The 57,671-nt window shown below is 65.4% G+C and carries 46 protein-coding genes (1 of these 46 running past the window's edge); 15 read left to right on the top strand and 31 right to left on the bottom strand.

Features of this window, described 5'->3' with window-relative positions:
* From ACTJLC_RS08955 to ACTJLC_RS08940, 4 genes are all read right to left on the bottom strand, one after another.
* On the bottom strand, positions 1-888 hold the 5' portion of the coding sequence (locus tag ACTJLC_RS08955; protein WP_310128439.1) for an ABC transporter substrate-binding protein. It extends 729 nt beyond the left edge of the window; only the first 888 of its 1,617 coding nucleotides appear in the window; the start codon lies at positions 886-888; the stop codon falls past the left edge of the window.
* A gap of 67 nt (positions 889-955) precedes the next feature.
* Complete coding sequence (locus tag ACTJLC_RS08950; protein ID WP_440843662.1) at positions 956-2,230, bottom strand: NAD(P)/FAD-dependent oxidoreductase; 1,275 nt, start codon at positions 2,228-2,230, stop codon at positions 956-958.
* 32 nt (positions 2,231-2,262) lie between these two features.
* On the bottom strand, positions 2,263-2,931 hold the full coding sequence (locus ACTJLC_RS08945; RefSeq protein WP_114164225.1) for a haloacid dehalogenase type II: 669 nt from the start codon (positions 2,929-2,931) through the stop codon (positions 2,263-2,265).
* 318 nt (positions 2,932-3,249) lie between these two features.
* The gene (locus tag ACTJLC_RS08940; protein ID WP_154873107.1) at positions 3,250-4,728 is read right to left on the bottom strand and encodes an aldehyde dehydrogenase family protein; all 1,479 of its coding nucleotides are present in this window, start codon (positions 4,726-4,728) and stop codon (positions 3,250-3,252) included.
* 337 nt (positions 4,729-5,065) lie between these two features.
* On the opposite strand from ACTJLC_RS08940, the gene ACTJLC_RS08935 reads away from it, so the two are divergent.
* From ACTJLC_RS08935 to ACTJLC_RS08920, 4 genes are all read left to right on the top strand, one after another.
* Positions 5,066-5,956, top strand: a complete 891-nt coding sequence (locus ACTJLC_RS08935) for a GNAT family N-acetyltransferase (RefSeq protein WP_073428653.1) — start codon at positions 5,066-5,068, stop codon at positions 5,954-5,956.
* A gap of 3 nt (positions 5,957-5,959) precedes the next feature.
* Positions 5,960-6,886 carry a 2-hydroxyacid dehydrogenase gene (locus ACTJLC_RS08930; protein ID WP_310118262.1) on the top strand — a complete coding sequence of 309 codons (927 nt, stop codon included), beginning with the start codon at positions 5,960-5,962 and terminating at the stop codon, positions 6,884-6,886.
* Between the two features lie 194 nt (positions 6,887-7,080).
* The gene (locus ACTJLC_RS08925; RefSeq protein ID WP_154873105.1) at positions 7,081-8,478 is read left to right on the top strand and encodes an aspartate aminotransferase family protein; all 1,398 of its coding nucleotides are present in this window, start codon (positions 7,081-7,083) and stop codon (positions 8,476-8,478) included.
* 60 nt (positions 8,479-8,538) lie between these two features.
* Positions 8,539-9,036: an Lrp/AsnC family transcriptional regulator gene (locus ACTJLC_RS08920; RefSeq protein ID WP_073428548.1), complete on the top strand. Its 498-nt coding sequence runs from the start codon at positions 8,539-8,541 to the stop codon at positions 9,034-9,036.
* On the opposite strand, the gene ACTJLC_RS08915 is transcribed toward ACTJLC_RS08920, so the two are convergent.
* Positions 9,033-9,956: a LysR substrate-binding domain-containing protein gene (locus tag ACTJLC_RS08915; RefSeq protein WP_310118265.1), complete on the bottom strand. Its 924-nt coding sequence runs from the start codon at positions 9,954-9,956 to the stop codon at positions 9,033-9,035. The two genes, ACTJLC_RS08920 and ACTJLC_RS08915, sit on opposite strands and share 4 nt — an antisense overlap.
* Positions 9,957-10,105: 149 nt before the next feature.
* On the opposite strand from ACTJLC_RS08915, the gene ACTJLC_RS08910 reads away from it, so the two are divergent.
* The 4 genes from ACTJLC_RS08910 to ACTJLC_RS08895 all read left to right on the top strand — a co-directional run bounded on the left by ACTJLC_RS08910 (position 10,106) and on the right by ACTJLC_RS08895 (position 14,276).
* Positions 10,106-11,188, top strand: coding sequence for a tartrate dehydrogenase (locus ACTJLC_RS08910; protein ID WP_073428550.1), 1,083 nt, complete (start codon positions 10,106-10,108; stop codon positions 11,186-11,188).
* Between the two features lie 37 nt (positions 11,189-11,225).
* Positions 11,226-12,206 (top strand): succinylglutamate desuccinylase/aspartoacylase domain-containing protein, encoded by a 981-nt coding sequence (locus tag ACTJLC_RS08905; RefSeq protein WP_310128443.1) that lies wholly within the window; start codon positions 11,226-11,228, stop codon positions 12,204-12,206.
* Positions 12,207-12,240: 34 nt separating this feature from the next.
* Positions 12,241-12,585 (top strand): cupin domain-containing protein, encoded by a 345-nt coding sequence (locus ACTJLC_RS08900; RefSeq protein WP_310128445.1) that lies wholly within the window; start codon positions 12,241-12,243, stop codon positions 12,583-12,585.
* A 332-nt stretch (positions 12,586-12,917) separates the two neighbouring features.
* On the top strand, positions 12,918-14,276 hold the full coding sequence (locus tag ACTJLC_RS08895; protein ID WP_154873102.1) for an MFS transporter: 1,359 nt from the start codon (positions 12,918-12,920) through the stop codon (positions 14,274-14,276).
* A 63-nt stretch (positions 14,277-14,339) separates the two neighbouring features.
* Here the strand turns inward: ACTJLC_RS08895 and ACTJLC_RS08890 are convergent, their stop codons facing one another.
* The 6 genes from ACTJLC_RS08890 to ACTJLC_RS08865 form a co-directional block, all read right to left on the bottom strand.
* Positions 14,340-15,500 (bottom strand): glycoside hydrolase family 53 protein, encoded by a 1,161-nt coding sequence (locus ACTJLC_RS08890; RefSeq protein WP_310313759.1) that lies wholly within the window; start codon positions 15,498-15,500, stop codon positions 14,340-14,342.
* A gap of 108 nt (positions 15,501-15,608) precedes the next feature.
* The gene (locus tag ACTJLC_RS08885; RefSeq protein WP_310128451.1) at positions 15,609-17,573 is read right to left on the bottom strand and encodes a beta-galactosidase; all 1,965 of its coding nucleotides are present in this window, start codon (positions 17,571-17,573) and stop codon (positions 15,609-15,611) included.
* Positions 17,574-17,610: 37 nt separating this feature from the next.
* Entirely contained in the window at positions 17,611-18,462 is an 852-nt protein-coding gene (locus ACTJLC_RS08880; RefSeq protein ID WP_073428556.1) for a carbohydrate ABC transporter permease, read from the bottom strand.
* A gap of 19 nt (positions 18,463-18,481) precedes the next feature.
* Positions 18,482-19,387, bottom strand: a complete 906-nt coding sequence (locus ACTJLC_RS08875) for a carbohydrate ABC transporter permease (RefSeq protein ID WP_310128453.1) — start codon at positions 19,385-19,387, stop codon at positions 18,482-18,484.
* 66 nt (positions 19,388-19,453) lie between these two features.
* The gene (locus tag ACTJLC_RS08870) at positions 19,454-20,707 is read right to left on the bottom strand and encodes an ABC transporter substrate-binding protein (RefSeq protein ID WP_310128455.1); all 1,254 of its coding nucleotides are present in this window, start codon (positions 20,705-20,707) and stop codon (positions 19,454-19,456) included.
* Positions 20,708-20,820: 113 nt separating this feature from the next.
* On the bottom strand, positions 20,821-21,960 hold the full coding sequence (locus tag ACTJLC_RS08865) for an ABC transporter ATP-binding protein (protein WP_310128457.1): 1,140 nt from the start codon (positions 21,958-21,960) through the stop codon (positions 20,821-20,823).
* 214 nt (positions 21,961-22,174) lie between these two features.
* Between ACTJLC_RS08865 and ACTJLC_RS08860 the strand changes: the two genes are divergently transcribed.
* The 4 genes from ACTJLC_RS08860 to ACTJLC_RS08845 all read left to right on the top strand — a co-directional run bounded on the left by ACTJLC_RS08860 (position 22,175) and on the right by ACTJLC_RS08845 (position 26,571).
* Positions 22,175-23,191: a LacI family DNA-binding transcriptional regulator gene (locus tag ACTJLC_RS08860; RefSeq protein ID WP_310313756.1), complete on the top strand. Its 1,017-nt coding sequence runs from the start codon at positions 22,175-22,177 to the stop codon at positions 23,189-23,191.
* A gap of 141 nt (positions 23,192-23,332) precedes the next feature.
* The gene (locus ACTJLC_RS08855) at positions 23,333-24,640 is read left to right on the top strand and encodes a type II toxin-antitoxin system HipA family toxin (RefSeq protein ID WP_310128461.1); all 1,308 of its coding nucleotides are present in this window, start codon (positions 23,333-23,335) and stop codon (positions 24,638-24,640) included.
* On the top strand, positions 24,612-24,917 hold the full coding sequence (locus ACTJLC_RS08850) for a helix-turn-helix domain-containing protein (RefSeq protein ID WP_114164211.1): 306 nt from the start codon (positions 24,612-24,614) through the stop codon (positions 24,915-24,917). The genes ACTJLC_RS08855 and ACTJLC_RS08850 overlap by 29 nt, the downstream gene beginning before the upstream one ends.
* 181 nt (positions 24,918-25,098) lie before the next feature.
* Positions 25,099-26,571 carry an NAD-dependent succinate-semialdehyde dehydrogenase gene (locus ACTJLC_RS08845; protein WP_114164210.1) on the top strand — a complete coding sequence of 491 codons (1,473 nt, stop codon included), beginning with the start codon at positions 25,099-25,101 and terminating at the stop codon, positions 26,569-26,571.
* A 92-nt stretch (positions 26,572-26,663) separates the two neighbouring features.
* On the opposite strand, the gene ACTJLC_RS08840 is transcribed toward ACTJLC_RS08845, so the two are convergent.
* The 6 genes from ACTJLC_RS08840 to ACTJLC_RS08815 form a co-directional block, all read right to left on the bottom strand.
* The gene (locus tag ACTJLC_RS08840; protein ID WP_310128464.1) at positions 26,664-27,389 is read right to left on the bottom strand and encodes a haloacid dehalogenase type II; all 726 of its coding nucleotides are present in this window, start codon (positions 27,387-27,389) and stop codon (positions 26,664-26,666) included.
* 81 nt (positions 27,390-27,470) lie between these two features.
* Positions 27,471-28,787 (bottom strand): MFS transporter, encoded by a 1,317-nt coding sequence (locus ACTJLC_RS08835; protein WP_310128465.1) that lies wholly within the window; start codon positions 28,785-28,787, stop codon positions 27,471-27,473.
* A 401-nt stretch (positions 28,788-29,188) separates the two neighbouring features.
* The gene (locus ACTJLC_RS08830; RefSeq protein ID WP_310313753.1) at positions 29,189-34,792 is read right to left on the bottom strand and encodes an ATP-binding sensor histidine kinase; all 5,604 of its coding nucleotides are present in this window, start codon (positions 34,790-34,792) and stop codon (positions 29,189-29,191) included.
* Positions 34,789-35,163, bottom strand: a complete 375-nt coding sequence (locus tag ACTJLC_RS08825) for a response regulator transcription factor (RefSeq protein ID WP_073432282.1) — start codon at positions 35,161-35,163, stop codon at positions 34,789-34,791. The genes ACTJLC_RS08830 and ACTJLC_RS08825 overlap by 4 nt, the downstream gene beginning before the upstream one ends.
* 118 nt (positions 35,164-35,281) lie before the next feature.
* Positions 35,282-36,817: an ATP-binding protein gene (locus ACTJLC_RS08820; RefSeq protein WP_310128469.1), complete on the bottom strand. Its 1,536-nt coding sequence runs from the start codon at positions 36,815-36,817 to the stop codon at positions 35,282-35,284.
* A gap of 333 nt (positions 36,818-37,150) precedes the next feature.
* The gene (locus ACTJLC_RS08815; protein WP_310128472.1) at positions 37,151-37,618 is read right to left on the bottom strand and encodes a hypothetical protein; all 468 of its coding nucleotides are present in this window, start codon (positions 37,616-37,618) and stop codon (positions 37,151-37,153) included.
* A gap of 258 nt (positions 37,619-37,876) precedes the next feature.
* Here ACTJLC_RS08815 and ACTJLC_RS08810 point away from each other — a divergent pair, with 258 nt between their 5' ends.
* Together ACTJLC_RS08810 and ACTJLC_RS08805 are read left to right on the top strand one after the other, a co-directional pair.
* Positions 37,877-39,274, top strand: coding sequence for a cytochrome ubiquinol oxidase subunit I (locus ACTJLC_RS08810; RefSeq protein WP_310128474.1), 1,398 nt, complete (start codon positions 37,877-37,879; stop codon positions 39,272-39,274).
* A gap of 25 nt (positions 39,275-39,299) precedes the next feature.
* Complete coding sequence (locus ACTJLC_RS08805) at positions 39,300-40,289, top strand: cytochrome d ubiquinol oxidase subunit II (RefSeq protein ID WP_310128476.1); 990 nt, start codon at positions 39,300-39,302, stop codon at positions 40,287-40,289.
* A 113-nt stretch (positions 40,290-40,402) separates the two neighbouring features.
* Here the strand turns inward: ACTJLC_RS08805 and ACTJLC_RS08800 are convergent, their stop codons facing one another.
* From ACTJLC_RS08800 to poxB, 10 genes are all read right to left on the bottom strand, one after another.
* Positions 40,403-40,819 (bottom strand): DUF3331 domain-containing protein, encoded by a 417-nt coding sequence (locus ACTJLC_RS08800; protein WP_374709811.1) that lies wholly within the window; start codon positions 40,817-40,819, stop codon positions 40,403-40,405.
* The gene (locus tag ACTJLC_RS08795; RefSeq protein ID WP_310128480.1) at positions 40,740-40,946 is read right to left on the bottom strand and encodes a hypothetical protein; all 207 of its coding nucleotides are present in this window, start codon (positions 40,944-40,946) and stop codon (positions 40,740-40,742) included. The genes ACTJLC_RS08800 and ACTJLC_RS08795 overlap by 80 nt, the downstream gene beginning before the upstream one ends.
* Positions 40,933-41,886 (bottom strand): helix-turn-helix transcriptional regulator, encoded by a 954-nt coding sequence (locus ACTJLC_RS08790; RefSeq protein ID WP_310128483.1) that lies wholly within the window; start codon positions 41,884-41,886, stop codon positions 40,933-40,935. The genes ACTJLC_RS08795 and ACTJLC_RS08790 overlap by 14 nt, the downstream gene beginning before the upstream one ends.
* Positions 41,887-42,263: 377 nt before the next feature.
* Positions 42,264-42,935: a response regulator transcription factor gene (locus ACTJLC_RS08785; protein ID WP_310128485.1), complete on the bottom strand. Its 672-nt coding sequence runs from the start codon at positions 42,933-42,935 to the stop codon at positions 42,264-42,266.
* 291 nt (positions 42,936-43,226) lie between these two features.
* A complete protein-coding gene (locus tag ACTJLC_RS08780) occupies positions 43,227-43,664 on the bottom strand; it encodes a PRC-barrel domain-containing protein (protein WP_073432285.1) in 438 nt (145 codons plus the stop codon).
* Between the two features lie 186 nt (positions 43,665-43,850).
* The gene (locus ACTJLC_RS08775; RefSeq protein ID WP_310128488.1) at positions 43,851-44,843 is read right to left on the bottom strand and encodes an HlyD family secretion protein; all 993 of its coding nucleotides are present in this window, start codon (positions 44,841-44,843) and stop codon (positions 43,851-43,853) included.
* Between the two features lie 84 nt (positions 44,844-44,927).
* Positions 44,928-45,131: a DUF1656 domain-containing protein gene (locus ACTJLC_RS08770; RefSeq protein ID WP_083081366.1), complete on the bottom strand. Its 204-nt coding sequence runs from the start codon at positions 45,129-45,131 to the stop codon at positions 44,928-44,930.
* Positions 45,121-46,632: an efflux transporter outer membrane subunit gene (locus tag ACTJLC_RS08765; protein ID WP_374709814.1), complete on the bottom strand. Its 1,512-nt coding sequence runs from the start codon at positions 46,630-46,632 to the stop codon at positions 45,121-45,123. Before ACTJLC_RS08765 ends, ACTJLC_RS08770 begins: the two co-directional genes overlap by 11 nt.
* Positions 46,633-46,715: 83 nt before the next feature.
* Entirely contained in the window at positions 46,716-48,899 is a 2,184-nt protein-coding gene (locus ACTJLC_RS08760) for an FUSC family protein (RefSeq protein ID WP_440843647.1), read from the bottom strand.
* Between the two features lie 8 nt (positions 48,900-48,907).
* On the bottom strand, positions 48,908-50,629 hold the full coding sequence (gene poxB / locus ACTJLC_RS08755; RefSeq protein WP_310313748.1) for a ubiquinone-dependent pyruvate dehydrogenase: 1,722 nt from the start codon (positions 50,627-50,629) through the stop codon (positions 48,908-48,910).
* A gap of 308 nt (positions 50,630-50,937) precedes the next feature.
* Between poxB and ACTJLC_RS08750 the strand changes: the two genes are divergently transcribed.
* Positions 50,938-51,858, top strand: coding sequence for a LysR family transcriptional regulator (locus ACTJLC_RS08750; protein ID WP_310128498.1), 921 nt, complete (start codon positions 50,938-50,940; stop codon positions 51,856-51,858).
* A gap of 21 nt (positions 51,859-51,879) precedes the next feature.
* Here the strand turns inward: ACTJLC_RS08750 and ACTJLC_RS08745 are convergent, their stop codons facing one another.
* From ACTJLC_RS08745 to ACTJLC_RS08730, 4 genes are all read right to left on the bottom strand, one after another.
* A complete protein-coding gene (locus ACTJLC_RS08745) occupies positions 51,880-54,855 on the bottom strand; it encodes a winged helix-turn-helix domain-containing protein (protein ID WP_310128502.1) in 2,976 nt (991 codons plus the stop codon).
* A 196-nt stretch (positions 54,856-55,051) separates the two neighbouring features.
* Positions 55,052-55,576, bottom strand: coding sequence for a DUF3331 domain-containing protein (locus ACTJLC_RS08740; RefSeq protein WP_073432292.1), 525 nt, complete (start codon positions 55,574-55,576; stop codon positions 55,052-55,054).
* Between the two features lie 166 nt (positions 55,577-55,742).
* Positions 55,743-56,633, bottom strand: coding sequence for an alpha/beta fold hydrolase (locus ACTJLC_RS08735; protein WP_374709810.1), 891 nt, complete (start codon positions 56,631-56,633; stop codon positions 55,743-55,745).
* Positions 56,634-56,673: 40 nt separating this feature from the next.
* Entirely contained in the window at positions 56,674-57,654 is a 981-nt protein-coding gene (locus ACTJLC_RS08730; protein ID WP_310128505.1) for an MBL fold metallo-hydrolase, read from the bottom strand.
* Positions 57,655-57,671 lie beyond the last annotated feature (17 nt).

The following is a 57,671-nucleotide window of genomic DNA, read 5'->3' as shown; positions in this document are numbered from 1 at the left end:
GGTCTTGGTTTCCAGCACGGAGAAGCCGCCCGCGTTCTTGATCTGCGTAGTGGAGCGCGGGCTCACCGCGTTGATCAGTTGCACGTCGCCGGACAGCAGCGCGTTCACGCGCGCCGATTCGTCGCCGATGCCGATCAGCTCCACTTCGTCCAGATGCGGCATGCCCGGCTTCCAGTACTTGTCGTTCTTCACGCCGACCGTGCGCACGCCCGGCGAGAATTCCTTGACCTTGAACGGGCCGGTGCCGACCGCCGTTTTGAATTCCTTGGTGCCGTCCTTGATGATCAGGAAATGCGAGGTGGCGAGAATCACCGGCAGATCGGCGTTCGGGCCTTCCAGCGTGATCGTCACTTCGTTCGGGCCGGTGGCCTTCACTTCCTTGATCTGGTCGGCGAGCGTCTTCGCTTTCGACGCCGTGGCCGGATCTTTGTGACGCATGATCGAGTAGACCACGTCCGCGGGCGCGAGCGACTTGCCGTCGTGGAACTGCACGCCGGGGCGCAGCTTCGCGACCCACACGATGGCGTCCTTCGTCTCCAGCGAAGTGGCGAGCGCCATCTTCGCGCCGAGGTGCGAATCGAGTTCGGTCAGGCCGTTGTAGAACATGTTGCAACGCACGTAGTCGGTGCCGAGCGCGCCCTTCGCGGGGTCGAGCGTGTCGGCTGCGGACGCCGACTGCGTCGCCACGCGAATCTTGCCGCCCTGCTTCGGCTTGGCTTGCGCAAAGGCCGCGCCGCTCGCGGTGAGGAGGCCCGCGCCCGTCACCGACATCATGCCGGCCGCGGCCATCGCACGCAGCACGTCGCGCCGCGAGGCGCCCTTGGCTGTCAATCGCTCCAACCCGTTGTCGAGTTCAAAAGCGCCGTATTGCGAGTTTTCCTTATTCATCGAACTTCTCCGCGAGGATTGCAGGGATGGCTGCGTGGTTTTAATTGGCAAATGGAACTACGGGAACTCAATAAAAGATGTCCTTGATACGGTAATACGTCCCCACGAGCGGCAGGAACCAGGGCTTGCCGGTGTGGCCCGGAATCGCGGGCCACTCCGACTCGCGCCACGGATTGCGCGCTTCGCGCCCGTCCATCACGTCGGCCATCACCTGGCCCATGTGCGTCGACATTTGCGTGCCGTGGCCGCTATAACCCATCGAAAAATAAATGCCGTCGTGTTGCCCCGCGTGCGGCAGACGGTCGGCGCTCATGTCCACCAGACCGCCCCAGCAATAGTCGATGCGGGCATTCGCAAGCGCCGGGAACATCGCGGCGAGACCTTCTTGCAGAATGCGCCCGCTCTTCGCATCGGACGGACGCTCCGAGGCCGTGAAGCGCGCGCGGCCGCCGAACAGCAAGCGCGCGTCGGGCGTCACGCGGAAGTAGTTGTGCATCAGGCGCGTGGTGGTATACGCGCGCCGCTTGGGCAACACGCGCGCCAGCAGTTCCGGCGCAAGCGGCTCCGTCACGACGATGAACGAGCCGACCGGCGCGAGACGCCGCCGATACCAGCCGAACGGACCACGCCGCGACGGGCCGGTCGCGATCAGCACCTGTCTCGCGCGCACTTCGCCGCGCGCCGTGGTGATCCTGTAGCCCGCGCCGTCTTTCACGATTGCGGAGACGGCCGCGTGTTCGTACAGCTTCGCGCCGCGGCGCACGGCCGCATCCGCGAGACCGACCGTGAACTTGCCCATGTGCATCTGGCCGCCGTGGCGTTGCAGCAGGCCGCCGTAAAAGCTCTCCGACTGCACTTCATCGCGAATCCGTTCACGGTCGAGCAGTTCGATATTCGTATCGACTTCGCGCCGGATCAGCGCCGCCGTTTTCTCCAGATGCGCAACGTGATGCGGTTTGGACGCCAGCTTCAGCTTGCCGGTGGCGAGGTAATCGCAGTCGATGTTCTCCTCGCGAATCAGGCGCTCGACGGTATCGACCGCATCGGCGAATGCGCGGTAGCAGGCGCGCGCCCGCTCCATGCCGAGTTGCGCGGCCAGTGCGACGAAATCCTGCGCGACGCCGGTATTGACCTGGCCGCCGTTGCGCCCGGATGCGCCGCCGCCGATGCGCCCGGCGTCGAGCACCGTCACCGACGCGCCGCGTTTGCCCAACGCCTGCGCCGCCGAGAGTCCGGTGAAGCCGGCGCCGATCACCACCACGTCGGCGCCGCCGTCGACCGGGCCTTCACACGCCGAGAGGAGCGGCGGCGCGGTGTCGAGCCAATAGGAATCGAGCTTCATCCAGACTGTCCTTGAATTGCGCAATGAGCCGCTTACAGACCGAGTTCCGAGGCCAGGTGCGGAATGTCCTTGACCTCGTAGTACTGGTAGTACGGGGTCGACGGTTCATGGCCGCGGTTGACGAACGCCTTGTGCTTGATGCCCAGGTCGTGCGCGGTCATCAGGTCGTAGCGCAGGCTCGACGAAACGTGCAGCACGTCTTCGGGATTGCAGTTCAGTTGATCGAACATGTACTCGAAGCCTTGCATGCGCGGCTTGTACGACTGCGCCTGCTCCGCCGTGAACACCGCATGAAACGGCGCGCCGAGCTTGTCGACGTTGCTCTGAATCTGGTTGTTCGACGCGTTCGACAGAATCACCAGCTTGTACTTCTTCGCGAGACGCGCGAGGCCTTCCGGCACGTCCGGGTGCGGACCCCAGGTCGGCACCGCGGTATAGATCTTCTCCGCACCCGCTTCGTCGAACTCGACGTTCAGGCGCTTGCACGCGCGGCGCAGCGCGTTCACGACCACGTCGCGGTACGGCTTCCATGCGCCGAGCACTTCGTCGCGGCGATAGCCCGAGTAGAACGCGACGAGCTTCTCCAGGTCCTCGGCGTTCAGCAGGTGGCCGTACATTTCGCGCGTCATCTCGGCCATGCGGAATCTGGTGAGCGTGCCGTAGCAATCGAAGGTGATGTACTTCGGTTCGAAATCGATCATGGTGCAGTCCTTTCGTTGGGGTGAACTTGCAGCGAGCCCGATGGCTGGAACAGCAACCATCCTGCTCAGTCCTGTAAAAGATTTAATCAGCGCAAAAACATAGATGTTCCTGATTCGCGCGCTGCCGGTGACACAAACCATGCGTTTTGGGGCCGTCGCGCAGCACAGTGTGCCGTGCTCTCCTGCAAGCCCCGTGGCTGTTGGCTTGCAGCGGATTTCGCATCGGGTTTACCACCGGTTTCATCGCCCGGTTTACCGCCGTTATGCAGCGCCGCGAAAGGCGACGCGATGCAAGACGAGACGCCCCGGCGTTCGCCGTCAAACCCGCAAATCGATCAGCACGCTCTTGAAGCGCAGGTTCGCCTCGTAGGCCTGGCGGCCGAGGTCCTTGCCGATGCCGGAACGCTTATAGCCGCCCGTGGGGATCATGAAGTCGGACGTGCGGCCGTAGCGGTTGACCCACACCGTGCCCGCTTCGAGACCGCGCACGAAGCGCAGCGCCCGGCCCAGGTCGGCGGTATGCACGCCGGCCGCGAGCCCGTAGTCGGGATGCTGGGCGAGCGCGAGCGCTTCCTCCTCGGTGTCGAAGGTTTGCAGCGTCAGCACCGGGCCGAAGACTTCCTCGCGCACCGCCTCCGATCGAGCCGTGACGTCCGTCAGCAACGTAGGCGTATAGAAAGCGCCGTGCGCGCCGCCGTCGGCCCGCACGCCGCCATAGCGCAAGGTCGCGCCCGCTTCGAGCGTGCGCCCGACGATTGCCTCGATGCGCGCCGCCTGCGGCGCCGAGATGATCGGCGAGAGCGTGGTGCCCGCGGCCCACGTCGCGCCCGCTTTCGACTCGGCGAAGATCCTGCCGATGCGCTCGGCGAGCGGTTCCGCCAGCGAGCGCTCGACCAGCAGACGCGAGCCCGCGACGCACACCTGGCCGGCATTGCCGGTGATCGCGCCGGCAATGCGCCGCGCGACGTCGTCCAGACGCGGCGCGTCCGCGAAGACGATTTGCGGGCTCTTGCCGCCGAGTTCGAGCGTGACCGGCTTGGTGCCGCTATTCGCGCAGGCCGCCATGATCGACGCGCCCGTGCGCGTGGAGCCGGTGAAGGTCACCTTGCTGATCCTCGGATGACGCACCAGCTCGTCGCCGGTCACGCGTCCGTCGCCTTGAATCACGTTGAAAATGCCCGCGGGCACGCCCGCCTGCACGGCGAGTTCGGCAAGGCGCAACACCGAGAACGGCGTCATCTCCGAGGGCTTGAGCACCACCGCGTTGCCCGCCGCGAGCGCGGGCGCGATCTTCCACGACGCCATCACCAGCGGGAAATTCCACGGCGCGATCGCTCCGATCACGCCATACGGCTCGGCGATCGTCATGCCGAGATGATCGTGATCGGTGGCGGCCACGTCGCCGCCGAGCTTGTCGGCGAACTCGGCGTAGAAGCGGATGCCCTCGGCGGTGAACGGCACGTCCCAGCCGATGGCCTGCGCGATCGGACGCGTCGAGCCGAGCGCTTCGAGGCGGCCGAGCGTGGGCGCATCCGCATCGACCAGGTCGGCGAAACGGCGCAGGATCCTGGCGCGTTCACGCGGCGCCATGCGCGCCCAGCCGCTCGTTCTGAACGCCTGCCACGCGTTCTCGACCGCGCGGTCCACCATCTCCGCGTCGGCGAGCGGCACCGAGGCGTAGACCACGCCGTCCGAGGGACGCGCCACCTCGATGCGGCGCTCGCCTACGTCCACGAATTCGCCGCCGATGAAATGCCCGCTGCGAACCGCGACGTCGTCTGGGTTGAAGCTGTCCATGAGAAGAGTGTCCTGTGTGGCTGCCTGGTGGTCCCATGCGGCGCGTCGTCACGACTGCGCCGCGATGACAAAATCGTAGAGCCACGGCCCCGGCATATGTCGCCGACAAAAATCGCCGTGCAGCACAACATGCTTGTAATGCATGCCCAGACTGGGCGTTTTGCATCGATTTTCTCCACGGCCTTGACAGGCGGCCCGGATAAAAAGATCGTCCTAGTCACGCCGCACACTGAATGACACAGTGACGGCGTAAGTCTTCAGTCAACTATCTTGCATGGACAGGAGCCGGTGCCTTGCACCCGCTCCGAACGACAGGGAGTACCGCGTGTCCGCTTCGATCAACGATTCGATTAGCTACAGAGGCTTCACCCAGGACGACATCGCCGCCGCGCACGCGCTCACGGTCGAACTCAAATGGCCGCATCGCGCGGACGACTGGCGATTCGTGGAGCAACTGGGCGTGGGCTTCGTCGCGGAAGACGCCAGCGGCGTGATCGGCACCGCGCTGTGCTGGAAGTACGGCGCCGAGCGCGCCTCGCTCGGCATGGTGATCGTGTCGCCCGCGCACCAGGGGCGCGGCATTGGCAGAAAGTTGATGGAACTGGCGCTGGAGGAACTCGGCGGGCGCGTCACGTTCCTGCACGCGACGCCCGCCGGCCAGCCGCTCTATGAAAAGCTCGGCTTTCGCGCGATCGGCACGCTCGATCAGCATCAGGGCGCGGCGTTCCAGCCGCCGCTGGTGTCGCTGCCGGCGGGCGAGCGTTTGCGTCCGCTCGGATCGAGCGATACGGCGCGGCTGATCGAGCTGGCTTCGCAGGCGAGCGGCATGGATCGCGGCGAAGTCTTGCCCGCGCTGCTGAGCGCCGCCGACGGCATCGCGCTCGACCGCGACGGCGAACTGATCGGCTTCGCGCTGTTCCGCCGCTTCGGCCGGGGCTTCGCGATCGGACCGGTGGTCGCGCCCGCGTCGGAGGATTCGAGCCGCGCGAAGGCGCTCATCAGTCATTGGCTGGCGCTCAACGAAGGCGTGTTCGTGCGCGTCGATACGCCCGGCGAGAGCGGGCTCACCGACTGGCTGGAACAGTTGGGGCTGCCGCGCGTGGATACCGTCGTGCGGATGGTTCGCAATGCGACGCCGGCCGAACTCGCGAACGGCGGCGCAAGCACGGCGGCCGGCAAGGACACGCGCTATCTGCAATACGGCATCATCAATCAGGCGATTTTCTGACGCATGGCCTTCCTCTATAAAGCCGATCCGGCGCGCGGCGCGCAATGGGCGAAACTCTTTGCGCAAAAAGCGCCGGACTTGCCGTTTCACGTCTGGCCCGAAGTCGGCGATCCCGCCGCGATCCGCTACCTCGCCGCCTGGCAGCCGCCTGACGATCCCACGCGCACCTTTCCCAACCTCGAAGTCGTGTTCTCGGTGGGCGCGGGCATCGACCAGTTCGATCTGTCGCGCGTGCCCGCGCATGTGCCGGTGGTGCGGATGATCGAGCCGGGCATCGTGGAAGGCATGGTCGAATACGTCACGCAGGCCGTGCTGACGATTCATCGCAATCTGTTCGACTACGCGTTGCAGCAGCAGCAACAGGTATGGCGCGAACTGCCGCCAGGGCCCGCCAGCCAACGCCGGATCGGCGTGCTCGGACTCGGCGTGCTGGGCACCGCGGTGCTGGAACGGCTGCGTCTGTTCGGTTTTGCATGCGCGGGTTGGAGCCGTTCGCCGCGCGAGATCGAGGGCGTCGACTGTCATGCGGGCGAAGGCGCGCTCGATGCGTTTCTCGCGCGCACCGACATTCTGATCTGCCTGTTGCCGCTCACGCCGGCCACGCGCGGGCTGCTCGACGCCAACCTGTTCGCGAAGCTGCCGCGCGGCGCGTCGTTGATTCAGACGGGGCGCGGTCCGCATCTGAATCAGCCGGACCTGCTCGCCGCGCTGGAAAGCGGCCAACTCGGCAACGCGATTCTCGACGTGACCGATCCCGAGCCCTTGCCCGCGGGGCATCCGTTGTGGACGCATCCGCGCGTGCGGATCACGCCGCATATCGCCAGCTCGACGCGGCCGGAAACCGCCGTCGACGTGGTGCTCGACAATCTGCGCCGTCATCGCGAAGGCTTGCCGATGCTCGGCCTGGTCGACCGCACGCGCGGCTACTGAACCCGGCACGCTGTATCGAACCCGCTGCAACCCCTCGCGCCGCCGCTTTTCAGCGTCCGCAGCAGAAAATGCTAAGGCCGCGCATCAAAACGCGGCGCGCGCGCTTTTCAGGCAATTGTTTAGCCAAGCGGGCGATAGTCGCGGATCAGTAGTATGGAACGGTCAACAGCCCCTTCCCGCGACGAGAAACCATCATGCCGATTCAAGCGCTCATTGAAGCCGACCGCAAACACCTGATTCACCCCGTCATCAACTACCGCGCGCACGAAGCGCGCGGCGTCACGATTCTCGAATCGGCCAGCGGCGCGTTTCTACGCGACGCGGCCGGCAACGAGTTGCTCGACGCATTCTCGGGCCTGTGGTGCGTGAACGTGGGCTACGGCCAGCAGAGCATTGTCGACGCCGCCACCGAGCAGATGAAGAAACTGCCCTACGCCACCGGCTATTTTCATTTCGGCTCGGAACCCGCGATCGAACTGGCGCGGAAACTGGTCGAGGTGTCCCCTGCCTCGTTGCAGCATGTGTACTTCACGCTCGGCGGGTCCGACGCGGTGGATTCGGCCATCCGCTTCATCACGCATTACTTCAATGCGACCGGCCGTCCCACGAAGAAGCACATCATCGCGTTGCAGCGCGGCTACCACGGCTCGTCGACAATGGGCGCGGGGCTCACCGCATTGCCCGCGTTCCATCGCAACTTCGATCTGCCGCTGCCGAACCAGCATCATCTGCCGTCGCCCTACGCGTACCGCAACGATTTCGCCGACGACGCCGCGCTGATCGCCGCCTCGGTGGCCGCGCTCGAAGCGAAGGTGGCCGAACTCGGCGCGGACCACGTCGCCGCGTTTTTCTGCGAGCCGATTCAGGGCTCGGGCGGCGTGGTCGTGCCGCCGGTCGGCTGGCTGAAAGCCATGCGTGAAAGCTGCCGCAAGCTCGGCATCCTGTTCGTCGCGGATGAAGTGATCACCGGCTTCGGCCGCACCGGTCCGCTCTTCGCCTGCCAGGGTGAAAACGTCGAACCGGATCTGATGACGGTGGCGAAAGGTTTGACCGCGGGCTATGCGCCGATGGGCGCGGTGCTCATGTCGGATGAAATCTATCAAGGCATTGCGAACGGCGACGCCGAAGCGGTCGTCGGCCACGGCCACACGTATTCCGCGCACCCGGTCAGCGCGGCGATCGGCCTCGAAGTGCTGCGCCTCTATCACGAGGGCGGCTTGCTCGCGAACGGCGTGGCGCGCGGGCCGCGTTTCGCGCGAGGGCTCGATGCGCTGCTCGCGCATCCGCTGGTGGGCGATTCGCGCCATCGCGGCCTGCTCGGCGCGCTCGAACTCGTCGCGGACAAGGACACCAAGGCGGGCTTCGACCCGGCGTTGAAACTGTCGGAACGGATCGCCGCCGCCGCGTATGAAAACCGCCTGATTTTCCGCGCATTCGGCGACAACATTCTCGGCTTTGCACCGGCGCTCTCGTACACCGAAGCGGACTTCGACCTGATGTTCGAGCGGCTCGAAAAGACACTCGACGACGTTCTCGCGCAGGCCGATGTCCGGGCCGCGCTGAAGGTCAAAATTCATGCCACTGCATGCTAGAGTAGAGGGCACCCCGAGCCCCTTACTCCCTTACCCGATCGCCAGAGCGACAACGTTACGATGAGCAGCGACTGCAAGCTGGACCGGATTGATCTGCGCATACTTTCACAGTTGCAGAAGAAAGGCCGCATAACCAACGTCGAGCTTGCCGACGCGGTCGGCCTTTCGCCCAGCCCTTGCCTGATCCGGGTCAAGCGTCTGGAGAAAGCCGGCTACATCATCGGCTACGGTGCGCAGATTCAGTTGGAAAAGCTCGGCGACGTGCAGATCGTCTTCACCGAGGTCACGCTCGCCGACCATCGGCGTGAAGACTTCATCAAGTTCGTCAATGCGATTCGCGACGTGGATGAAATCGTGGAGTGCCATCTGGCGAGCGGCGGCTATGACTATTTGCTGAAGTTCGTCACGCGCAGCGTGAGCCACTATCAAAGCATTGTGGAGGGCTTGCTCGAACGCAATATCGGCATCGAGAAGTACTTCAGCTACGTGATCATCAAGTCGCCGTTCGTGAAGAGCCACTATCCGCTCGAAACCTTGTTCTCGCAGAATCATCACTAGCCGGCGGTTTCGGGGGGACTCCATTGCGCGAACTCCTCGCTCAGAAAGTCCACGCACACCCGCACCTTCGCCGACTGCGCGAGCCGCGCCGGATACACCGCCCACAGGTTCGCCGGTTGCGTAACCTCGGGCAGCAGCTGCTGCAACTGGCCGCTCTCCAGCAGCGGCCGCACGTCCCACATGGAACGCAGCACGATGCCGCGTCCGGCCAGCGCCCATTGCACCGCCACTTCGCCGTGATTGGTCGACAACGGTCCCGTCACCTTGATCGACGCCGTTTCGCCGCGCACCGTCAAACGCCAGAGACCGAATGGATGGTCGCGCTCCTTGATCGCGAGACACGCATGCGAGGACAGATCGGCGAGTTGCCGCGGCATGCCGTGCCGCGCGAGATAGCCGGGCGACGCGCACAGCACGCGATGATTCGACGCGAGCCGCCGCGCGATCAGATGCGGCGCGATTTCGTCGCCGATGCGAATGTCGAGGTCGAAGCCCTCGCCGGCCACGTCGACGAGCCGGTCGAACAGATCGAGCCGCACGCTCAGTTGCGGATAGCGCTCGGAGAAAGTTGCCAGCGCGGGCGCGACGAAGCGGCGGCCAAAGCCGAAGCTGCTGGAAATGCGCAGCTTGCCGCCCGGAATGCGGCGCGTGGTGGAGACGTCTTCCACCAGTTGCTCGACGTCGTCGAGAATCTTTTCAGCCCACGTATAGACGCGCTCGCCGGCTTCGGTAATCGCGACGCGGCGCGTCGAGCGGTGCAATAAACGCGTGCCGAGCGTAGTCTCCAGCACGTTGATCCGCTTGCTCACGTAGGCCGCGGATACCGACAAGGCCTCCGCCGCCGCGCTGAAACTGGACTTGCGCGCCACTTCGCAGAACACGCGCAAATCGCCGAGATCGGGTGACGGGATGGCATTCATAGGTGGTTGAGAGGTACGAGATTACGCCTGTGACGAGGCAAATGCGTTGTACACGAATCGTGCACAGTGGCTTAACTAAAGCGATCATTTTAGGCTCAAACAGCAGGAATAAAATAGCCGGAATCGAAAACCCAACGGAGGAGCAGAACATGTCGAACACCTATCGGATCGCGGTCATTCCCGGCGACGGCATCGGCGTCGAAGTCATGCCGGAAGCCATTCGCGTGCTGGAGGCGGTGAAGGCGCGCTTCGGCATCGAGCTGGAGTATCAGCACATCGAATGGGCGAGCTGCGACTACTACGCGAAGCACGGCAAGATGATGCCGGACGACTGGAAAGCGCAACTGCAATCGGCCGACGCGATTCTGTTCGGCGCGGTGGGTTGGCCCGACACGGTGCCCGACCACATCTCCCTGTGGGGCTCGCTGCTGAAATTCCGCCGCGAGTTCGATCAATACATCAACCTGCGCCCGGCGCGGCTCTTTGCCGGCGTGCCTTCGCCGCTCGCGGGCCGCAAGGCCGGCGACATCGATTTCTGGATCGTGCGTGAAAACACCGAGGGCGAATATTCGTCGGTGGGCGGCGTGATGTTCGAAGGCACCGAGCGCGAATTCGTGTTGCAGGAATCCGTCTTCACGCGCCACGGCAGCGAGCGCGTGCTGAAGTTCGCGTTCGACCTCGCGCAGCGGCGCGAGCGCAAGAAGATCACGGTGGCCACCAAGAGCAACGGCATCGCGATCAGCATGCCGTGGTGGGACAAATGCGCGGCCGGCATCGCGGCGCAGTATCCCGACGTGACGTGGGACAAGCAGCACATCGACATCTTGTGCGCGCGCTTCGTGCTGAACCCGGACCGCTTCGACGTGGTGGTCGCCACCAATCTGTTCGGCGACATCCTCTCCGATCTCGGCCCCGCCTGCACCGGCACGATCGGCCTCGCACCGTCGGGCAACCTGAACCCCGACCGCAAGTTTCCCTCGCTGTTCGAGCCGGTGCACGGCTCGGCGCCCGACATCGCCGGCAAGAACATCGCCAATCCGATCGCGATGATCTGGTCGGCGGCGATGATGCTCGACTTCCTCGGCAATCACGCGGGCAAGGAACGCGAGGCGCACGACGCGATTCTCGCGGCGATCGAGGCGACGCTGGTCGAAGGCCCGCATACCGGCGACCTGGGCGGCAAGGCGAACACCACCGAAGTGGGCGAGGCGATCGCGGCAAGGCTTGCTTGAGAGTTTCGATCACTTACATCTACGCCAGGACACGCGCATGAGCATGGAAGCCTATCCCATCGAGGTCGAATTCCCCGATATTTCGAAGCATGAACAGTCGCCGTCCGGCATTGCCTATGTGCACACGTTCGACTCGGGCGTGCCGGGACCGCACGTGATGATCAACGCGCTCACGCACGGCAACGAGGTGTGCGGCGCGATCGTCGTGGACGACTTGCTGCGCCGCGCGTTGCGGCCGCGGCGCGGGCGCCTCACGCTGGCGTTCGCGAACGTCGCCGCGTACCGGCGCTTCGATCCCGCGAAGCCCGACGCGGCACGTTTCGTCGATCAGGATTTCAACCGCGTGTGGACCGCCGCCGTGCTCGACGACACATCGCGCACGTCCAGCGAACTGGCGCGCGCGCGAGAGATGCGGCCGGTGATCGATACGGTCGACGCGCTGCTCGATCTGCATTCGATGCATGAAAAGAGCAAGCCGCTGATCGTGGCGGGACCGCTGCAAAAAGGCATCGACCTCGCGGTGCAACTCGGCACGCCCGCCACCGTGATCTGCGACGAAGGGCATCCCGAAGGCCGCCGCATGCGCGACTACGCAGGCTTCGGCATGGCGGACAGTCCGAAGAACGCGTTGCTGATCGAATGCGGACAACACTGGGAACAAAGCGCGGTCGCCGTGGCGCGCGACACCACCGCCCGCTTCCTGTTGCTGGCGGGCGTGGTCGATGCAACGGATTTGCCGGCCGATTGGCTCGCGCCCTTGCCGCCCGTCCAGCACATCGTTCGCGTGACGCAGCCGGTGGTGGCGAGCAGCATGGACTTTCGCTTCGCGGCGCCGTACACCGGCCTGGAGATATTCGACAAAGCCGGCGCGGTGATCGGCTGGTCGAACGGCGAAGCGGTCGCCACGCCCTACGACAACTGCATGCTCGTCATGCCCTCGCTGCGGCAACTGCGTCCGGGCGTGACCGTCGTGCGGCTGGGCAAGATCGAGCAAACCATCGCCAACACCGGCCGATGACCCGGCTCGTGCACATTCAAAAGGCAGCGTGAAGATGAAGGTTCAACACATCGAGCAGAGCGTGAATCTGCGGAATCTCGAGGATTGGGGCACCGCGGGCCTGCCCGGCACGACGCCGGCCCAGGTGTCGGGCGTGCAGCGCGTGATCAAGGGCAGCGAATCCGTCGACGCCGGCATTTTCGAATGCACGGCGGGCACCTACCGGCGCTCGGTCAAACAGGCCGAAGTGATGCACTTTCTCGCGGGGCGCGGACGCTTCACGCCCGACAACGAAGAAACGATCCATTTCGCGAGCGGCGACACGCTCTTTTTCGAAGCCAACACTGAAGGGCTGTGGGAAGTCGAGGAAACCATCCGCAAGGTTTATGTGATCTTCTGAACCGCTTGCTTGCATGAAGCGCCGCGCCGTCTTCAACCCGTGGACGCGGCGCTTGAAATCCCCCTTCGCATTCTGTCCTCTCCCGGCGCCTGCCGTCACATCGACGCGCGCCGCGGCATCCCCAGCGGTTCGCGCTGCCTGATCCATTCTTGCAAACGATGTCGGGTAATCCCGCGTTGACCCGTTCTCGTCAAACTCACTACAGTCGCACTTGTTCATATAAAGAATCACGGTTCTATATCCGAACAAACTAGCCAGCAAATATCGACAGCGGTCGTAAAATAAGAAGAGGCTCGCCATGAACGAGCCTTTTCGCAGTCAGGAGACCCACCATGAACCGCAGCACCGCTGTGAACGTTCAAACCTTCCTCAACGAACAGCCCTTCTCGCCGTTCCAGTGGCTGATCTTTTGCATGTGCTTCGTCATCGTCCTGCTGGACGGTTTCGACACGGCCGCGATCGGCTTCATCGCGCCTTCGCTGATCGTCCAATGGGGCATCACGAAACCGGCGCTCGCGCCGGTGCTGAGCGCGGCGCTATTCGGTCTCGCGTGCGGCGCGCTGGGCTCCGGGCCGCTGTCGGACCGGCTCGGGCGGCGCTCCATGCTGCTCGGCTCGGTGCTGCTGTTCGGCGTGGCCTGCCTCGGCTCGGCGTTCTCGAACAGCATCGAGCAACTGACCGTGCTGCGCTTCATCACCGGCGTCGGTCTCGGCGCGGCCATGCCGAACGCCGTCACGATGATGGGCGAGTACTGCCCGGACCGCCGCCGCGCGACCCTGATCAATCTGATGTTTTGCGGCTTCCCGCTCGGCGCCGCCTTTGGCGGTTTTCTCGCCGCGTGGATGATTCCGCACTTCGGCTGGCGCAGCGTGCTGGTGCTCGGCGGCGTCGCGCCGCTTCTGCTGCTGATCGTGCTGGTGTTGCAAATGCCGGAATCGGTCCGCTACATGGTGGCCAACAACAAGCCGGTCGAACGGATTCGCGCGGCGCTCGCGCGCATTTCGAGCGAAGCGGCGCAAGCCGGCACCTTCGTGATGACCGAGACCGCGCCGCAAACCGGCGGCAAGGGTCTCGCCGTGGTGCTGTCGCGCTCGTACATCATCGGCTCGGTGATGCTGTGGATCACCTACTTCATGGGCCTCGTGATCTTTTACGCGTCGATCAACTGGATGCCGATCCTGCTGAAGGACGCCGGACTCACGCCGCAACGCGCGACGCTGATCTCCGCGCTGTTCCCGCTCGGCGGCGTGGGCGCGGTGTTGTGCGGCATGCTGATGGACCGCTTCAACGCGAACCGCATCATCGCGGCCTGCTATGCGCTCACCGCGATCAGCGTGTACTTCATCGGCCAGGCGGTCGGCAACGTGGGCGTGCTGGTGTTCATCGTGTTCGTCGCGGGCGTGCTGATGAATACGGCGCAATCGTCGATGCCGGCGCTCGCCGCCGCGTTCTATCCGACCGAAGGGCGCGGCACGGGCGTGGCGTGGATGCTCGGCATCGGACGCTTCGGCGGGATCGCGGGCTCGTTCCTCGTGGCCGAACTGGCGCGCCGGCATTTCTCGTTCGCCGGTATCTTCGCGACGATCGCGGTGGCCGGCGTGATTTCGTGCGTGGCGCTCCTGATCAAGCAGGCGGTGCGGCCGCAGACGGCCGCGGCGAATGCGCCGAAGGCGGAGTCGTTCGGGCATTGATGCGGACAAGGAAGCAGGCGCCGGGACGCTGGCGCCTGCTATCGCACGAAGATTTCGCCGCTCCTAGCGCTTGCGGAACGCGTCCAGCGAACTCAGCGCGTTGCCCTTGAAATCGAACAACGTATTGTTGTCCCACTGATCGCCGGCGCCGACTTTCCATCCCACGTTCGGCGTCGGTATCCACTCGGGTTCCCACCAGAATACGCCCTTGCCGTGGCCGTCAGGGATCGCCTTCACGATATCCGTCACCGCGCCGAGAAACTGCGCCTGGCCGGCAGGCGTCTGCGGGAAAGCCGTCGACCCCGTGTTGGTCATCGCGTTCGGCTCCGAATCACCGTCGCTGGTGGTCCACGGATAAGCGGTCTCGACGACCATCACGTCCTTGCCGTAGCGCGTCGCCAGATCGTTCGCATTGTCTTGCAGATCGCTTAGCGACCCCTGCCATTGCGGGTAATACGACAGGCCGATTACATCGAACGTGACGCCGCGCTGTATCGCGCTGTCGTACCACCAGCGGCTCGTCGCGTTGTTGCCGCCGCTGTCGATATGCAGCATCACCTGGATGCGCTCGTCGACCGATTTGACCGCGTCGTGCCCCGCCTTGAGCAACTGCGCGAGGTTGTCCCACTGATCGTACTTGCCGAGCGGCCACAGCATGCCGCCGGTGATTTCGTTGCCGACCTGAACCCACTCGGGACGCACCCCGTCGCGCTCGAGCATCCTGAGAACATTCGACGTGTATTCCGACAACAGCGCGCAGGTTTGCGCGATGTCCTTGCCCGCCCAGGCATGCGGCGGATACTGCTTGCCCGGATCGGCCCACCAGTCGCTGTAGTGGAAGTCGATCAGCACCCGCATGCCGAGCGCGGCGGCGCGCCGCGCCAGCACGCGCACATGTTCGGCGTTGTTGTAGCCGGCTGCCGGGCTTTGGTCGGCGGGGAAAAAATCCGGATTGCCGGGATCGTTCCAGAGCTTGATGCGGATCGAGTCGACGCCGTGCTTCTTCAGGAGCAGCAGACAGTCGAGCGGCACGCCCTGCTCGTAGAACTTCGCGCCGTTCGCCTCCAGTTCCAGCAGCGTCGAAACGTCCGCGCCCATTGCAAACCGCTTGCCGCGGCCGGCCAATGCCAAATCGGCAGCAAGAGCCGGCGTGCCGACCGTCGCCCCGACGCCGGCCGCGGCCGCGGCGGAAGCGAGCCATCCCAGCATTTCTCTTCGGTTCATCTGTCATCCTCCATGTTGAATGGCGGCTTTTTGGAAGGCCGCCTGTTCGGGGTTGAAGCGCCTGCGATGCCTTGTTTCGACTTGATCCACGTCCGGCCGAATGGCGGTTCAAGCGTCCTGCCACACGCAGACATCGCCGGTTTTCAGCAGCGCATCGCCGAGCACGAATGTGGCGTTGGCCGGCGCGGGCGCTTGCACTTGCTGCGCGCCGAAATTGAACGCGAAAGTCAAACCGCCGCGGCGGCGAATGCGCAAGCCGTCGGCAAGCTGTTGCGTTTCGATGCCGGCCTCGTTCGCCGCCTGCTGCAAGACCGCGCGATGCAACGCATGCGATAGCCACGCCGCCACGTAACGCACCTTGCCGCGCGAAAGAATCGCGGGCCACGCGTCGTCGAATTGCGCGTCGATGCGGGTCTCGCCATTGGCGCGAACATGCTCGCGCCAATGCATCGCCACGCCTTGCGCGTCGCCGATGGAAATCGCGGGCGCAAGCGTCGGACGCAGCGTTTCGACTTCGAGCACCTGCATCGGCAGGATGCTTTGCAATGCGCCAGGCGGCAGGCTTGAAGGAATCGCGAAGGTGGTGGTTTTCGAGCCGCTTCGCGGACCGAAAACCCATTGCGCGCCGCCGCGCTCGATCTGCTCGACGAGCGCAGCGTCGATCACCGCGATACTCGGCACGACCACGAGGCGGTATGACGAAAGATCGGCCTTGCTCGAAACGATATCGACGTCGAGCCCGAGTTCGCGCAGCGACTCGTAGTAGTCGAACACCAGCGTCTGATAATCGAAGCTCTTGCCGTGACGCTGAATCTCGAACATCCATTGCGTCTCGTAGTCGAACACGACGGCAACGGACGCGCGCGCGGGCGCGCCGAGTCCCGTCAATGCCGGTGACTGCGCAATCTCGCGCGCCGCCTGTTGCACTTCCAGACCGCCCGGCGACAGTTCGTTGTTCGGCAGGTTGAGCCCGGAATGCATCTGCTCCTGCGCATACGGGCACTGACGCCAGCGGAAATACGACACCAGCTCCGCGCCATGCGCGAACGCCTCGTAAGCCCAGAGGCGGACCATGCCCTTGGCCGGCACCGGATTCCACGGCGCCCAATTCACCGGTCCCGCTTGCTGCTCCATCACCCAGAAACGTCCGCGACCAATCGCCCGATAGCGGTCGTGATCGAACGCGGAAACATCGGGATGCGCGGTGCGCGCGTAACGCGCCTTCTGCTCTTCCGGCAACGCGATCGATTCGGTGCGCGCGATCGGATAGCTGTCCCACGCGGCCACGTCGAGCGCGTTGTCGTCGGCAAAGCGGTAGTGATCGAAGGTCGTGAAAAAGCCCATGAAGTTATGCAGCAGATCGGCGGCCGGCGCATGCTCGCGCAATACCTCGATCTGTTCGCGATGAAAGCTCGCCACTTCGTCCGACACGAAGCGGCGAAAGTCGAGCAGATGAATCGGATTGGCGTCGGTGGGCGTGAGATTCGGCAAGCCGATTGCGTCGAACGACGGATACTCCATGCTCCAGAACACATTGCCCCACGCGTCGTTCAGCGCGTCAATGCGCTCGTAGCGCTGCCGCAGCCACGCCTGAAAACGCGTCCGTGCCGCGTCGGAATAGCTCGGCACGGTATCGTGGCAACCGAGTTCGTTATCGGTCTGCCACGCGACGATAGACGGATGCCGTCCATAGCGCTCGGCCATTGCCGTGACGATGCGCCGGCACTCGCGGCGATAGATTTCGCTTGAAATGTCGTAGTGGCGGCGCGAGCCGAAATTCCAGCGCGTGCCGTCGGCGCGCACCGGCAACACGTCTGGATGCGCATCCATCAGCCACTTCGGCGGCGACGCGGTCGGCGTGCCCAGCACGAGTTTCAGTCCCGCATTGGCGAGCGTGGCGACGGCTTCATCGAGCCATTCCCACACGAATTCGCCGGCGCGCGGCTCCATCCGGCTCCACGCGAATTCCGCGATCCGCACGTGCGTGATGCCGAGTTCGACCATCCGCTTTGCGTCGTCGGCCCACATCGATCGAGGCCATTGTTCAGGGTAGTAACACACGCCAAGTTGCATGAGAGAGTCTCGTGGGTAGATGAATTCGAACGGGCGCTCAGCCCTTGCTTGCACCAAAAGTCAGGCCGGCGACGAAATGCTTTTGCATCGCGAAGAACATCAGCACCGAAGGCAACGCGGCCAGCACGGAGCCCGCCGCCACCAGATTCCATGCGGTTGTCCATTGCCCCTTGAGCGCCGCGACGCCGACGGTGATCGGCGCGGCCTCGTCGCCTTGCGTGAGACACAGCGCCCAGAAGTAGTCGTTCCAGACGAACGTGAACACCAGAATGCCGAGCGCGGCGAGCGCGGGACGGATCAGCGGCAACACGATGCGCCAGTAGATGGTCCATTCGCTCGCGCCTTCCACGCGCGCGGCCTCGATCATTTCGAACGGCAACTGCTTGATGAAATTGCGCAGGAACAGCGTGCAAAAGCCGGTTTGAAACGACACGTGGAAAATCACCAGCGCCCATACGGTATTGAAGAGCCCGACTTTCAGCGCCATGTCGCGCACGGGAATCATCAGGATCTGGATCGGCACGAAATTGCCGGCGACAAACGCGAACAACACCGCCGTATTGCCGGGAAACCGATAGGTCGCCAGCGCGAAGCCCGCCATCGACGCCAGCACGATCGCGCCGAGCACGGACGGCACGGTGATCAGGACGCTATTGGCGAAGTAATGCAGCATCGGCGTTTGCGTGAGCGCGGTGCCGTAGTTCTCGATCAGCGCGAAGTGCTGGGGCCAGCCCCAGTAATCGCCGCGAGAAAGTTCATCGGAAGAACGGATCGACGTGACCAGCACCGCCAGCATCGGCAGCAGCCACACGAGCAGCGCGATCGGCAGCGACGCTTTGTACAGCGTGCGATTGAGCGGTTTCCAGCGTTCGACGGGAAGCGGATACATGACGCATGACTCCTGGAAATCAACGTTCCTCGCGCAGCATGCGGCGCAGATGGAACACGATGTAGACGAGCATGATGGCGAACAGCACGACGGCAATCGCCGCGGAATAGCCTTCGCGGTAGTACTTGATGGCCTGGTCGTACATGTAATAGGCGAGCACGGTGGAGCTGTCGAACGGACCGCCGCCGCTCATCACGGCAATCAGGTCGAAGCTGCGCAGCGCGCCGATCACGGTCAGCACGACGGCCATGAACGTGGCGGGCCGCAGTTGCGGAAGAATCACATGCCACAGGAGACGCAAGCCCTTCGCGCCCTCCATGCGCGCCGCCTCGACCACTTCGGGGTTGATGCCCGTGAGGCCGGTGAGATACAGCACCATGCAGAACGGCGTCTGCGGCCATAGCGCGGCGAAGATGATGCCGAACGTCGCCGTGTTGGGATCGCCGAGCACCGGAATGCCGTGGCCGACGATCAGGCGCAGCAAGCCGAAGCCGGGGTCGTAGAACCAGCTGAACACGAGACCGACCACCACGCCCGACAGCACGAACGGCGCGAAGAACAGCGACTTCACCACGCGCATGCCGCGCACATGCTGGTTCAGATACAACGCGAACAGCAGACCGAGCGGCGGCGCCAGCAGGAACAGCGCGAGCCAGATCAGGTTGTTCCTGAGCGCCGTATAGAACGTGCCCGCATGAAACAGCTCGATGTAGTTATCGAAGCCCGCGAACGTCTTCGGCGTCATGCCGTCCCAGTGATAGAAGCTGAGCGAGATGCTGCTCACGATCGGGTAAATCACGCACAGGCAAAACAACGCGCAACCCGGCAGCAGGAAGAAAAACGCGGCGCGGTGCTGGTGACGGCGCGTCGTCGAGACGTGACGGTACCGGGCCGCGGGCAGGCGGCTCGCTGCGGAATCAGACATGGATCGGGCCTCGTCGAAAATCGAAGGCGAGCGCCGGCCGTGGCTAGGCCGCCGGCGCTCCGGGACTTACTTCTTGTAGATGCGCTTGCGCGTCGTTTCGAGGCGCGCGAGCAGCGCGTCGAGTTGCGACGGATCGCTGTAGAACTGCTGCATGGCTTTCATGCCTTCGTCGGCCATTTCCTTCTGCATGTCGCGATCGTAGAACTGCGCGATGCCGCCCCTGGTGTTCGCGAGCGTCTGGAAACCGACCTTCGAAATCGGATCGTCCGGTTCGGCGGCCAGGCTGTTCGACGGCAGCGTGCCCCAGCCCTTCGCGAGATCGGCGTTGATCTCCGGCCGCTCCATGAAGGCCAGCAGCCTGCGGGCGTCGGCCTTGTTCCTTGCCTTCGCCGGAATCAGCAGCACGTTGACCGGACCGTCCTCGGCCATCGGCACGTTCGCGTCGATCACGGGAAAGCGGAAGAAACCGGTTTGCGGTTTGAGCGGCGCCGGAATGCTCGCCGAGAAGAACGTGCCCATCAGCATCATCGAGGCCTTGCCGTTCACGAGAAACGGCGCGATCGAATCGAGGTCGTATGAAAGCGCGTTGTCGATGTAGTAGTGATCGTCGATCAGCGTTTTCCACGCGGTGTAGACCTTCTTCACGCGCGCATCGGTGTACGGCACTTCGCCGGCCATCAATTGCTGATGGAAAGCGTTGCCGTTGATGCGCAGGTCGAGATAGTCGAACCATGCGGCCAGTGTCCAGCTATCGCGCGCGGCGACGGCGATCGGCGCAACGCCGCTGGCTTTCAGCTTCTTGCAGGCGTCGAGAAATTCATCCCATGTTTTCGGCTCGCTCCTGATGCCGGCCTTCTCGAACAGATCCTTGCGATAGAAGAAGCCGTAGGCGTCGTAGCCGAGCGGCGCCGCGTACTGCTTGCCCTTATAGGTCGACGCTTCCTTCACCGATGCGTACTGCTGCGACCAGCCGTTCTTGCTCCAGTCGGGCGAGAGATCTTCGAGCAGGCCGCGTTGCGCGTAATACGCCATGCGCTCGCCGTCGTGCCACGACACGACGTCGGGCGGATCGGTGGCGAGCCAGCCGCCCATTTGCACCTTGTACGCTTCCTCGGTGATGTAAGTCACCTTGAGGTCGACGTCGGGATTGGCTTTTTTGAACTTGTCGAACGCGTCCTGCCACGTCGAACGCTGGTTGCCGCGCGCCGATACGTTGACGGTGAGCGTGGCGGCGTCGGCGACGGCATGGCACAGCGAGCCGGCAACCAGCGCGGCTGCAATCGACGCATGGGCAAGACGGCGAAGGCGAAGAGCAATCATCTTTTGTCTCCTTGACTACCTTGTTGGCTGACAGCGAATGGCTGGCAGACGGTGTAACCCGCTCTGTGGCGGAATTCGGTTGGGTGAAGCTCGAGCACGCGTTACGTCGTGACTCACGCGGCCACGCGCTCGGGCTCGAACGTGCTGCGCCGCAAAGCCACGCCGTCCGCGTCGAACAGATGACATGCGGAAGGCGGCACATGAATGCGAATGCGCTCGCCGGATTCGATCGGCGTATCGCCCGGCGCCTTGGCGACGAGCGAGCCGGCCGCGTGATCCGCGTGAATGTAGCTGTGCTCGCCGAGCCGTTCCGACAGCACCGTCACGCATTGAATGAACTGCCCGTCGCCATCGAGCCGCAGATGCTCCGGCCGCACGCCGAGCGTGACCGCCTGGCCGCGCTGCAAGCGTTGGCCGTCGACATGTACGCTCAGGCGCTCGCCGCCTTGAGCGAGCGTGACCGCCACTCTGCCCGGCTCGATCGAGTCGACAACGGCATCCACGAAATTCATGCGCGGCGAGCCGATGAACCCCGCCACGAAGCGCGACTTCGGATGGTGATACAGCTCCAGCGGCGCGCCCGTTTGCGCGATGCTGCCGAAGCGTTCGGCATCGGCGCCCGCGTGCAGCAGCACGATTCTGTCGGCGAGCGTCATGGCTTCGACCTGATCGTGAGTCACGTAGACCACGCTCGCATTCGCGAAGCGTTGATGCAGCCGCGCGATTTCGACACGCGTCTGGCCGCGCAGCGCGGCGTCGAGATTCGATAGCGGTTCGTCGAAGAGGAACACGCCGGGTTCGCGCACGATGGCCCGGCCGATCGCGACACGCTGCCGCTGTCCGCCCGAGAGCGCTTTCGGGTAGCGCTGTAAAAAATCCTCGAGTTGCAGAATGCGCGCGGCTTCGCGCACCTTGCTCTCGATGACCTCTTTCGGTTGCTTCGCGAGCTTCAGGCCGAACGCCATGTTGTCGAACACGGTCATGTGCGGAAACAGCGCGTAGCTCTGGAACACCATTGCCACGCCGCGCTTTGCGGAGGGCACGTCGTTCATCAGGCGCCCGCCGATGTGCAGTTCGCCTTCGCTCAAGTCTTCGAGACCGGCGATCATTCGCAGCAAGGTCGACTTGCCGCAGCCCGAGGGGCCCAGGAAAACGCAGAATTCATGCTGCGCGATGTCGAGGTTCACTCGCCGGATCACCGGCGGATGGTTGCCGTATGACTTCTGCACATTCGTGAGACGGATTGTCGCCATGCTGCCTCCGCGCGGATTTAACCGCTTAAATTTCGTGGAAAAAGAAATCGGCGGGCCTTGTGCGGCAGGCGTTTAATCGCTTAAATTCGAGGGCGGGGAAAGAATTCATGATGGCTCGTCTCCTTGTGTCTTGCTGCGTTTTCGAGAAAGTATCAACCTCGCCCGCCGCTTGCAACATTTGAATCACATTCCCTGAATCTGGGATCAACAAACCATGGTCACCCTGTCCGAAGTGGCGAAGCGCGCGCACGTCACCGCCGCCACCGTTTCCAACGTGCTGCGCAACCGCGAGAAGGTCCGCCCGGAAACCGCCGAACGCGTGCTGAAGGCGATCGCCGATCTCGGCTACCGGCCCAATCTGAACGCGCGCGCGCTGGCCGAGGGCCGTTCGTCGACGCTCGCGTTGATGCTCTCGAACATCTCGAACCCCTTCTACCCCGAGTTCGTGCTGGCCGCCGAGCGCGCGGCGCGCAAAGCCGGCCGCTTCCTGATGGTTTGCAACACCGACGACGACGCCGAGATCGGCCGCGCCTATCTGAACCAGATCGCGGGCACGCTGGCGGACGGCGTGCTCGTCATGAACACGGACATCGAGATCAACGATCTGTGCGCGTCGGCGAGGCATAGCGCGCCGATTCTGCTCGCCATGTGGGAGCATCCGGAGACACCGCCCGCGCTGCCCTGCATCGCCGTGGATTTCGCGCGCGCGGGCGAGCTTGCCGCGCGGCATCTGCTGGAACTGGGGCATCGCGAGATCGGGCTTTTGATCGGCGATGGTTGCGGCGGCTTGCAGGATGCGCGCTCCAACGGCTTTCGCGCGGTGATGCGCGAAGCCGGCATCGAAACCGACGCCGCCGCCGTGCTGCAGATTCGCGATTCGATCGACGCCGGCTACGCCGCCTGCATGCGGTTGATGACGAACCGGCCGCATTTGACCGCCATCTTCGCGACCAACGATCTGCTCGCGATCGGCGCGGCGCAAGCGTTGATCACGCTGGGCCGCGCGGTGCCGGACGACGTGTCTGTGATCGGCATTACCGACATTCAACTCGCGCACCAGGTGCACCCCGCGCTGACCACGGTCGCGATTCAAACCGCGGCGATCGCGGAGTTGGCGATCGAAAGTTTGATCCGGTTGATCGAGACGCCGGAACGGCAGCCGTCGATGGTGCTGGCCGCGCCGCCGGAACTGGTCGTGCGCGCGTCGACGGGGGTGCGGAGGAGGGAATAAGCGGGTTTTCACTGCCGGTGGGAAGGGAGGCGGCCTTGGTAAGTTGTCGGCAACCGATTCTGCTAAAAAGCTCTTATAAGAGGCGTATAAACCCTTCCCGGTCGTATTGTGCTACATTTATGAGGCATTAGGAGTGACCTCATGAATTGCACCCTGCAGATATTCCTGGACAATCGCTGGGTCGACTGCGCACAGATCGAGTTCAACGGTGGCCTTTGCCAGTGGAATTACCTGGTTGAGTACGCCATCGAGCGCGCGGACACCCCGCTATCCCTGGCTGAGCCCGTGGATATGGAAATCCGCGCAGCCCGGACCATGCCCGCCTTCCTCTACGACCTCGTCCCGCAGGGGGCGGGGCGTCGCTTTCTGTTGGGCGAGCTAAAACTCGCGGACGGCCCCGACGCTGATTTTCCGCTGCTTGGCGCGGGCGCGTTCAATCCGATCGGCCGAATCCGCGTCGCCGAGGCCGCCAACTACTTCGAGGCGCACGTGGCGCGGCACCCGGCTGCGCGTGGCCTGCGCGGCCTGACGATCGACGAAGTCGTCGTGCGCAGCGACGAGTTCAAGGAAAAGATGTTCCTGCACGGCATGCTGGGCACCGGCACCACCGGAGTCCAGGGCGCGGCGCCGAAATATCTGCTCACCCGGGACCGCGCGGGCCTGCTGCATGGCGACGCCGTCTTGCCTGACGCCGAAGCCACGCAGCACCTGATCGCGAAACTGCCGCGCGGCAATAGTGCGGCCGATGAAAAAGTCCTGCGCAACGAAGCTGCCTACATGCGGGTGGCTGCCGCGCTCGGTATCCGCACGCACTCGGATTTGCCGACCCTTCACGGCGACGTGCTGCTGGTCCCGCGCTTCGATCGAAGCGCGAGCGACGGGAAAGTTGCGCGCCTCCATCAGGAAAGCGTGGCATCCATTCTGGGGCTGTCCGGCTTCGATCTGCGTCCAAGTCTCTTCGACGTGGTGGCTGCCATCCGCAAGGTCGTGACTGATCCGGCAGCAGAAACGCTCGAATTCATCAAACGGGACGTACTCAATCTGGCGCTGCGCAACACGGACAATCACGCGCGCAATACGGCCGTGCAGTCGGCCGAAGGCAAAGTCCGGCTCACACCCCTGTTCGACTTCGCGCCAATGTACCTCGATCCCGATTTGATACCGCGCGTATTGAGGTGGTATCGGCCGGACACCGGGGTTGAGTTGACGGACTGGGGCGACGTGCTCGCGGCGCTACCTGTACCCGCTCGCGAGCGCCGCATGCTCGCCGAGGCATTGAGCCGCTTTGCCGCGCGGGTCGAACGCCTGCCCGGCATCATGCAAGCGCAGGGCGTCGATCACGACATCATCGAGTTCCTGACGCAGCACATCGATACGCAGGTTCGACAACTCAAAGCCCTTCAACCACCACAAGCTGACCATGCCGCGCCGGAACCGACCTACCCGTGAAGAGCAGAACGCGCTGCGCCGCGCTTTCTACGAAAGGATCGACGCGGGCGACATGACCATTCCCGAGGCCCTTAAAGCGATGCGCGCGATGACCGGTCTCACCCAGGCGGAATTCGCCGCGCACCGGGGCGTGAGCCGCCGGGTGATCCAGGACATCGAGCGCGGGACCGGCAATCCGACCGTCGACTCGCTCAATAGCGTGGCGAAGCTCTTCGGCCTGAGGGTCGGCTTCGTCCCGATCAGGCGAAAGGAACCCGCTGCCCCGACTTCGAGCTAACAGCCATTTCAGCAGCGGGAACACCCCGCAGCATAAAATGCTGCGCCAGCCCCAAAAAAACCTCGCGCACACCGTGAAAGCCCCGGCCAGGCGGTTTCATTGACTGCGCCGCACGCGTAGCATCGATCCATCACCCGACCCAAAATAAGCGGCCGCGCCGCCGCATTGAAGGAGCACTCGCATGTCTCTCGCCTTGACGCGCAACGAACTGATCCGCCCGCTCAACCTGATCGACGGCACATGGACCGGCGCCGCCGACGGCGCCCGCTTCGCCGTCACCAACCCGGCCACCGGCGAGACGATCGCCGAAGTCGCGAACAGCAGCGCGGCGGATGCCCGCGCCGCCACCGACGCCGCCGCCCGCGCGTTCCCCGCATGGCGCGACAAGCTGCCGCGCGAGCGCGCCGAGATCTTGCGCCGCTGGCACGCGCTGATCGTCGCCAATACCGAGGACCTCGCGAAACTCATGTCGACGGAACAAGGCAAGCCGCTCGCGGAGAGCCGCGGCGAAGTGGCATACGGTGCGTCCTACGTCGCGTGGTTCGCCGACGAGGCGACGCGCATCTACGGCGACCTGATTCCGCAGCAGCAGCGCGGCAAGCGCATGAGCGCGGTGAAGGAACCGGTCGGCGTGGTCGCGGCGATCACGCCGTGGAATTTCCCGCTGGCGATGATCGCGCGCAAGATCGCGCCCGCGCTCGCGGCCGGTTGCACCGTGATCGCCAAGCCCGCCGAGGATACGCCGCTCACCGCGCTCGCGTTGGCCGCGCTCGCGCAGGAAGCCGGCTTGCCCAACGGCGTGCTGAACATGCTGTCGGCTTCGCGTGAGAACGGCATCGCGGCGGTCGCCGATTGGCTCGCCGACGCGCGCGTGCGCAAGATCACCTTCACCGGCTCGACGCCGGTCGGCAAGCATCTCGCGCGCGAATCCGCGGCCACGCTGAAAAAGCTGTCGCTCGAATTGGGCGGCAACGCGCCCTTCATCGTATTCGACGACGCCGATCTCGACGCGGCCGTCACGGGCCTGATGGCGGCCAAGTTCCGCAACGGCGGCCAAACCTGCGTGTGCCCGAACCGCGTGTATGTGCAAGCCGGCGTCTATGCGCGTTTCGCCGACCTGCTCGCGACACGCGTCGCCGCCCTGAAGGTCGCGCCGGCCACCGACCCGCAAGCGCAAATCGGTCCGATGATCAACGCCCGCGCGATCGACAAGATCGCGAGCCACGTGGAAGACGCCGTCAAACAAGGGGCAAAAGTACTCACGGGCGGCAAGCGCCTGACCGAACTCGGCCCGAACTACTATGCGCCGACGGTGCTCACGGACACGCGCGACGGCATGCTGGTGTGCTGCGAGGAAACCTTTGGCCCGGTGGCGCCGCTGTTCCGCTTCGACGACGAAGCCGAAGCGATCCGCCTCGCCAACGACACGCCGTTCGGACTCGCCGCCTACTTCTATACGCAGGACGTGCGGCGCATCCACCGCGTGGCCGGCCAGCTCGAAGCGGGCGTGATCGGCATCAACGAGGGCGCGGTGTCGAGCGAAGCGGCGCCGTTCGGCGGCGTGAAGGAATCGGGCTATGGCCGCGAAGGCTCGAAGTACGGCCTGGACGATTACCTGTCGATCAAGTATCTGTGCCAGGGCGGGCTCGATTGATACGCCGCCGTGCTTGCTGAATTCCGCTGCCGCCGACACGCCATCGCACCGTCTGCAACAATGCGCCGAGGCGGCAGCCTCTGATTCGAGCACTACCCTCGCTGCAAAGCTTCCTGATGCGCTTTCACGAGATCGGCCATGCTGTTGAAGCGGAAGTCGATCCTCGGCTGTGAACCGGGGTCCATCGTCGCGCCGAAGCCCTGCTTCGCATGACGTCGATAAATCCAGCACGACGCGAGACCGAATGCGTTCGCCGGTTTATGGTCGTGAAACAGGCTCTCGGCCGTGTGAAGAATCGTCTCTTTCGAGATTCCGCGGTCGCCCAGTTTCTCCAGCATGTACTCGAAATTACGCGGCGACGGCTTGTATGAACCGACGTCTTCGGCCGTGATGATCGCGTCGAACTCCACCTGCAATTTCGCGTTGCTATACGCAAAGCTTTCGTTGTCCACGTTCGACAGGATGACGAGCTTGTAGTGCTTTTTCAAATACCGCAGCGCTTGTGCCGAGTCGCCGAACGCCGGCCAGTTGCGAATGGACTCGCCATAGGCCACGCAGTCCGCGAGCGTGAACGGCACCCGCCATTCTTCCGCGAGACGCTTGTAGACGATCGGCAGCAGTTCCCGATAACGCCGCGCGGGCGTGTACCGCTGTTGCGACGACTCATGTCGCGCGTGAGCTTCGAGCACCTGGTCACGCGTCAGCGGCTGCGCGACGCGTTCGAGCAGCGGCCGCAAGCCCTCGAAAATGCCGGTCTCCCAATCGATCAAGGTGCCGTAGCAATCGAACGTCAGCGTATCGAAGTCGGTCAGTTGCATGCCATTGCCTCAGTGGTTCGCGGATTGAAGCCACAGTGTAGAGGCTTCCAGCCGCGGCCGTTACGGCAATCACGTCTCGTCTCACTGGCCCGGACGCTCGGCGAATCTCAGATCATTGCCACCACTCGTATCGGCCGGCGCGCTCGCCGTGTCGAGCGGAATATCCGGCCGCATGAAGAACGTCGCGACGATCCCCACGGCGAGCAGCCCGAGCGAACCGGCGAACGGCAGCGTCCAACTGCCCGTGCGATCGACCACGAGACCGAACACGATCGGCGTGAAAATGCCCGCCACCGCCGAGCCGGCATTCACCAGCCCGCTCGCCACGCCGACGTGTTTGGGCGTGATATCCATCGGCACGGCCCAGACCGGTCCGATCGTCATTTCGAGGAAGAAGAACGAAAGGCTCATGCACGCCGCCATGACCGGCAAGGATTTCACGACCATCACCGGCGCAAGGAACACCAGCGCGCCGAGGAACGCGCCGATAATCACGTTGCGCCGCGCGGCGACCACGTTGCGCGTGCGCTTCAGCACGCGATCGCTGAGCACGCCGCCCGCCGTATTGCCGACCACGCCGGACAGAAACACGCCGGCCGAAAACATCGCGGAGCTTTTCAGATCGAGCCCGCGCCCGTGCATGAAGAAGGTCGGCAGCCACGTGAAGAAGAGCCAGCCGGTCCAGCCATAGCAGAAGTACACGAGCATGGTCGGCCCGATGCGTTTGATGAGACGCCGCCACGGCGTCGGCTCACTCGTTTTTTCGATGGCGACCTTGCCCGCGGGCGGCAATTCCGCTTCTTCCTGCGCCGTCATATGCCGATGCTTGCGCGGATTGTCGGTGAAATACCATGCGTAGACCAGCACCCATGCCAGCGTCAATGCGCCGACCACGAAGAACGACGCGCGCCACGACGAGAACGCGACGAGCAAGGCGACAAACGGCGGCGTAATGGCGTTGCCGAGCCGCGAAAAAGAATGGGTGAGACCTTGCACGAAGCCGCGCTTGCTGGACGGAAACCAGTTGGTCAGGGCACGCGCCTGCGCGGGCAAGGCCGCGCCTTCGCCGACGCCGAGCAACATGCGCGCGCAGAACAGCGACACGACGCCGCCCGCCAGCCCCGTGGCGACGGTGGCGACGATCCAGATGCTCGCGCAGACGACCAGCGTCAGCTTCGCGCCGAAGCGGTCGCTGACCCAGCCGCCGATCACCTGACAGATTGCATACGTGTAGGCAAACGCCGCGAAGACGAGGCCCACGTTGGTATTGCTCAGATGCAGATCATCGCGGATCAGGCCCGCGGCCGCCGAGAGATTGACGCGATCGAGATACATGATGAACGACATCCCGCACATGATCGCGAGAATCGCTCGACTGACTCTGGGTCGATGAAACATTGTCTCCTCCGTTTTTTTTTCACGACGCCGCGTATGGCGCGTGCCGGCAGGCTTGATGCGTTCGAGCCGGTATGCGCCCAGTTTTGTGGGACATTAGGTGAGCGCCGGATGGTTGACCAATGAATTGTTTCGATACCGCGATCACCCGCGGTTATCGCGCGCGCCTCGTGGCGACGATGAGGAGTTCGTCGTGCAGGTGCCGATCGAACTTGTGCTTGCCGTAGCGGGCGGTGGAAAGACACGCGCCGTCCCGCCAGCACGTTACTTCCGGCTCGTTTTCATGCGTTGTGCGGCACCTCGATGCCCTCCCGTCAATGACTGATTGCGCCTGGCATACTCAGTCTTTTAAGAGGCTGTCCTGGTTAAAAATGCCCTGCGCCGCGCGCGAACCGGCTCGGCGGTCAAGGCAAAACCGGGTGCTCGGCCACCGGCAGCGTAAATCCGAACACCGTCCCCGTCGGCTCGCCCGGCGTGGCGGTCAATGTGCCGCCATGCGCCTCGATGATCGACTTGCAGATCGCGAGCCCCATCCCCATGCCGGTTTCCTTCGTCGTAAAGAACGCGTCGAAAATGCGCGGCGCGATCTCGGCGCTGATGCCGCAGCCGTTGTCCTGCACCGACACCGTCACCGAACCCTGGCCGTTGACCGCCGTGGCGACGCTCAGCAAGCGCTGCCGCGCGTCGAGATGGCTCATCGCATCCGCGGCGTTCATGACGAGGTTGAACAGCACCTGCTGCAATTGCACGCGATCGGCCAGCACCGCGCAGCGCGACGCCAGATCGAGCCTGACGTTCACGCCCTTCTGCTCGATTTCGGCGGCCGCCAGCGCGAACACCTCGCGCACCACGCTGTCGACGAAGGTCGGCACCGGGCTCGGCTTCGCTTCCTTGGCGAGCGATTGCAGCGAGCGGATGATGTCGCCGGCGCGCTTGCCGTCCTTGACGATATCGCGCAAGCCGGCCAGCGCCTCGTGCATGTCGGGCTCCGGGCGGTTCAGCCAGCGCACGCCCGCGCTCGCGTTCGAGACGATGGACGCGAGCGGCTGATTGATCTCATGCGCGATCGAAGCCGCTAGCTCGCCCATCGTGGTCGCGCGCGAGGCGCGCGCCAGTTCGATCTTGGCGTTTTGCAGCGCGAGTTCGGTCATGTGACGCTCGGTGTAATCCGTCACCACGCCGACGAAGTTGCTCACGCCCGAAGGCTCGCCGAGCGCTTCCAGGTGCCGGACCGCGCCGCCGGGCACGCGCACGCGGAATTTCATGCGGAACGGCGTGCGCTCGCGCGTGGCGCGCTCCACCGCTTCGCGGTATGCGTCCACGTCCTCGGGATGAATGCGTTCGATGATCGCCTCGTCGCTCGGGCTGCCCCTCTCCATCGGCCAGCCGAACACGTTGTAAAGCTCATCGGACCAGTAGCGTTCGCCGCTCAGACTGTTCCAGATGTAGCTGCCCGACCGGCCGATCTTCTGCCCCAGCGCAAGCGCCTCCTCGCTCATTCGCAACGCCGACTCGGTCTGCTTTCTCCGCTTGTTTTCCTCGACGAGTTCCGCATAGAGGCGCGCCGTCTCCAGCGAAATCGCCGCCTGTGACGCCAGCAATTCGAGCACCGACGTGCGGCTCGCGGTGAAAACGCCGGCCGTCAGGTTGTTCTCCAGATACAACGCGCCGATCGCGTTGCCCTGCTTGACGAGCGGCAGGCACAGCACCGAACGCACGGACCGTTCCGCAAGCGACGTATCGAACGAAAAGCGCGCATCGCGCCGCGCGTCTTCCACCACCACGGGCTTGCGCGTGCGCAGCGCCGTATAGAACACCGACAGCGGAATGTACGAGCCCTCGGCGCGTTCGCCGGATAGCGTGACCTGAACGCCGCCCGGCTCCTCCTGCCCATGCGCCTCGATAACCGGCACATCGTCCTTCAGCAGCATCAGCGCGCCGCGCTGCGCGCCCGCGTGGACGATCGCCAACGTCACGAGCGTTCTGACGAGCTTGTCGAGCACGATCTCCTCGGACAAGGCCTGCGACGATTTGAGCGCGGACACCAGATCGAACTGCTCCTGCGCGTCGGCGATTTCGACCGCGGCGCGCGCCGCGCCAGGCCGCTCGAACGCATGATGCAGCGGACGTTCGGCGCGTTCGAGCTGCTCGACCTTGAGAAGCGCGCCCCAGCGGGTATAGCCCTCGATCGCGCAGCGGTGATGATGGCGCGCCGCGGTGAAAAGCCCGTTCGACTTGCAGCACAGCGACGCGAGTTCATGAGCGAGCGCGTGGCTGTGCGTGAAGCCGTTCTCCGCCGCCGCGCCGGCCGCCTGCTCGTAGAAGGCCAGTGCCTCGAGCGGCGAGCCCTTGAGCCGCGCGACCTCGGCCTCGACGATCAGCAGCTTGTCCTTGAAGGTGGCCGGATTGATTCGCGCCCAGTGCCTCAGCTTCGCCAGATGCGGCTCGATCTTCTCGACGGCCTCGTCGTGATCGGCGCAGGTTTTCGCAAGGTTGAGGGCTTGATAAAAGTGATAGTCCAGCAGATGAATATGCGCGGGCGTCGCCCACTTCAACTCGCCGGCCACGCTCAGGCAATACGCCGCGTTGTGATGGTCGCCGTGGAAATAGCAGGAGACGCCCTTGAACAGCCAGATCCAGAAACGCAGGGTGGTCATCTGCGTGTCGAGCAGCGCGGGGTCGAAGGTCATTCGCCCATCGACCACCATGCCGAAATTGCCCGGCAGGCCAGGCCCGCCGCTCAGGCTATGCACGAAGCGTTTTTGCAGTTCGAGAATGTGCTCGACGTCCTTGAAGCGCACGCGCCGCGCGAACGAAAGACCCACGTCGATTTCCTTGTCGACCTGATCCAACGGCACGCCCTGGGTCAGCAGGTCCGACACGATGTGATTGCACGCGTAGCAGCTCATCGTCAGATCGCCGCTCGGACGCGCCGATTCGAACGCGCCGCGCGCGCATTCCAGCACGTAGGGCAGCGGCTGCGTCCATACGCTCACCTGGTCGAGCGCAACGAGCGTGCTGGTCACCGCCGACTGGTAGCCGCGTTGCTCGGTCAGCCTGCGGCCGAGCCGCGAATATTCGAAGCCTTCCTCGTAGCGGCCGAAGAACTCGGCCACATAGACGCCGAACCAGGCGAAACAATGCGCCGACGCCGCCGTGACGCCATGATCGATCGTCAACTGCGCCATGTGGCACAGGTGCAGGAAACCGAGCCGTTCGTTCACGAACGAGGCCGGCGCATAGACGCTCGCCAGCAGATTCAGTTCCGATTCGATCGCCTCGTTTTGCAAGGCCGGCAATTCGGCCAGCGAGGCGATGCTGCGCGTGCGCAGCGATTCGTTCAGGCGGTTATACGCGGCGTCGACATCCGCCGCTTCGGGATAACGCGGCATGTCGCGGCCGAATAGCTTGATGCCTTCCAGCGCCGTCTCGATCGCGGCCTCGTAGTCCGACAGATGCTGCTGCATGTCGACCTTGAGCTTGTACACCGAGGCGCGCGCGATCACCGGCAAGTCCTGGCGCAGCAGCGTCTCGATCCGCGCGCCCGCCGCTTCGAAGTCGGCATTCAAGATATGACACTGCACGCGCAACAGGCCGACCTCGAAGCCGAGCGAGCGCGAATAGTCGTCGCCGCTCGCGTCGAGCAGATTTTGCGCGACGTCCAGGTAGTTCAGCGCCGATTGAATCGCGATCGCTTCCTTCGCGTGGCGGGCCGCTTGCAGACAGATCTTGCTGAACACGCGCGTTTCGTCGGCATCGAGCGAATGAAACGCGCCGGCCGCCTGCGCCAGTTGAATGTGATGCGCGATTTCAAAGGCCGACTTGCGGACCTCGCGCACGTTGAACTCCTCGAACAGCACGCGTGCGATGCGCGCGTGTTCGGCCGCGCGGTCGCGCACATCGGTCAGCGCATACGCCGCTTCCTGCACGCGGTCATGCGCGAAGGCGAAGCCGGTTCTGTCCGACAGCACGAGCCCCGCTTCGACGGCGGGACGCAGGCGCCGCTCCAGTTCGGCATCGGCGTCACGGTCGATCCGCAACAGCGTGGTCTTGTCCACCCGCCGCCCCATGAACGCCAGCAGCCGCAGAACGGCCTGCGCGTCGGCGGGCAAGCGGGCCACGCGCGTGACCATCAGATCGACCACGTTGTCGGAATACTGATGCTCGCGGATGCGTTCGAGCTCCCACGTCCAGCGGCCCACGATCCCGTCGTAGCGGATCAGCTGATTGTCGGCCAAGGCCAGCAGCAGTTGCTTGACGAAGAACGGATTGCCGCCTGTCTTGTCGTGAACCACCTGCGCGAGCGCCGAGACCTGCGCGGGCGCGCAATGCAGCGCGTCGGCCAGCAACGCGGCGACGTTGGCGGGGTCGAGCGGCGCGACCGCGAGCCGCGTGACGCGTGCCGCGCCGCCCGGCAGCGCGTCGAGGAAAGCCTTGAACTTCGGCGAACGCTCGACCTCGTTGTCGCGATACGCGCAGATCAGCAGCACATGCCTGATCTCCGGATTCGTGACGAAGCCCGCGATGAAATTCAACGTGGCGTCGTCGAACCAGTGAACGTCGTCGAAGAACAGGATCAACGGATGCTGCGCGGTGGCGAACACGGAAATGAGCCGCGTGAGCAGCGCCCGGAAACGAAGCTGCGCCTCCACCGGCGGCAGATCCGGCACGTCCGGCTGCGCGCCCAGCACCAGTTCGAGTTCGGGAATGAAACTGGCGAGCAGTTTGCCCTGCCATTGCAGCGCCTCGCGCAGCACGTTGCGCCAGCGTTGCAGATCGGCTTCGGCTTCGCCGAGAATGCGCTGGAACAGCGAGCGCACGGCCTGCATCAACGGCGCGTAGGGCGCGTTCTGTCCGTATTGTTCGAGCTTGCCCGAAGCGAACAGCGTGGGCGACTGAGCCGTGGCGCGGTGCGCGCTTCGCACCAGTTCCGATTTGCCCGCGCCCGAATAGCCGGACACGAGGATCAGTTCGGGGCTGCCTTGCCGCGCATTGCGCCGGAACGCCTCCAGCAGCGTGTCGTGTTCGTTCGCCCTTCCGAACAGACGATGCGTGACCGCAAGGTGCCTCACGTTGTCCTCGGCCGCAGGTTCGAACGGCACGATGTGCTGCATTTCGTTCCAGTCCGCGAGACAGCGGCGTAAATCCGCTTCGAGACTCGACGCGCTCTGATACCGCTCGTCGGGATTCTTGGCGAGCAGCTTCAGAATGATCGCGCCGAGCACCTCGGGAATCGCGTGGCGAAATTGCAGCGGGTTCGCGGGCTGACGCGCGACGTGGTTATAGACCCACTCCACCGCGTCGTTCGCTTCGAATGGCAGCCGCCCCGTGAGCAGTTCGTAGAGCGTCACGCCGAGCGAATAGAGATCGCTGCGCTCGTCCGCGTGACGCTCGGCGCGGCGCGCCTGTTCCGGCGACATGTAGGCGAGCGTGCCGTATAGCGTGTCGTGCGCTTCCGTGGCCGGCTCACCGGCGGCGCTGGACGCGTCGCGCACGCCCAGCAGCCGCACCGTGCCGTCCGCGCCTTCCAGCAGATTCGCCGGCTTGAGGTCGCGATGCAGCACGCCGCGCGAATGCGCATGCCGCAACGCGCGGGCCGCGCCCACCGACAGTCGCAGGAAACGGCCCGGCGCGATGGTTCCGTCCGCCGCGAGGTGAATCAGCGCGCCGCCGCCATCCTCGCACACGAGAACCGGGCCCTCGGCTAGCCGCAAGAGCGCGACGGGCCGCACGGCCCACGTCGATTCGAGCCTGGAGGCGGCGGCGAACTCCTGCTGCAAACGGCGGAAAACGGCTTCCGACGGAACGTCGGTGGCCGCCGCGATCAGCCACGACTGCAATCCGTCAGACGACCTCGCGCGATACCGCACGATGTTGCCGTCGATCAGCAGCGGTTCGAGCAGGAGTTGGTCGAACCACGCCTGATCGAAGTGGATGACGACGGCGGATTCGCCGGGACCGGGGCCGGAGCCGGAGCCGGCGCTCTCGATGGTCGCGTCCGTGCTCAATTCGCCGCCCCTTTGCGTCCGATCGCAAGCTCGATCGAATCGAGCAGCATTTCTTCCGCAAAGGGCTTGCGCAGAAAGCCGACCGCGCCCTGCCGCATGGCGCGCTGCACGGTGTCATCGTCGCCGTGCGCCGACATGAACACGATGGGAACCCGCCGATGCTCCGCGTTCAGTCGACGCTGCACGTCGAGCCCCTGCATGCCCTGCATCCGCACGTCGAGCAACACGCACAACGCATCGTCGACGACGGGCGAGGCAAGGAAGTCCTCGCCCGATGAAAAGGATACGGTCGTATAGCCCACGGCCTTCAGGAGATTCCCGAGACCGCTCCGTACCGAGGCGTCATCGTCGACGATGCAAACAAAACTCATGGCTGCCTGGACTCCACGGGCGCGCGAGGCGCGCCCACATCATGCGTGTAGATCATATTCGGCGCGATTGCCGCGGCGGCCGGGGTTCGGCGCGGGTTCGCCGAGGATTGCGCGCCGTTCATCCCGGCGCGATCGAACTCAGCGCACGCTCGCGGCCGGGCGCGCCCGCGACGACGCCGCGCGTGTAACGCTGCTCGTACGCCGGCTCCAGATAATCGGCGCCGCGCGCGTGGACCTCGTCCGCCTCGCCCGATTCGTATAGCTTGCACAGCGCGTATTCACGCGTCGTTTCGAGCAGGAAGTACGCCTTGACCGTGCTGTCGAAGGTTGTCATGACGAGGCACTTCGACGCAAGCCCCACCATCGCCTCCGTCACCTCGTTGCGCGACAGACGCTCGCACGTTGCGATCGCGCAAGCCGCGTCCAGCGAAAAACGCGCCGGAAACACGCCGAGCCGGTGCAGCACGAGTCGTTCCGTCTCGTCGAGCAGACGGTAGCTCCAGTCGAGCGCCGCGGCCAATGTCTGCTGCCGCGCCGGCGCGGTGCGCCGCCCGCCGGTCAAACAGCGGAAGCGGTCGTCCATCTCGGACAACAGCTTGCGAATCCCGAACACGCCCGCGCGCGCCGCCGCGAGTTCGAGCGCGAGCGGCACGCCGTCGAGCCGACGGCAGATCGTCGCGATCATGTCGAGGCTGTCGCGCTCGCTCGTGAAATCGGCATTGAGCGCATCGAGCCGCGCAAGAAACAGTCTGACCGAAGCGCAGGCGAGAATGCGCTGCGAGGACGCGTCGAGATCCGGCGTATCGAGCGGCGGCACCCAGTAGAACTTTTCGTCGCGGGTGCGCAGGGGTTCGCGGCTCGTCGCGAGAATGCGGACCTCGGCGCTCGCCTGAACGAGCAGTTCGCACACCGTTGCCGCCGACTCGATCACGTGCTCGCAGTTATCCAGCAGGATCAGCAGCTTGCGCCCCGCGATCGCGGCGACGAGGGTTTCGGGCGTGACCACGCCATCGGCATCGTCCTCGCCATCGCCGCGCCGAACGCCCAGCGCTTCGGCGAGCGTGCCGACGATGCACTGCCCGCGCTCCACCGAAGCGAGCGCGACGAAGCACACTTCGACGTCCGCGGTCGCCGCGACTGCCGCGGCCGCCGCAACCGCGATGGCGAGCTGCGTCTTGCCGATGCCGCCCGGCCCGAGCAAGGTGACGATCGGCGTGCCCGTCAGCGCGCCGCCGATCTCGGCGATCGCCGCATCGCGCCCGATCAGCGGCGCATGGCATACCGGCAGGCCGCTCAGTTTTCCGGGTTCCGTGCGGCCGGCATGGATGGCGCCGGCGTCGGCCATGCCGAGCGTCGCGCTTTCCTCGACCGGCGCGGCCAGGCGATAGCCGCGCCCGGATATCGTGCGGATCACGTCCTTGTCCGCGCCGAAAATCTTCCTGAGCGCCGACAACTGCACGTGAATATTGTTTTCCTCGACCACCGACTTCGGCCACACCTCACGCAAAATCTCGTCCTTGGTCACGGTCTTTCCTCTCGCGTTGATCAGCAGTTCGAGGATGTCGAACGCGCGTGAACCCACCTGAACCAGTTGACCGTCCAGGTAAATCTCGCGCATTTCCAGTGATACGGTAACTCGACCGATCTTTATCATGCTGCACTCACGCCTGGTTGGTTAGCGGAACGGGCACGTTCGAAGACGCCGCCCCGTGCACCCCGTGTCGGGTGCGAAGCGCTTGTCGTCAGAAGCATGGTAGGGGGGAATCTCCTGTGAAACCATTATCCATAGGGATATGACGCCGGCGCTTGCCGCACGCTTGTGCCCGCGCTTGTTCTCACTCTCGCCCGCGACGCGCCGCAAGCGGCGCGGATCGCGAGCCGGCAAGCCCTGGCGGCTCGGGCATCCAGCGCGGGCCGCAGTATCACGGCCCCGGCATTCACACCTTGGTATAACCCGATGCGTGCGGGCAGCGGCACGCGTCACGGCTCACGCCTCGTCGGGATAGATGCCGGCCGACACGAGGCAGACGAACGCGCTCGCCTTCAACACGCATTCCACCGAAGATAGAACGAAGCCCAGCGGGAACACCCGGTATTCGGCAGGCAGCCCGAACGCCACCGCCATCAATCCGATCGTGCACAGAAACGCATAGACGATCCGCGCCGGCCGGTTCCCGGCCAGAACGAAACCGACCAGCGCCGCCCACAGCAGCTTGGCGACGATGCACGCGGCCGCCTCGCTCGCCGAGCGGCTCGCCCAGACTTCGAACGGCAACTCGCACAGCGACCACACGCCCGTCGCGATCACGACGACACGGGTCCAGCGTCCGAGAGCCGGTTGCGGAGCCGGCATGTTGTGCGCGTGCGGATCGTGCAGCGCGGCGCGGTTTGTCCGCGTCCACAATCCCAACTCGCCGCCGTTCATCTCATGGTGTGACTCGTTCACATATCGCATCGTCGTTCTCCGGTTTTCTTGCGGACGGGTCTTCGTGCGTTCGCGCGGCGGCCCACGTTCGACACCATTATTCGGCGACGCGACTCGCCGGGCTTTCGAATCGTCCGCGAGGTTTCGTAAATGCACGGCGCACCGCCACGCGCATGGCGCGGCATGCGCGTCCGCCAGCGTGCGAATCGGCAACAGCGGGGCATTTGAACAAGTGCCGCGCGCGACCCGAGCCCATGCTTGAGCCTCATGTCGAAGCCGGAGCCCACCATGCATGTCAGTGACGTACTCGATCTGTCGCGCGCGCAGTTCGCGATGACGGCGATCTTCCACATCCTGTGGCCGATTCTGACGATCAGTCTGTCGGCCTTTCTCGTGCTGATCGAAGTGCTGTGGCTCAGAACCGGCAACGTCGTCTATTACCGGCATGCGCGCTTCTGGAGCAAGCTGCTGGTGCTGAATTTCGCGGTCGGCGTGGTGAGCGGCATTCCGATGGAATTTCAGTTCGGCACCAACTGGGCCGGCTTTTCGCGCTACAGCGGGCAGTTCTTCGGCAACATTCTCGGCTTCGAAGGGGCGATGGCCTTCATGCTGGAGGCCGGCTTCATCGGCGTGATGCTGCTCGGCTGGGGACGCGTGCCGCGCGGCGTGCATCTGTTCGCCACTTCGATGGTCGCGCTCGGCTCCAGCATCTCCGCGTTCTGGATCATGGTCGCCAATTCGTGGATGCAGACGCCCGCCGGCGTCACGGTGCAAAACGGCAAGCTCGTCGTGACGGATTACGTGGCGGCGATCTTCAATCCCGACATGGTGTGGGGCGTCACGCACATGTGGGTCGCCGCGATCGAAACCGGCATGTTCGTGATCGCGGGCATCTCGGCGTGGCATCTGTTCAGGCGGCGTCATCCCGAGTTCTTCGCGCGCTCGTTCAGGCTCGCGCTGACGGTGCTGGTGTTCGCCGCGCCGCTGCAGATCTGGCTCGGCGACGCGAGCGGCGGCAGCGTGTTCAGGACACAGCCGGCCAAGGGCGCGGCGATCGAGGGGCACTGGATCACCAACGCGCCGGGCACCGGCGCGTCGTGGTCGCTGCTCGCGTGGCCGAATCAGGACGCGCAGCGCAACGACTGGTCGCTCGAAGTGCCCGGCATGCTGAGCGTGCTCGGCACTCATACGCTGCACGGCCAGGTGAAAGGGCTCACCGATTTCGCGCGCGCCGATCAGCCGCCGATGATTCCGCTCCTCTATTACGCGTTCCGCGTGATGGCGGGCATCGGCTTTCTTTTCATGCTGCTGGCGTTCTGGACCGTCTGGGTCTTGCGCCGGGCGCGCGGCAATCTCGAAGCGTTGCTCGCGCAACGCAAGCTGCTGCTCGCGTGGGTGCTGTGCATTCCGCTGCCCTACGTCGCCGTGGAGGCCGGCTGGATCGTGCGCGAGGTGGGACGCCAGCCCTGGGTGGTGTACGGGCTGCTGCGCACGCAAGACGCGGTGTCCGCCGTCGCCGCCTCGTCGGTCACGCTGAGCATGGCGATGTTCGTTGCCTTCTACGTCGTGCTGCTCGTCACGTTCTTCGTGCTGGCGCGCAACTGGCTGAAGACCGGCCCGGACCTCACGTTGAACCCGCCCGCTCCTCTTAACGCCGAGGCCGCGGTCAAGCTCACCGAGTACTAAAACATTTTCGTCGCGAGGATATCTCATGGACAGCTCCACTCACACGATGCTCGCCGTCACCTGGTTCGGGCTGATCGGACTCATGCTGGCGTTCTACGTGATCACCGACGGCTTCGATCTCGGCATCGGCATACTCAGCCTGTTGCGCAAACGCCGCGAGGATCACGACGTCATGGTGCGAACCATCGGCCACGTTTGGGACGCCAACGAAACGTGGCTCGTGGTGGTGGGCGGCGCGCTCTTCGGCGCGTTTCCCGACGCGTATGCGCTGCTTCTGCAAGACCTGTATCTGCCGGTGATGGCGCTGATCGCGGGGCTCATCATGCGCGGCGCGGCGATCGAATTCCGTCATGGCGTGGCGCACGGTCCGTGGTGGGACAAGGTGTTCGGCATCGGCAGCCTGGTCGCCGCCCTCGCGCAGGGCATCGTGCTCGGCAAGGTCCTCACCGGGTTCGTTCCCGGCGCGCGTGGCGACGTGTTCGTCGCCGTGTCGGCGCTCGGCGTGGTGGCCGGCTATTCGCTGCTGGGCGCGACCTATCTGGTCAAGAAAACCGTGGGCACGCTCGAACAATGGGCGCGCCGCCTTGCGTTGCTCTGCGCGTCGATCACGGTCGCGGCCGCCGTGCTGCTGACCGCCGCCACCTGGTTCCTCAGCGAGGTCGGCCACGAGCGCTGGACCCAGCCCGGCGTGTTCCATCTGCTGATGGCGCTCGGCGCGGCCGCCGCGCTCGCCTTCGCGGCGATCATGGCGTCGCTCTATCTCGGCAGCGCCGGCGTGCCGTTTCGCGCGTCGGTGACGCTTTTCGTGCTCTCGTTCGCCGGGCTCGCGATCAGCCTCTTTCCCGACTTCGTTCCGGGCAAGCTGGGCATCGTCGAAGCGGCGTCCGATTCGGCGACTCTTGTCTTCATGCTGATCGGCATCGGCCTGATCTTCCCGGTGATGATCGGCTACAACCTCTACCAGTACTACATTTTCCGCGGCAAGGTGGTGGCCGGCTCGGAGGCGGGCGAATGAGGGAAGCAGGCGCGGCGGCAAGTAAAAATACGCCGGCCGTCGATGCGATTTTGCATGGACGGCCGGCGCAAGTAGTGTGAGCGCCGATGTCGCGGCGCTCGAGTGGGGCAAGTTCAGAGCATGTCGGCTTCGTGCAGCACCGAGCGCAGAATCATCGCGCCGGTGTTCAACGGCGCGGGACGGCACGGACGCGGCTTGTAGATCGCATCGCCCGGCCGGATCGCACGGCCGCTCATCGCACACACGCCGGCCATGCGCGCGCGGCAGGCGTGCCACACCTGGTCGCCATAGGAGCAATGGGTGGAGTCGCGCCACGCGATCGTCGCAGTGGATTGCGAGGGCCGGTCGATCAGTTGCACCTGAACGTCGCTGCGCGCGCTCATGAACGGCGGCATCGCGCCTTTGCGTGGGCGCCCCGCCGCCAGCGCGGCGATTTCGGCCATGCCGGAATCAGGCGCCCCGGACAAGACCGACAACAGACCGATGGTTCGCATCCACGGATCGTCGCTGCATTTCGCATTCGCCTGCATGTTCGCTCTCCAGTTTCCAGAAATCGGGTTGATGGTCGAGGCCGCCGCGCGACGCCGCGTCATCGGACTGCCGCAAGAAGGTTTCGCTGACCGCGAGAAACGCATGAATTCGCTCACCGATCGACATGGATCCGGGTCCTCCAGCAATACGGCGTGTCGCCGACCAGGCGCTTGAACACCGTCGTAAAGTGAGCCTGGGTGCGAAAGCCGCAACTCAAGGCGACGTCGAGCACTTTGTGTTTCGGTTCGAGCAACAGGCGCTGGGCGTGTTCGATGCGCCGGCGCACCAGATATTCGTGCGGACGCATGCCCGTCGCGACGCGAAACTGCGAAGCGAAATGCATTCGCGTGAGTCCCGCGCTGTGCGCGATATCCTCGAGTCCAATCGGGTCGGCGAGATGCGCGTCGATGAATTCGACGGCGCGGTTCAGCCGCCATGAAGGCAACGCGAGGGCCGCGCGGGTCTCACGCCTCGCCTCGCCGAAGTGGCGCGCCACCACGCGCGAAACGATCGCGAGGCCGACGCTCTCGGCGAACACCTTGCCGAGCACGGCGTCATCCGACTGCGACACGGCGAGCGCCTGCCCCAGCCGTTCCAGCGCCGGATCGCGCACGAGCCGCGGCTCGTCGATACGTATTTCACCGGCATGCGGACGACCGAAGCGGTCTTCGTAACACTCGGCGAGCACCTGTTGCGAGACGAACAGATGCAGCACGTCGGCGGGCGATTCGAATACGGCGCTGCACGGCACCCTGGGCGCGGTGATCTGCGCGGCCCCCGCGCCGAGCCGGCCGTGAACCAGCGTGCGCCCGGCATGGGCAAAGGTCAGCGAGGTGCACTTGAGGTTCACCGCGATGCAGTGATGCGCCGCGCTGCCGGCGCTGGCGACCGCAAGCGGAGCGCAATCGTTGTGAATCCAGCGCGACACGACGAGATCGCGCGGCGGCGCGCCGGTGTCGGCATGCGCGGGAGAGCGCCATTGACGCTCGATGCCGATCGGGCTTGCCCGGTCGTCGTGAACGGCATGCGAGGCGGGTTCGGCATACAAAGGCAGCGGGCTGAGCATGGTTTAGCCATCCGATACAGTGGTGATGCAACGCCCCGAAAAACAGGCGCCGCGATGACTCCACGGTAACGCACCGCAAACCCGTCAACCAGCCTACATACGGTTGCCCGAAACGACCAATGGTAGGGCCGACTCATATCTAGGTTTAATCATGCCGCCGGGCGTGACACGGCACGCCGCGGCCTGCCGGCCACGGGCATGGAGCAAGTGAAATGCGTGAGCGGTGCTGCTTCGATCTGGAGCGAAGGCGCGGGTCGGCGGCGCGTCGTCGTAAGCCATTCTGCGTAAGCCATGCGGCGCAAGCGGATGAAACGCGGGGGGTTCACTGCCGCGCTATCCGGCGGGCCGCGCACTCGACTGCGTGGTGAACTGCGCGCTCAGCCGCGCGCGGCGCGCGCCACAGGCACCGAGGTGATGCCCAATGCCTCGGCCTTCAGCACGAAGTCGGCGAGCGAGCGCGCGCCCATCTTCCTCATGGCCTGCCCGCGATGGATCTTCACGGTGATTTCGCTGAGGTTCATCTCGGCCGCGATCTGCTTGTTCATCAACCCCGTCACGACGAAGCCCATGACCTCGCGCTCGCGCGGCGTCAGCGATTCGTAGCAGCGGCGCAGATCCGCGACCGAGCGGCTCGCCTCGCGCCGCGCCGCGTCGGTGGCGAGCGCCTGCTCGACCGCGTCGAGCATGTCCTGGTCGCGAAACGGCTTGGCCAGGAAATCCTGCGCGCCCGCCTTCATCGCCTTCACGGTCATCGCAATGTCGCCGTGCCCGGTCATGAAAACGATCGGCAAGCCGAGCCGCGCCGCCGTGACCTGTTCCTGCACGACAAGGCCGCTTTGTCCTTTCAGGCGAACGTCGAGCACGAGGCAGCTCGGCACGTCGGGCATCTCGAACGCGAGAAACTCCTGCGCGGAAGCAAAGATCTCGACCTTCAGCCCGACCGAGCGCAACAGCCGGCGCAAGGATTCGCGCATCGACTCGTCGTCGTCCACCACGTAGACCACGGCATCGCCATGGTCGGTTTCGTTGCTTTCCACCTCGCTCCTCATACGGTCGCTGTCGTTGGACGGACAGGTAAAACGCGGCACGCGTTCTCGGGATCGCTCGTGACCGTGAACGGCGGCGATCCCAAGCCGCGCGCGACGAGCGCCGGCGTACAAAAACGGAACGAAGCGGCGCGGACCTGATGTGATGCACATCATGCGCGAGCCCGCGTCGATGCGGTACTTAACTTATCTTAATCGCACAAACGCACCCGCCCCTGCTTGTCTAGACAGGCAGGGGCCGATGCTTTCCTGAACCACGGGCTCGCGTGGCAAGCCCGTGGCGCGGTCATCGCTTCAATGGTGGCCGAAGTCCTTGCGTGCGATCGGAACGGTGCGCACCTTCGTATACCTGAACGCCGGAATCGACTTGAGCGCGTCGCGCGTGGCGCCGGCCCAGACGAGCTTGCCGCTCACATAATCGAGTTGCGACATCGGCACCGCCACGTCGTGCTGCGAGACGCCGAGAAACTGATGGGCCGCCACGATGGCGAACGACACGGCGTTATCCGGCGCGATGATGATGTCGTGCAGCACGCCGACCTTTTCGCCGCTGTCGTTATAGATCGCCTTGCCGAGCAGGCTTTTCTTCGCGCTCCAGCCTTCGACGATCAGTTGATCCTGTTCGACCGACACGCCGATGGTCTGCGCACCCGCCACCTGCGCGCTGGCCGGCTGGCAGAGCGCACCGAACGCCGACGCTGCCAGAAATACGATTGCCCACTTTGCCTTCATGATGTTCTTCTCCAGATGAGTTGATTCCAACCGATGGTCGGCAACACGGTGACGGCGCGGCCGGCGTGATCCGCCGATGTCTGCCGATATCCGCCTACGCGCCCTGCCTGTGTCGCGCTGTTGAACACTGTGGGCCAGTTCGCGGCGCGCCGTTTTCCAATTCGCACGATCACAGCGCGTGCCGGTTCACGACGCCGCGCCTGTGCCCTCGGCAGCAGCGGATTGACCGGCCCGCGGCTTCAAGGTCACCGTGCAGGTCATGCCGGTCGCGAGCTTGATGCCGGCCGGAATCCGGTCCAGATGCACCCGCACCGGCACCCGTTGAGCCAGCCGCACCCACGTGAAAATCGGGTTGACGTCCGCGAGCAGATCGCCGTTGCTGGTCGGGTTGTCGCGATCGGCGATGCCGCTCGCGAGACTGTCGACGTGCCCGTGAATCTCCTCGCCGCCCGACAGCAGCCGCACCACGGCCTGATCGCCGACCTGCACGTTGGGCAGCTTGGTCTCCTCGAAATACGCATAGACCCAGAACGAGTGCGAGTCGATCAGCGCCATGCGTGCGACGCCCGCCGTGGCGAAATCGCCGGGATACAGGTTCAGGTTGGTGATGAAGCCGTCGGCGGGCGCGCGCACTTCGCTGCGCGCGAGGTTGAGCGCTGCCGTCTGTTGCGCGACCACGGCGGCCTTGTACATGGCTTCGGCGGCGCTGTAGGCGGCCACGTCGGCGGCATACGCGGACTGCGACTGCCGCGCGAGCGACGCCGCATCGGCACGGCTTTCGTCGGAGATCACGTCGCCGCCCAGATTCGCCCGGCGCGCCGCCTGCGCACGCTTCATCGCCAAGTCGGTTTCGCTGCCCGCCACGCGCGCCCGCGCCTGCGCCATTTGCGCCCGCGCCCGCTCGAGGTCCGCGTCGGCTTGCGCCACCGCATAGCGGAAACGGGCCGGGTCGAGCACGAACAGAATGTCGCCCTGGCGAACCCGTTGGTTGTCTTTCACGCGCACTTCGCTGACGAGGCCCGACACGTCGGTCGCGACCTGCACCACGTTCGCGCGGACGCGGCCGTCGCGGGTCCACGGCGCGTACATATAGTCGAGCCACAGCAGGCGCACCAGCACGATCGCCACCAGCAAAAGCGTGACGGTGACAAGCGCGCGCAGGAGGGATTGCGTTTTCATCTTCTATGCTTGAGCGTTAAGTGCGGTGAGCCTTCGGAGCGTTGCTGGAAGCCTCGCTTGGGCAAGCGTGCAGGCGCGCGGGATTCATGGCCGCAACAGCAGCAGTGAAGCGCCGCTGAACATCGCGGCGAACAGCGCGACGCGAAAGAGCCCTGGGTGCCACGCGTAGCGATACACACCGACGCGCGCCAGCAGCAGATCGACGACGACGAAAACCGCCACGCAGCCCACGAGGATCGGCAGCAGCCCTGGCACCAGCAGCGAGAACAGTTCAATTTCACCGGGCATCGTCCGCTCCTTGCGACGCATGTTCGGACGAGGCGGATGGCGTGGACGGCGCGGACGGCGGCCCATAACCGCCGCCCAGTTCCTTCATCAACAAGGCCCACGCGTCGAGGCGCTGCGCCTGCACCGTCGCGAGACTTTCCGCCTGTTGCAGTTGTGCGTTCTGCGCGGCCAGCACGTTGAGAAACTCGGTGATGCCGCTGCGATAACCGGCATCGGCGAGCCGGAACGAACGGCGCGCGGCATCGAGCGTGGTTTCAATCGACGCCTGCTGTTCATCGAGCGAGCGCAGCGAGACCACCTGCGCCGCGACGGCCTGCATCGCGTTCACCACGCTCTGGTTGTACGCGTCCACCGCCGCGTCCCGCGACGCGACCGCCACGCCGTAACGGCCGCGGCGGCGGCCGCCGTCGAAGATCGGCAGCGAGATCGCCGCGCCCACCCCGTGACCCATGCCGTCGCTGTTCAGGAAGTTCAGGAACCCGCCGAAGGTCGCCGCCGAACCGAACGACGCGGTCGCCAGCAAGTCGATGTCGGGATAGAAATCGGCGTGCGCGGCGTCGATGCCCTTGTCCGCTTCCAGCACGCGCCAGCGCCCCGCCACCACGTCCGGCCGATGGCCGATGAGTTCGGCGGGCAAGCGCGCGGGCAGCGCCACCGGCACGCTCAACGCAAGGCTCGGCCGGCGCAGCGAATCGCCGAAACCCGGTCCCTTGCCCGCGAGAGCCGCGATGCTGAGCCGGCTCAACGCGAGCTGCTGCTGGGCCTGCTGCGCGCGCGTCGTGCTCATCGCGTACTGCGTCGACGCCTCGCTCACCTCCAACTGGCTGCCGACACCCGCGCGCCAGCGGCGCGTCGCGATGTCGAGCGTGCGCTGCTGCTGGTCCTGCATCTCGCGGTAGACATCGAGCAATGCGTACTGCAGCGAGAAGCGCACATAACCGCGGACCATCGCGGTCTGCAATTCGAGTTGCGCGAAGCGGGCGTCGGCGGCCGCCGCATGCAGGTTGTCGAGCGCGCCCTCGCGAAGCGCGCGCGCCTTGCCCCACAGGTCGAGGTCATAGGAGAGATCCGCTGTGACGCTGTTGCTCCACACCGTCGTGCCGCCCGGCGGCGCGGGCGTGGTGTAGCGGGCGTAGCGCCGGCGCTGGAAGTCGCCGCCGGCGTTCAGTTGCGGCAACGTGTCCGCGCCGGCGATGCTGGCCTGGAATGCCGCGGCGTCCACGCGCGCTTCGACGGCGCGCAAGCCTGGGTTGCCCGCGGTCGCGTCGCGCACCAGCGTGTCGAGCTGCGGATCGTTCCATTGACGCCACCAGCCGTCGTCGGGCCATTTCGCATCCGCTTGCGTGTCGCGCAGCGCGACGCCGGGGTCGAGCGTCGCGGGATCGAGCAGCGATTCGCGCGGACGGATGCCGCCGCTGTCGATGCACGCGCACAGCATGAGCGCGGCGGCGAGCGCCGGCGCGAGGGAGCGAAGGGGTTGCCTCGGCGGGCGCGCCCGCATTCCCGCCCTCGCGAACGTGCGAGTCCACGCGCTGAAAAGCAGCCCGCTGACAAGCGCCATCACGCGCGGCAGGGCAAGCGTCCTCATACGGCCGCCTTCGCCGCGCGCCACAGCGGCAAGCTCTCGTCCTGCAACGTGAGTTCGGTGAAATGCAGCAGCGCCCGCATCCGGCAGCGCACGAGCAGCATCGGGCCGACCGCCGGGTCCTGCGCGAACGGCAGCGCGACCAGGGCGCGCCGGGTCGCGGCGACGGCGTTTTCGCCGGCCTGCGGCGTCATGGCGGTGAACACCTCGGCCAGCGCCGCGAGCCACGCGCGCTGCACCTCCGGCCAGCTTGCCGGCAGCGTGTCGCCGAGTTGTTCGGTGTCGAGCCGCATCTGGATCATCGCCCGGCCGAGTTCCAGCGCGGCGAACGCCCAGCCGATCAGGCCATTGCGGTCCACGCGCGCATCCGCCGGCGCCGACGCGATCTGAATGATGAAATCGCGCAGATGCGCCTCGAACGACAACAGCAGTTCATCGTCGAGTTCGGCGTCGGGCGCGGTGTGCGCCACCAGCGCGCGAATCTGCTTCAGGTATTGCGCGGTGATCCAGTCGCCCGCGCGCGGCACGATGACCGAAAAAGCGACCGCGGCGGCCGCGATGCCGAACAGCAAGGCGAAACCCGTGTCGAGATAGGCGCTCGGGTTGTACACGGTCGGATTCGAAATGCCGACGATAAAGCAGAAATAGATGCTGAAACCCAGCCCGAGAACCGCCGTTTTCGCGAACGTATTGATGTAGCTGCCGGCCATCACGAAGATCGCCATCGACGACGCCAGCAACACGAAACCGTCGAGGCGCGGCAGCAGGAAGAAATTGAACGCGAAGCCCGCGAGCCAGCCGGCGAGGCAACCGCAGAAGATCTGCCAGCTCGCGACGGCGGGGTTCGGCGCGAGCGCGAACAGTGCGCTGGTAATCGCCACCGCGACGATCGCGCTCGCCCCGCCGACCCAACCGGACGCGAGCCACGCCGCGCCGACCAGCGACACGGCGACGGCCGCGCGCATGCCGGCGATCATCGCGGCCGTGCGATTGGCCGTCGCGCGCGTGGTGCCGATGCGGCCGATGCGGCCGAGCGCCTGAAGCACCGATTGCGACCACGGGCGCCGGTCGGCGCTGCGCGCTTCGACGTAGCTGCTGCACAGCACGCGCAGATCCGCGATCGAAAAAAACAGCGCCGCGCCGGTGGTCGCGACGAACTGGCGCTGACGCGGCGACAGGTCCGCGAGCGAATCGAGCAGCGTGCCCAGTCGCGCGGGCAACGCCTGTTCGAACGCGGCAAGCCGGCCCGGCAAGGTCTCGATCTGTTCCAGCGTGAGCGCCCCGGCCGGCGAGCCGCGCGGCACGATCGCGAGCAACCCGCCGATCAGCGCGTCGACGGCGGCTTGCGCGCGCGGCTCGGCTTCGGCGGCCACACGCGCCTTCAATTGATGCAGCGCGTGCAGCCACGCGACGCTGTCGAGAAAACTTCTGTCGAGATCGAGAAACACGTGGCCGTGCAGGCGGATCGACGGGTCCTCGAACACCGCGCCGCTGCGCAGGCTTTCCACGCCCGCGCGCTCGCGGATCAGGCCGAGAAAAGTATCGAAGCCGGCCGCGGCGGACCCGCGTTCGAGCATGGCATGCAGCGCATCCAGCAGGTTCGCGAAGTTCTTCTGGCTCGACGCATACAGCGCCGGCGCGACCCGCCGCGGCAACACCAGCGCGCTGACCAGACTTGCGCAGACCACGCCGATCACCACCTCGCTGACCGTGTACACCACGTTGTCGAACACGCCATACGGATCGGGCCAGGCCGGTATCGCCGTGATGGCCGTGCCGTAGCCGGTCAGCACGAAACCGTATGACTGGAAGTTGCGGTAGTACGACGCGCCGAACACGCACGCGCCGATCCACGCCGCCAGCGCGATGAAGAACAGCAGCGGCTGCTGCGCGAACCAGGCGATCAGCACGAGCCCGGCCAGGCTGCCGCACACCATGCCCAAGCCGCGATAGAAGCCGCGCGCGATCACCATGCCGCTTTGCTGATGCATCATCACGATGACGACGGACACCATCGCGGTGCCGGGCGAGCGCAGTTCCAGACGCATGCACAGCCCCATCGCGAGGGCGGCCGCGAGCGCCACCTTCGCCATGTGAAGGAAGCGCGGCGCGTCGTCGCTCCAGTACGTCTTGAGCTCGTCGCGTAGTCGCGGCCACGCCGCGCCGCCGGCATGCGGGGTCATCGCCGGATCTATCGCAGGTTGGTGCGCGCGAGTTCGACGATCTCGTCGCCGCGCCCGCTCAGGATCGCCCGCATCATGTAGAGGCTGAAGCCCTTGGCTTGCGCAAGCTCGATCTTCGGCGGCATCGCGAGTTCGTGTTTCGACGTGACGACGTCCACGAGCGCGGGGCCCGGATGCGCGAACGCCTGCTTCAGCGCGCCCGCCACGTCTTCCGATTCCTCGACGCGGACGCTGAAAATGCCCGCGCCTTTCGCGATCGCCGCGAAGTCGGTCTTGCTGAGGTCGACGTTGGTATCGAGGTAACCGCCCGCCTTCAATTCCATCGACACGAAGCCGAGCAGGCTGTTGTTGAACACGACGATCTTGATCGGCAAATCGAGCTGCCGCGCGGTGAGCAGATCGCCGAGCATCATCGACAAGCCGCCGTCGCCCGACAAGGACACCACCTGCCGCCCCGGATGCGCGCCTTGCGCGCCGAGCGCCTGCGGCATCGCGTTCGCCATCGAACCGTGGTTGAACGAACCGTGCAGTTGGCGCTTGCCGTTCATCGTCAGATAGCGGGCGGCCCAGACGGTCGGCGTGCCGACGTCGGCGGTGAAGATCGCGTCGTCGTCCGCGGCTTCGTCGATCAGCCTCGCCAGATATTGTGGATGAATCGGGCGGCCCGCGCCGGAGGGCGTCGCCAGATCGTCCAGCCCCTTGCGGGCCGACGCATAGTGCTTGCGCGCGTTGTCGATGAAGCCGCGGTCGGTCTTGCGATCGAGCCTGGGCAGCGTGGCCGCGATCGTTTCCTTGACCGTGCCGACCAGCCCCAGCGCGAGCGGCGCGCGGTGGCCGAGCTTCGAGCCCTTCCAGTCGATCTGGATGATCCTCGCATCGGCCGGATAGAACGGGCGATAAGGAAAGTCGCAGCCGAGCAGCAGCAGCGTGTCGCACGACATCATCGCGTGATAGCCCGAACTGAAGCCGATCAGCCCGGTCATGCCGACGTCGTAGGGGTTGTCGTATTCGATGAACGGCTTGCCGCGCAGCGCGTGGACCACCGGCGCGCCGAGCGTGTCGGCGAGCGCCACCACTTCGTCGTGCGCGCCCTGCACGCCGCTGCCGCACATGATCGTCACCGCGTCCGACTCGTTGAGCATGGCCGCGAGGCGATCGAGGTCGGCCTCGGCGGGCATGATCGTCGGCGGCGCGCTGTGCGTCCACGACGGCAGTTCGGCGGGTCCCTCCGACAACGCGACGTCGCCCGGCAACACGATCACCGCGACGCCGCGCTCCTCGATCGCGGTGCGCATCGCGCGCGCCAGCACGCGCGGAAACTGCGACGCGGACGACACCAGCTCGACGTAATGGCTGCACTCCTTGAACAGTTCCTGCGGATGCGTTTCCTGAAAGTAGCCGAGCCCGATTTCCGTCGACGGAATATGCGCGGCGATGGCCAGCACCGGCTGATGATTGCGATGGCAATCGAACAAGCCGTTGATCAGATGCAGGTTGCCCGGTCCGCAACTGCCCGCGCACACGGCGAGGCGTCCGGTGGAAGCCGCGTCGGCGCCGGCGGCGAACGCGGCGGCTTCCTCGTGGCGCGTGTGCATCCAGCGGATCGATCCGGCCTGATCGAGGGCGTAGGCGAGTCCGTTCAGGCTGTCGCCCGTCACGCCCCAGATCCGTTCGACGCCCGCCGCGGCGAGCGTACCCGCGAGATATCCGGCAATGGTGCTGTTGGCCATGCTTGACTCCTTGTCACGGAAATTGAAGAAAAGCCGGGCGCCGGCGCACATCGCGGCGGCATCCTGACTGATCTGAAGAATACGCGCCGCCGCCGTGCGCGGCCTGTGCGAGTCGAGTCAGCTAAAGCTAGGGGAAGGCGGAGTAAATGTCCTGAAACCAGGCTGAAAACACCTGAATCGATCTGCTCGACGCGGCGCACGGCATGCGGCCGGGCACGGAGCCGGCCATGGCGCCGGGCACGGCGGGCGCGCTGAAATCCAGTATCCTGAACGTCCCGCCGACACCCCCGACAATCCGCCTCCTCGTCATGAACCTATCCTTTGAAGTCCTCCAGGCGCTCGATGCGATCGATCGAACCGGCACCTTTGCAAGCGCCGCGGAAACGCTTCACAGGGTGCCCTCGTCGCTCTCCTACCTGGTTCAGAAGCTCGAACTCGATCTCGGCGTCAAGCTGTTCGACCGCACCGGCCGGCGCGCGACGCTCACGCACGCGGGGCGCGTGGTGGTCGAGGAAGGGCGGCGTCTGCTGGAAGCGGCCGAAGACCTCGAATGCAAGGCGAGAAGAATCCAGCACGGCTGGGAATCCGAGTTGCGCATCGCCGTCGATGAAATCATTCCGTTCGACCTGATCTGGCCGCACGTCAGCGAGTTTTACAAGCTGAAGCTGGACACGCGGCTGCATCTGTCGACGGAAGTGCTGGGCGGTTCGTGGGACGCGCTGTTGACGCGCCGCGCGGACCTGATCGTCGGCGCGGCGGGCGATCCGCCGCAGATTCCTCATCTGGTCGCGAAGCCGATCGGCTCGCTGCGGCATGTGTTCGTGGTGGCGCCCGATCATCCGCTCGCAGCGATACCGGGGCCGCTCACGCTGGACGTCGTCGCGCGCCATCGCGCGGTCGCGATCGGCGATACGTCGCGCAAGCTCGCGCCGCGCACGATCGCGCTCGCCGCCAATCAGGAGGTGTTGACGGTGCCGACGCTCGAAGCCAAGCTCGCCGCGCAGGTCAAGGGGCTGGCTGCGGGCACGATTCCCGAATGCCTTGCGATCGAGCCGCTGAACCGGGGCGAACTGGTGAAGAAAGAAGTGCTCGGCATGCGCGAGCTCACGCATTTCTATCTCGCATGGCGCGACGATGAAAGCGGCAAGGCGCTGCAATGGTGGGTCGAGCAGTTGGACCGGCCGGACCTGATCGACGACGTGGCGCGACAGCGGGCACTGCAAGGCTGAGCGACGCTCTAGCCGGTTCTTCTAGCCGGGTTCGTTGATCTCGCCCGACGGCGGTTCGTCGAACGGGCGGGCCGTAATGTCTGTATCTACGTCCGGGTCCGCTAGTGACGCAGCGCCGCGCGCTTCATCGACAAGCCGCAGCAACGCGATCGCCTCGTTGAAGTCATCGAGATCGAGCCCTTCGGTGAGCCGCGCGCAGGCGGACTTCAGCAACCGCGCGGCTTCGCCGTTGCGTCCCTGAGCATGCCAAAGCCGGCTCAGGCTGGTCGCCGCCCGCAATTGCAGCGAGCGGCAGCCTTGCGCCAACGATTCGTCGAGCGCCGCGCTCAGGCACGCTTCGGCGTCGGTCGCCGTGTCGCCAAAGGGCGGCTCGCCCGCATACGCCATCAGCAGCAACTCGCCATGCACGCGCCTGAGTTCGACCGTGTACCAGTGATCGCCGCTTTCGTCGCATTGCGCGAGCGCCTCCACCACCGCGGCGATGCCCTCGTCGCGCCGCCCCGCGCGGCCCAGCGCGAGGCTGTATTGCGCGGCGAGCAGCGCGCGCGGCGCGCCGTATTCGAGCGCGTCCATCTCGTCCAGCGCCGCGCCGAACGCCTGCAAACGCGGCGGCGTGGCTTCGTCCAGCGAGCGCAGGTAGGCGTCGAAACAGCGGCAGCACACTTGCGACACGCTCAGGCCCGCGCGCGCCGACACCTCGCGCAACAACGCTATCGCCTCGGCGGCCCGCTCGCGCAGCCCCGCCAGCAGCGCGAGCGGCACCTCGGCCTCGACCAGCACGTAGCACGTGACGATGGACTGTTCCTGCCCGCAGGCATCGGCCACGCACTCCGCCGCCATGCCGAGCGCCTGATCGCGCAAGCCTTGGAGCCACAGCACGCGCGCCAGCGTCGCGCGGCCCACCACGCGCTGATCGACGGACTGCCCGAGCGGCAGCCGATGCCGCAAGCCGCCGGTGTGCTGTAGAAACTGTTCCAGCGACGCCCGCGCCTGCTGCTGATCGCCCGCGTGATGCGAGGCGATGCCGAGCAGCCGGTACGCGAGGATCGCGTTGCTCGCGTCGCCCGTCTCGGCGGCGAGCGAGCCGAAGCGCTGCGCGAACGCGAGCGCATTGCGCGCCGCGCCGGACGACTGACTCGAGTTCCACATGCCCCACAACGCGCGCGCTTCGAAGCGCTGCTCGCCCAGCGCGATGGCGAGCGCCAGCACCTCGGCCCAGATGCCGAGGGTCTCGCGGTTCGGTCCGGTGACATAGACGAGCGCCGCGGCGAGCGCGGCCAGCAGTTGCATGCGCACGCGCAGATGCCGGCTCGCGCGCGAGCCCTGATGCGCGGCGGCCACCGTGTCGAGCGCGCGCCGCGCCCACGCGCAGCATTCGTCGACCAGCGAAAGCTCGTAGAGCAACGACACGACCTTCACCGCGAGCGCTTCGCCCAGCGCCTGGTCGCCCTTCGGCGAGAGCGCCCAGGCCAGCGCGGCGCGCAGGTCGTCGAGCAGATCGCGCATCTGCTGCTGCCACGCGTCCGCATAAACGCTCGCCGGATTCCTGCCGGTCGACGCTTCGCGTTCGAGCAGGCTCGCGAAGTAGCGCGCGTGATGCAGCGTGACGAGACGCCGCTCGCCGTTGTCGTCCAGCTTTTGCAGCGCATAGGCGCGCGTGGTTTCCAGCAGGCGATAGCCGGTTTTGCCGCGCACCACGCAGGTCACCACCAGCGATTTCTCGACCAGGCCGGAGAGCGCGGCGACCACCTCCGCGTCGCTCGATGCGCCGTCTCCGGCGACCGCGATCGCCGCTTCCAGCGTGAAGCTGTTGACGAAGATGCCGAGCCGGCGCAGCGTGGCGCGCCCGGTTTCGTCGAGCAGCGCGTGGCTCCAGTCGAGCGTCGCCTTCAAGGTCTGGTGGCGCGGCAACGCCGTGCGGTTGCCGCCCGTCAGCATGTTGAAGCGGTCGTCGAGATGATCGGCGAGCGTTTCGATGCCGAGTATCGCGGCGCGCGCCGCCGCGAGTTCGATCGCGAGCGGAATGCCGTCGAGCCGGCGGCACACGGTGCCGGTCAGATGGATGCTGCGCTCGTCGGACGAAAACCGCGCGTCCATCGCGCGGGCGCGCGACAGGAACAGCTTGACCGCGCTGCGTTGCAGAACGTCCTCGCTCTGATCGTCCTGGCCGGGCACCTCCAGCGACGCGACCCAGTACAGGTGTTCATCGGCGACGCGCAACGGCTCGCGGCTGGTGGCGAGAATGCGGGTGGCCGCGCTTACGCTCAACAACGTCTCGGCCAGTTCGGCGGCGGGGCCGAGCACGTGCTCGCAATTGTCGAGCACGAACAGCACGCGCCGCCCGCCCAGCTCCTTGCTGACCCGCGCGAGCGTGAGCGGGCCGGCTGCCGCCTTCACGCCGATGCTGTTGGCGAACATGGCGAGCACGCTGTTCGAATCCGACGTGGACGCGAGCGATACCAGATAGACGCCGTCGGGAAAGTCCGCGAGCAGGCTGCGCGCGACCTCGATCGCGAGCCGCGTCTTGCCGATGCCGCCCGAGCCGACGAGCGTGACGGTGCGCGCGGAGGCGAGCGCGAGCGCAACGTCCTCGATGGCTTGCTCGCGGCCGATCAGCGCCGACAAACTCGCGGGCAGATTATTGGGCACGGCGAGCGCGGGCGCGGCGCGCTCCGCGGCGTCGGACTTGCCGGCCAGGATCGCGGACGGGCCTCTCAGCACCAGCCGGTAGCCTCGCCCGGAGACGGTCTGTATCAGGCCGCGGCTCTCGCCCAGCACCTTGCGCAGCGCGGACATATGCACCTGAAGATTGTTCTCTTCAACGATCGTGTCGGGCCATACCTGCTTGAGAATGTCGTTCTTCGATACGAGCGCGCCATTGGCGGCGATCAACACGGCGAGGATGTCGAACGCACGGCTGCCGATGCGCACAGGCTGTCCGTCGAGAAACAGCTCTCGACTGGCAAGGTCCACCTGAAGGGGGCCGATGCGGATCATTGCGGGAATATCCAGGACTTGCGGGGAAAAGAACCACCGCCGACGGACCGGTCGGCGTTGTGCCCCGAAGTCTAGACCAAGGCCGGGTGCCCATGCGCGGAAAAAAATGAACCTATCGTTCGAATTTTTTGTACTGTGGGAGCGCGCACGGCGCGACGCAATGCGGCCGCGATGTAGTTGCCGAACCACTGACGCGCTAGCGCGCGTCGCCCTTCATTCCCATGCACGGCATGCATGCGATCACGGAAGCGAGAATCATCGCTCCGGCATTCACCGGGACCGCGCTGCGCACCCTCGGCTTGTAGATCGGATCATTACGGCGGATGATCGCGCCGCTCAGCGCGCAGCGTCCCTTGAGGCGCGCGCGGCAGGCGATCCACACCTGGTCCGCGTAACGGCAGCGGGTGGCGTCCTGCCAGAGCACGGCGATCGACGTGTCGGACAAACGCTCGATCACCTCGACCTGGACGTGCCGCGACGGCGCGTTCAAGGCGGCGCGATCGATCCGCGGCCTGAGGAGATACGCCTCGCCTTCGGCTTCGCTGCGATAGCCGGCGAGCAGCCGGCTGATCACGTGATCCCACACGGGAGCGCGCGCATCGCGGCCGGCGTCGCATGATGCCGCCGGGTTCTCGGCGGCTGCGCAACAGCCTTCACGGCGGCTGCCCGCTTCCAGTCGAAGCGCATCCGTGCGTGGCTTCAAGGGGCTTTCGATCTGCATCGCGCTTCTCCCTAGCGTGTTACTCGCTTCGTTCCATCGAGCCGCGGCGTTCGCGCAGGCCGGTTGCAGGCGAGACCGGCGGGCGTGCCGTTCGTGAAGTGCAATGAGGTGCAATGAAGCGCGATGAACCGCGATGAACTTCAGCACGCTCACGCCCGCCGCCCGCTCAGGCACCGGTCCAGCCGCGCAAGAAATCCACCAGCAGTTCATTGACCCGCTCCGGCTGTTCCTCTTGCGGCAAGTGTCCGCAACGCGCGATCGGCTCGGCGCGCAGATCGGTCGCCATGCTTTCCCACACCGCCTTCATGTCGAACATGCCGCCCACCGCGTAGAAGTCCTCGCCCCATAGCGCCATGGTCGGACACGCGATTTTCGTGTCGGCATCGACGAGATCCTGCGCGACGTCTTCCGCGTTCGCGCGGTAATCGGCCATCGCGCCGCGCACCGCGCCGGGGCGCTTATACGCCTTCACATAAGTCTCGAAGTCCGCGCCTTCGATGGTGTGCGGGTTGTAGCACCAGTCCGCGAAGAAGTGATGCAGCCACTCGGCTTCCTTGCCCGCGATCAGCGTTTCCGGCAGGTCCGCCACCAGATGGAACAGGAAGAACCAGTAGGCGCGCGCGGTCTGCGGATTCATGTTTTGCGCGACCACCCGCGTCGGCACGTTGTCCATCACGATGAGCCGGTCGACCCGCTCGGGATGATCCTTGGTGAGACGCGTCGCCACGCGCGCGCCGCGGTCGTGCCCGATCAGCGCGACCTTGCCGATGCCGAGTTCGTCGAGCAGACGGACGATATCGAGCGCCATGTTGCGCTTGTCGTAGCCCGAACCGGGCTTGTCGGTCTCGCCATAACCGCGCAGATCCGGCGCGATGACGCGATAGTGGCGAGCCAGCACCGGAATCTGATGGCGCCACGCAAAGCTCGTTTCGGGAAAGCCATGCAGCAGCACGACCACCGGACCGCTACCGGCATCGAGGTAGTGCTGCCGGATGCCGTTCGCACGGCGCGTGTGATGCGTGATGTCGATCGCTTCGCTTTCCATTTCCGTATTCATCTCGTGTTCCTCGAAGTAATGAGCGCGCGAGGCGCCGGTGCTACTGACCGGGCGCCGCCTCGTAATTGACCGGCACCCAGTCATACGTGCGCCCGTTTTTCCTGACGTGTCCAAGGCCGGGGAACGCGATATGCGCCGCGCCGATCAGATAGCGCTGCTTCGCGGCGAGTTCGAGCACCGCGCGGCGCTCGCGCCGCGCGTCGGCCGCGTCGGTGTCGTATTCGACGGAAGCGACCGGGTTTTGCAACTGGATCGACGCGACGTGGATGATGTCGCCCCACACCAGCAGATCCTTCGAATCGCTTTGCACGAGATAGCCGGTGTGGCCCGGCGTATGGCCCGGCAACGCGATCGAGCGGATGCCCGCGTCGAGTTCCACGTCGCCGCTGAACGGCTTGAAGCGTCCGGCTGCCGCATAAGGCGCGACGGAGGCGATGGCGGCGTCGAAGAACGTGCTGAGAAAAGCCGGCGCTTTCGACTTGTTGGCCGGATTCAGCCAGTAATCCGCTTCGGTTTGGCTCACCCGCACGAGCGCATTCGGAAACGCCATCGCGCCGTTCGACACGACACCGCCGACGTGATCCTTATGCAGATGCGTGAGCAGCACTTCGTCGACCTGCCCCGGTTGATAGCCCGCCGCGCGCAGGTTGGCGAGCAGCTTGCCGCAGCAATCGCCGTACAGCACGCCCGCGCCGGAATCGATCAGAATCAGCTTCGAACCGGTATTGATCAGAAACGCGTTGATCGAGCCTTGAACCGGCGCCTGCAAAAAATCGCGCGCGAGATCGCGGGCGATTTCATTCTTCGGCACGCCTTCCACTACCGTGTCGATCGGAAACGGATGCGTGCCGTCGAGCAGCGCCGTGACTTCGAACGCGCCGAGCATGATCCGGTAGAAGCCCGGCCCCTGGGTCTTGAGCTGGGGCGCGGCGGCGAACGCCGTACCGCTCGCGACGACGCTCAGCATCAGCACGCACCAGCTGCCCACCCGCATCGCCCAAACGCGCTGAAGCCGCTTCATCATTCGATCCCTGTTTG

The sequence above is a fragment of the Paraburkholderia sp. 22099 genome, assembly GCF_052045835.1.
GTDB lineage: Bacteria > Pseudomonadota > Gammaproteobacteria > Burkholderiales > Burkholderiaceae > Paraburkholderia > Paraburkholderia terricola.
The sequence above is the reverse complement of the archived record's forward strand: the minus strand, read 5'-3'. Positions and strand labels throughout refer to the sequence as shown.

Bases quoted from the DNA above. Each gene is read 5' to 3' on its own strand.
- ACTJLC_RS08925 (WP_154873105.1), top strand. From the start codon at position 7,081: ATGCCGATTCAAGCGCTCATTGAAGCCGACCGCAAACACCTGATTCAC.
- ACTJLC_RS08940 (WP_154873107.1), bottom strand. From the start codon at position 4,728: ATGGACAGCTTCAACCCAGACGACGTCGCGGTTCGCAGCGGGCATTTC.
- ACTJLC_RS08915 (WP_310118265.1), bottom strand. From the start codon at position 9,956: ATGAATGCCATCCCGTCACCCGATCTCGGCGATTTGCGCGTGTTCTGC.
- ACTJLC_RS08805 (WP_310128476.1), top strand. From the start codon at position 39,300: ATGGACAGCTCCACTCACACGATGCTCGCCGTCACCTGGTTCGGGCTG.
- ACTJLC_RS08740 (WP_073432292.1), bottom strand. From the start codon at position 55,576: ATGCAGATCGAAAGCCCCTTGAAGCCACGCACGGATGCGCTTCGACTG.
- ACTJLC_RS08920 (WP_073428548.1), top strand. From the start codon at position 8,539: ATGAGCAGCGACTGCAAGCTGGACCGGATTGATCTGCGCATACTTTCA.
- poxB (WP_310313748.1), bottom strand. From the start codon at position 50,629: ATGGCCAACAGCACCATTGCCGGATATCTCGCGGGTACGCTCGCCGCG.
- ACTJLC_RS08800 (WP_374709811.1), bottom strand. From the start codon at position 40,819: ATGCAGGCGAATGCGAAATGCAGCGACGATCCGTGGATGCGAACCATC.
- ACTJLC_RS08760 (WP_440843647.1), bottom strand. From the start codon at position 48,899: ATGACCCCGCATGCCGGCGGCGCGGCGTGGCCGCGACTACGCGACGAG.
- ACTJLC_RS08780 (WP_073432285.1), bottom strand. From the start codon at position 43,664: ATGAAGGCAAAGTGGGCAATCGTATTTCTGGCAGCGTCGGCGTTCGGT.
- ACTJLC_RS08735 (WP_374709810.1), bottom strand. From the start codon at position 56,633: ATGAATACGGAAATGGAAAGCGAAGCGATCGACATCACGCATCACACG.
- ACTJLC_RS08855 (WP_310128461.1), top strand. From the start codon at position 23,333: ATGAATTGCACCCTGCAGATATTCCTGGACAATCGCTGGGTCGACTGC.
- ACTJLC_RS08820 (WP_310128469.1), bottom strand. From the start codon at position 36,817: ATGATAAAGATCGGTCGAGTTACCGTATCACTGGAAATGCGCGAGATT.
- ACTJLC_RS08785 (WP_310128485.1), bottom strand. From the start codon at position 42,935: ATGAGGAGCGAGGTGGAAAGCAACGAAACCGACCATGGCGATGCCGTG.
- ACTJLC_RS08885 (WP_310128451.1), bottom strand. From the start codon at position 17,573: ATGCAACTTGGCGTGTGTTACTACCCTGAACAATGGCCTCGATCGATG.
- ACTJLC_RS08930 (WP_310118262.1), top strand. From the start codon at position 5,960: ATGGCCTTCCTCTATAAAGCCGATCCGGCGCGCGGCGCGCAATGGGCG.
- ACTJLC_RS08900 (WP_310128445.1), top strand. From the start codon at position 12,241: ATGAAGGTTCAACACATCGAGCAGAGCGTGAATCTGCGGAATCTCGAG.
- ACTJLC_RS08815 (WP_310128472.1), bottom strand. From the start codon at position 37,618: ATGCGATATGTGAACGAGTCACACCATGAGATGAACGGCGGCGAGTTG.
- ACTJLC_RS08850 (WP_114164211.1), top strand. From the start codon at position 24,612: ATGCCGCGCCGGAACCGACCTACCCGTGAAGAGCAGAACGCGCTGCGC.
- ACTJLC_RS08750 (WP_310128498.1), top strand. From the start codon at position 50,938: ATGAACCTATCCTTTGAAGTCCTCCAGGCGCTCGATGCGATCGATCGA.
- ACTJLC_RS08875 (WP_310128453.1), bottom strand. From the start codon at position 19,387: ATGTCTGATTCCGCAGCGAGCCGCCTGCCCGCGGCCCGGTACCGTCAC.
- ACTJLC_RS08865 (WP_310128457.1), bottom strand. From the start codon at position 21,960: ATGGCGACAATCCGTCTCACGAATGTGCAGAAGTCATACGGCAACCAT.
- ACTJLC_RS08895 (WP_154873102.1), top strand. From the start codon at position 12,918: ATGAACCGCAGCACCGCTGTGAACGTTCAAACCTTCCTCAACGAACAG.
- ACTJLC_RS08790 (WP_310128483.1), bottom strand. From the start codon at position 41,886: ATGCTCAGCCCGCTGCCTTTGTATGCCGAACCCGCCTCGCATGCCGTT.
- ACTJLC_RS08775 (WP_310128488.1), bottom strand. From the start codon at position 44,843: ATGAAAACGCAATCCCTCCTGCGCGCGCTTGTCACCGTCACGCTTTTG.
- ACTJLC_RS08905 (WP_310128443.1), top strand. From the start codon at position 11,226: ATGAGCATGGAAGCCTATCCCATCGAGGTCGAATTCCCCGATATTTCG.
- ACTJLC_RS08765 (WP_374709814.1), bottom strand. From the start codon at position 46,632: ATGCGGGCGCGCCCGCCGAGGCAACCCCTTCGCTCCCTCGCGCCGGCG.
- ACTJLC_RS08950 (WP_440843662.1), bottom strand. From the start codon at position 2,230: ATGAAGCTCGATTCCTATTGGCTCGACACCGCGCCGCCGCTCCTCTCG.
- ACTJLC_RS08870 (WP_310128455.1), bottom strand. From the start codon at position 20,707: ATGATTGCTCTTCGCCTTCGCCGTCTTGCCCATGCGTCGATTGCAGCC.
- ACTJLC_RS08860 (WP_310313756.1), top strand. From the start codon at position 22,175: ATGGTCACCCTGTCCGAAGTGGCGAAGCGCGCGCACGTCACCGCCGCC.
- ACTJLC_RS08745 (WP_310128502.1), bottom strand. From the start codon at position 54,855: ATGATCCGCATCGGCCCCCTTCAGGTGGACCTTGCCAGTCGAGAGCTG.
- ACTJLC_RS08770 (WP_083081366.1), bottom strand. From the start codon at position 45,131: ATGCCCGGTGAAATTGAACTGTTCTCGCTGCTGGTGCCAGGGCTGCTG.
- ACTJLC_RS08825 (WP_073432282.1), bottom strand. From the start codon at position 35,163: ATGAGTTTTGTTTGCATCGTCGACGATGACGCCTCGGTACGGAGCGGT.
- ACTJLC_RS08910 (WP_073428550.1), top strand. From the start codon at position 10,106: ATGTCGAACACCTATCGGATCGCGGTCATTCCCGGCGACGGCATCGGC.
- ACTJLC_RS08795 (WP_310128480.1), bottom strand. From the start codon at position 40,946: ATGTCGATCGGTGAGCGAATTCATGCGTTTCTCGCGGTCAGCGAAACC.
- ACTJLC_RS08730 (WP_310128505.1), bottom strand. From the start codon at position 57,654: ATGAAGCGGCTTCAGCGCGTTTGGGCGATGCGGGTGGGCAGCTGGTGC.
- ACTJLC_RS08840 (WP_310128464.1), bottom strand. From the start codon at position 27,389: ATGCAACTGACCGACTTCGATACGCTGACGTTCGATTGCTACGGCACC.
- ACTJLC_RS08845 (WP_114164210.1), top strand. From the start codon at position 25,099: ATGTCTCTCGCCTTGACGCGCAACGAACTGATCCGCCCGCTCAACCTG.
- ACTJLC_RS08890 (WP_310313759.1), bottom strand. From the start codon at position 15,500: ATGAACCGAAGAGAAATGCTGGGATGGCTCGCTTCCGCCGCGGCCGCG.
- ACTJLC_RS08945 (WP_114164225.1), bottom strand. From the start codon at position 2,931: ATGATCGATTTCGAACCGAAGTACATCACCTTCGATTGCTACGGCACG.
- ACTJLC_RS08880 (WP_073428556.1), bottom strand. From the start codon at position 18,462: ATGTATCCGCTTCCCGTCGAACGCTGGAAACCGCTCAATCGCACGCTG.
- ACTJLC_RS08810 (WP_310128474.1), top strand. From the start codon at position 37,877: ATGCATGTCAGTGACGTACTCGATCTGTCGCGCGCGCAGTTCGCGATG.
- ACTJLC_RS08835 (WP_310128465.1), bottom strand. From the start codon at position 28,787: ATGTTTCATCGACCCAGAGTCAGTCGAGCGATTCTCGCGATCATGTGC.